Below are 56,988 nucleotides of genomic sequence, written 5' to 3' on the forward strand. Positions count from 1 at the left end.
GCGAGGCGCTGGCGACGGTCGCCGTGGCGGCGCTGATCGGGCTCGCGCTGGCCGAGATCGCGCTGCCTTTCATCAACGCGCTTGGCGGAACGACGCTGGCGATCCGCTACGTCGGATGGGACGGCGTCGTCCTGCCGCTGGTCCTGCTGGTCCTGGGCATCGCTTTGGTCGCGGGGCTGTATCCCGCGTTCGTGCTGTCGGGGTTTCGCCCTGCCGCGGTGCTAGCCTCTACTCGCGCGCCCGGCGGTGGGCGTAGCGGCACGAGGCTGCGAAGCGCGCTCGTCGTCGTGCAGTTCGCGATCGCGATCGCGTTCGCCATCGCGACCGGAGTCATGCTGAAACAAACCGAGCATATTCGTGACGCCGATCTCGGGTTTCGCCGCGACGGGTTGATGATCGTGCGGTCGCTGATGACCGGTGGGATCGACTCCCCACAGCGCGCGGCGATCCTGCGCAGCCTCGCGGCGGCACCGGGCGTCACCGGCGTGACGGTCGCCAACAACGCGCCGGGCGACCAGAGCACGACCAATTTCTCGGGATATAGTCGCGCAGGAGCGTCCGGCAGCAAGATATCGTTGATGGATGTCGGCACTGGCCGAGATTATTTCCGCGTGTACGGCGCACGCCTCGTCGCGGGGCGCTTGTTCGACGCCGCGCATGCCGACGACCGCGGCCTGTTGACGCTTGCCGAACGCAAGCGGGCAGGGCCAAATGTGGTGATCAACCGGACCGCGGTGACCGCGCTGGGCTTTGCGTCGCCGGCCGCAGCACTGGGGCAGGCGATCAACGACGGCGAACGGGACTCGATCATTATCGGCATAGTCGACGATCTGCGCTTCAGGAGCCCGCGCGATGCCGTCACGCCGGTCGCCTACACCTACAACACCGTCGACATCCTCTCGCCGTTCGCGGCGGTGCGCTATGCCGGCCGCGATGCGAAGACGATGATGGCGGCACTCGAGGCGGCGTGGAAGCGCGTCGTTCCCGGCGTTCCATTCGAAGCGCGCTCGGTCGAGGACAATCTGTACCAGCGCTATTACAAGGCGGATGCGCAACGCTCGCGGCTGTTCACGATCGGTGCGGTGCTGGCGATCCTGATCGGCTGCATCGGGCTCTACGGGCTGGCGGCGTTCGACACCGCGCGGCGGGTGAAGGAGATCGGCATCCGCAAGACGCTCGGCGCCTCGACCGCCGAGGTGTTGCGGCTTCTGATCGGGCAGTTCCTGCGCCCCGTGATCCTCGCCAACCTCGTCGCGTGGCCACTCGCCTATGTCGCGATGCAGCGTTGGCTCGGTGGGTTCGACGACCGGATCGCGCTGTCGCCGTTATTCTTCGTCGGCGCCTCGCTCGCCGCGGCGCTGATCGCGAGCGCAACCGTCTTCGGGCAGGCCTGGCGCGTCGCTCGCGCCGAGCCCGCGCGCGCGTTACGCCACGAATAGGGGCCGGTCGATGTCCTCAGCCTTCCCGACGTTGTACCGTTCGCTCGCCCGGCATCGGCTACACGCCGTCCTCAACATGGGCGGGCGGGCGCTCGGCATCGCGTGTTGCCCCACGACCAGCCTCAGACGGCGCGCGCACGCTCCTCTACGATCCGCTCCAGCATCGACAATGGCATCGCACCGGCTTCCAGCACGTCGTGGAAATGCTTCAGATCGAAGCGATCGCCAGCGATCGCCTTGGCCTTCTCGCGCGCGCGCAGCCACGCCGCATGACCGATCTTGTAGCTGCATGCCTGCCCGGGCGAGACGCAATAGCGCTCGACCTCGCGCTGCGAGCGTCCGGGAGCGAAGCCGACCGTATCGACTAGGTATTTCGTCGCCTGGTCATGCGTCCACCGCTTGGTATGAATGCCGGTATCCACGACCAAGCGTGCTGCGCGGAACAGGAATGATTGCAGATAGCCGGCGCGTTCCACCGGCGAGGCATAGCCGCCGAGTTCGTCGGCGAGTTGTTCTGCATAGAGCGCCCAGCCTTCCAGATAGGCGTTGAAGAAGGCGATCTTGCGCAGCGGATGCGTGGGCGCGCGCTGGGCGGTCGATATCTGGAGATGATGCCCCGGAACGCCTTCGTGATAGGTGAGGCTCGGCAGCGTGTATTTCGGCCAGTCGTGCACGTTCTTGAGGTTGATCCAGTAGATCGCGGCACGCGAGCCATCTAGCGGCGCGCGGAAGTAATAGCCGTTGGGGGCCCCGTCCTGAATTTCGGGCGCGACGCGGCGGATCTCGAGTGCCGCGTTGGGCGGGTTCGTGAATGCCTTAGGAAGCCGTGCCTGCATCGCCTGGACGCCTGCGTTGAGACTGGCGAGCAGCTCGGCACGACCGGCGTCCGTGTTCGCGAACAATTGCGCGGGCAGGCGGTTGAGCTGGTCGAGGCGGGCACCGACGCTGCCCTGCGTGAGGCCCTGCCCACGCAGGATCGGATCGAGCTGCGCGGTGAGGTCTGCGACCTGTTGCAGGCCCATCCGATGGACTTCGTCGGGCGACAAGCTGGTGGTGGTCGCCTGTGCCAGCGCGGCGGCGTAGATCGCATCGCCGTTGAGGATCGCCCAAATGCCGGCGGCACTGCGCGCCGAGGGCCGCAGCGAGCGCAGCAAAGCGATCTGGCGATCGAGCGCCGGATAGACCTCGGTCGCGACGATCCGGGTAGCGCGTGCCTGCCAATCCCCGGCTATCTTCGCGGGGCCGGTGCGGCTGGTCAGCGCCTGGACGAGCTGGTTGTCGGCCGGGCTGGGTGACCTCAGGTTCGCCATTTGGCCTAGCGCGAGATCGAGGGAGAAGTCGGGCGCCAGCCGGCCCTTGGCGGCTTCGCGACGCTGAACCTCGGTTTCGTTATCCAGCTGCCGGCCCATCATCGCCAATCGATCAAGATAGGCTTCGGCATCATCCGCGGTCTTCACCGGGTGGGTCGAGGCCAGGAAGTCGGGCATGGAGAAATAGACGCCGTCCTGCTGCGTGATCGGATAGGGCCCCTGCGGCGTGGAGAGGCCGAACTTCTCCGGGCCGACCATGTTCGACTGGATGCTGTAGAGGACCACTTCGCGATCGATGCGCGCCTGCGGCGACAGCGAGGCGGGATCGACGGCGGTGACGAGCGCCTGTGCCTTGCGGTTGCGCGCCAGATCCTTCGCGATGGCGGCGTAGCTGTTGTCGCCCAGCATGTGGCGTAGATCGGCATCCTTGCCGGTATCGAGCCCAAGTGAGGTGGCGAATTCGGGCGATTGGCGGACGGTTTCGTGCAGTACCTGATCGAAGGCCGCGTTCAACCGGGCGTCGCCCGGCGATGGTGTCGCTGCTGTTCTCACTGACGTCTGCGCAAACGCGGATCGTGCGGGTAGCGTGCTCAACGCGGCGGCAGCGGCACTGGACATGATAAAAGCGCGACGATCCATGCCGATTTCCCTGACTGTGAAGCTGATGGCGCCACGCTAGGCGACACTAGGGCAGCCGCGCAACCCTACTGCATTGGACCGCCCGAGCAGTACAGCCTCACGCATCGTGCAGTCAGGCCAATGCGCAGCCAACCCCGCTCTGTGACGCCCGTAAATCTTCCTGGACTTCGCCCGCTAAAGGGGAAGCATTTGCGGCTTTCGAGATTGATACGAGGCATGGATGGGGTCTGATATAGCGCAGTAGCCGATCAAACTTCCTCTCCGAGTGTTCCAACTTCTTGACGATTAATGTGCCCCGCGTGACAAGGGCAATAGTGTCCTTAAACGGTCAATCAGCCGGCCTACGACGTGCGTATAATGATGAGAGGATCGACCTGTGACGCCACGGCTATTAGCGTTGGCATGCGCTGCGACTGCACTGATGGGGGCCAGGCCCCCTGAGGTTCGACCCGCAATCACGGGGATCTCGCATCTGGCTGTCTACTCGCGCGACATGGCGAAATCGGAGCATTTCTACACGCACGTACTCGGTGCACGGAAAGGTATGGACCCTGAGAACGCAGCCGGCGTCCGCTTCTATTTCAGTTCTCGTCAGTTCGTCGAGGTGCTGCCCGCGCCTACCGGACACGGCGCCAGCATGCTCGCCCATGCGGCTTATCTCACGACGGACGCAGCGCGCCTGCGCTCATGGCTCGTAGCGCAGGGCATGACGGAGCTTGGTCCGGTCCGGGGCATGGCTGGCGGCGATCGTTGGTTCGTTACGCACGATCCGGAAGGTAACGAGGTCCAGTTCGTTCAATCCGCCAGTCCGGATGCCACCGCGGTACCTGGAGCGATAAGTAGTCGCGTCATTCATGTCGGCTATGCGGTCCATGATCGCGCCAAACAGGACAGCTTCTACCGCCGCCTGCTCGGCTTTCGACCCTATTGGTTTGGTGCGTTCGAGCCGACAAAGGTCGACTGGGTATCCCAGCAGGCGCCGGATGGGCGTGATTGGATGGAATACATGATGGTCGGGCCGGGATCAGACGTGCCGATCGCCAAGGTGAATGCCAACCAGCTTGGCGTCCTCAACCATCTTTCGCTTGGCGTGCCGAACATGCAGGCAGCGGTCACGACATTGTATCGGGAAAGCCGCTTGAGCCCGCGTCACGATGGACCCCAGATGGGGCTGGACGGCAAGTGGCAGGCCAACTTCTACGATCCGGACGGGACCCGGGTCGAGTTGATGGAGTTTCAGCCAGTCACCAAGCCGTGCTGCTCCCCCTTCACCGCCGAAAGCCCCACGGACTGAAGCCAATGTGATCCTCCGGCGCGTATCGCGTCACCGCGCCGCCGAAACCCGCCAAACGACGTTGCCGGTATCATCGGCAACCAGAACCGCGCCTGTTCGGTCGACGGTAACGCCGACGGGACGACCGCGAACCTTGCCATCGGGCGACACGAAACCGGACAGAAAGTCCTCGGCCTTGCCGCTTGGGCGCGCGTTGCTGAACGGTACGAACGCAACCTTGTAGCCATTCAGTTCGTCGCGATCCCAACTGCCATGCTCGCCGATCAGGGCACCGCCACGGTAGCGGGGCGGAAGCGACGACCCGGAATAGAATGTGAGTCCAAGCGCCGCGACATGGCTGCTCAGCGCGTAGTCCGGCACGATTGCGCGCGCGACCAGATCGGGTCGCTGTGGCATAACGCGTGGATCCACATGACGGCCGTAATAGCTATAGGGCCAACCATAGAAGCCGCCATCGCGTACCGAGGTGAGATAGTCCGGGACAAGGTTCGGCCCCAGTTCATCGCGTTCGTTCGCGACGACCCAAAGCGTGTTGGTCCCTGGGTAAAAGTTGGGGCTGTTCGGATTGCGCAGTCCCGTGGCGAACACGCGGGAGCGGCCCGATGACCGATCGATTTCCCACACTGCAGCACGATTCCTCTCGGCCTCCATGCCGTTCTCGGTAATGTTGCTGTTCGATCCAACCGTCGCATAGAGCAGTTTGCCATCCGGGCTCAGCGTCAGGCTTTTCGTCCAGTGATGGTCGATTGGCCCCCCGGGCAATTCGGTCAACCGCACGGGGGCGGCCGTGATCCGAGTCTGACCCAGCGTATAGGGATATCGCAGGACCGCGTCGGTGGCTGCGACGTACAGATAATTGTCTGCAAAGACGACGCCGAAAGGCGAGAAGAGATGGTCGACCAGAACTGTACGTAGTTCGGGTACGCCGTCACCATTGGTGTCCCGTACCAACGTGATCTGATTGGTCCCGCCCTTCGGTTTCGCACCGTTCTGGCCGGTCGCGCGCTTCTGGACCCATGACACGATAGGATTCTTCGGGCGCGTGATCGGATCGAGGTTCGGGCCCTGGGACTCGACGATGAGTACGTCGCCGTTCGGCAATGCCAGGACGTTTCGCGGATGGTTCAGATCGCGTGCCAGCGCCTGTACGCGAAGGCCAGCCGCAGCGGTGGGTGCTTGGCCGGCACTCCATCCCACAACCTCTGCGACGTGGATGGGCGGAACCAGATATTGCTTTGGCGCAGGCAAGACGGGATTGGACCCGATCTGCGAATTGCGATCGAACTCTGCGCCGCCATCGTTGCAGCCGGCAAGCGCGATCACCGATGCCACCGCGACACCCGCGAGAAGGTTCCGGGCGCGCGCCGTTGCGACGATCACGACCGCACCCCGACGCGATGCTTGTAGACGAGCGACCCGCCCAGCCACGCACTGACCCCGAGCAACACCACCGAGATCGCCGATAAGGTGAGGCCTGTCGGTACCACGCTCGTCCAACCATCGCGGCTGTGAACGAATGCGTTGAAAAGCTCGATCACGAACACCCCGAGGTTGATGATCATATGCGGCGTCGCCGGACGTGCCGCGCGCACTCGGCGGTCACCCGCATAGTCGATCATCCCGGTCACGGCAGCTAGTCCACCCATCACCAACCCGGCGGTGATCAGCCAGATAGAAAAGTCGCTCCACATGATGTTTGCCGACCCTAAATAAGCAAGATCGGTTAGCAGTGCGCCTATGAAGCAAACGATCGGGAACGGTACCAGCATGGGATGGAGGGGGTGGCCAAAAAGCTTGGCCGTGGACCTTGGGTTTCCCCCGTCGGTGCGATGCTCTTCAGATCGAATGCTCATACTGTCTAAGCGTGAAAGCGGGCAGTCAGTTCCCGGCTATAAAGCATCCGAGCAAGTATCGTTCGTATTTAAATGTAGATCAGTACGTTTCTCCCCAAATCAACCGCCGTTCTTCGGACATACCAACGACGATAGTACACGAGGCTAAGTAACATGAAATTTCTGACATGTTTTCGTGGCGCGCGCTTCGCGTGGTCGGCAATTGCCGTGCTGGCGTCCATCGATGCGTCAGCGCAGTCGGTGCCGACGATCGATACCGAGGATGCGACGTTAGGGTCGGTCAAAATATCCGGGGGCGGCGACCTTCATCCTCAACTAGTGTTCGACGTCCGCAATGGCGACTTCGCGCGAGGCAATTACGATGACGATCGTGCGGACCTAGACCGGCTGCCTGTCCATGCGCAACTCGGGGTCGCGATCGATCTGTCGCACGGCTCGGATGGCGCGGCGACCAGCTGGCTGGTGTTGCGCTCCTCCAATGGTTTTCATGCGCCGTCGACGGGAGAAATGTCGACGCCGCGGATATGGTACGAGAGCAACAACCTCGCGGCTCTGGTGTTCACGTCGGTAAAGGGGCTGAGAGCCGCGGGGGTCTATACGATCAAGACGAGTCCCAACGGCGTGTCGGCCACGACGCACGAGGCGAGTCTGTCGCTTGCCTATGACGGCGATGACGTAGTTGGCAAATTGTCACCGACCTTGGCCGTCACGATGCGACCGAAGGGAGACAACGGAGTCTTCACGCTGGCGGCGATCGAACCGGGTTTCGACCTTTCCGAGCGCGAAGACGGGCCGAAATTGAGCATACCGGTCGCGATCGGGCGAGGACGGGGCGGCTTTTATGGTTCGGGAAGTGGTAGCCGTAGCTACCTCAGCGCCGGCGCAGCCCTTGAGCAGCCATTTCTGCTGGGCGCCATGCAGTGGAGTACGCGCCTTGAGGCGCTGGCAGTCGTACGTGACGATCGCCTTGCCGCGCTGAGCGGTCCGCGCGGGGAAACCGGTACAGTCGTGCCGCTGATCACGTGGTCAGTTTCGACGGCATATTAGTCCACTATAGCTATCGGGAACCAATACGCCGCCGATAAACGATGCCGCCGGCCGCGGCTGCTGAAACCGACGCCCGAACGACATTCTAAGGCAAAGGCGACAGCAGCGACTGCACGGGATAGTGCCTAAATCAGCCATTCGAAGGCACGCTTCAATCGTGCCGCACCATCGATGTCGAATGGGCGCCCGTGAGCGAAGATCACCCGGTCAGGCTCGAGCGCCACGATCGCCTGCACAGCTTTTTTGGCGTCCGCTCCACCTAGTCGTACCGGTAGGCGCAGGTACCGTGCGGTCGTGCCGTGCGTCGCAGCGGAGGCCTGCATCACCATTCGCGTGATGGGCGGAAGCTTTTCAGGATCTAGGTTTTCGATGAGGTCGACGAGAACGAGCGTCTTGGTTGGCCGGTGGAAGAACCAGACCTCGTTGAAACCTGCACCGCCCGGTACGATGCCCTGATCGAGCGCGCCCGACCATTCGGCGGGGGCTGTCTCACCCAGTTCGGCATCGAACCGGACGGACGATGCACGGACCGGCGCCCGGTCCCGTAGCCCCGGCGCGGCCCAATTGGTCGCTTCGGGGTAGGCGCGTTGCCAGTCGGCAAGGAAAGTCCAGTGGGCCACGTTGGGTGCGACGAGATGCCGCACCCGACCCAGCGCCTCGACGGCCTTGGCCAGCTCGGTCGAAAAGGGGGTGGGCGAGTGTAACAGCAGATCACCGTTCTCGAGCCTAAGGATCGTCATCCGTACAGGTAACGCGAAACCCATCGCATCGATCGGTCCGCTGTCGACGATCCACACACCGTCGGCAACTGCTTTGGGGACATCCAGTGGCGGGTAGGTCGCGCGGCGCCGGCCCTCTGTATCTTCCGAGCGTCGGCTACCGACTGCCAGTGCCCAAAGGCCTATGGCGGCGACGCCAGCGAGGCCAGCCGCGCCGATCAGCCGATGGCGTCTGCCCCTCTGTGAGGATGCTTGGTCCGCGAAGAAGCGTCGCATATCGGCCAACAGGAGTTCGGGCTGCTCGAGTGCAGCGAAATGGCCGCCGGCCTTCATCTCGCTCCAGTGGACGATGTTGTAGGTCTTGCGGGCGTGTGATCGTGGCGGCGGCGGGAAGACGGGGTCTGGGAAGGCTGCGACGCCGGTCGGCACCTTGATGCGGCTGCCGGCCGGAAATTGGCCCGACCCCTCCAATACGCGACCGCGATACATCCAGGTCGATGTGATGAAGGACCCCTCGACAAGGTAAAGCATGATGTTGGTGAGGAGCGTGTCCTCGTCGAAGGCTTGCCAAAGATCGGGCCGGCCCTGTTCGTCGCGCGGCACGTCCGCCCATGCACCGAACTTTTCCAGGATCCAGGCGGCAACGCCGACGGGGCTGTCCGCCATGGCGACCCCGAGCGTCTGCGGACGCGTGCCCTGCTCTTGCGAGTAGCCGGTCTCCTCCTTGGCCAGCGTCGCGCGTCGTGCTGCCCAGGCGAGTTCGTCGGGCGTCTTCGGCGATACGTCTGCAGCCTGGATGAGAACCATGTTGAGGTGCAGCGCGTCGATCGCTTCAGGATGATCGTGCGCCATCCAGCTTCCGATTGCTGCGCCCCAGTCACCGCCTTGCACCAGATAGCGAGCATCACCGAACAGTTCGGTCATCAGGCCATGCATGATCTCGCCCGTTCGACGCGGTCCGATCGGCGCGGCAGGACGCCCGGAGAAGGCGTAGCCCGGGAGCGAGGGCACGACGACGTCATGGCCGTCGGCCACTAACGGGGCGATCAGCGCTTCGAATTCAATGAACGACCCCGGCCAGCCGTGCAGCAGGAGCAGCGGTGCGCGTGAACCATCGCCCCGCGCGTGAACGAAATGAAGCTTCTGGCCGAGTACTTCGCTGGTGAAGTGGGGTAAAGCATTCAACCGACGTTCCTGCGTACGCCAGTCGAACCGAGTACGCCAATAATCCACGAGCCGCTTGAGATCTGCGAGGCCGACGCCCGACTGCCAGCTTCCGGCGTCCGGCAGCGCCCCCCAGTCGAACGATGCGACTTTGGCGTTGATGCCGGCGAGCCGCTCGTCCGGTACTGCAATCGTGAAGGGCTTTGCCATGTCGTGTCCTCGCGCTCCGAGGCGACGTGCCCCTTCTCGATCGACAACGCGCTCGCGTACCTCGCGTTCAATCATTCGGTAGCCAAGGGTAAAGTCGAGAGACGGCGGAGGTTGCGTCAACGTCTGCACGGCAAATCGCCAACGGAACTCGATCGCTTCGCATCAAGCCATAACAAGCTCGATGTTCGGATGATCGCTGAAGATCTCCACGACGATCTCGAAATAGGTTTGCCCGGTGCCACGGTCGAGCGCGTCCAGCTGGCGACCAATCGCAGCCACGTCGAAGCCGGCCGGTCGCCGCAACTTTCTGGCGAGGAACGCCCGGGTCGTCTCGACACCGAGCGCCGTCCTGCTGGCCGCAACGTCCTGCCAGACGATACGAACCCTCTCCCGCCCCTCGATCGCGCCGTAGCCGCCATAGAGCAGGTCGTTCAGCGCATCGAGGCTTTCGCCCAATTGCCAATCTTCCTTGGCCATAAACACCCGGTTTATCTCGGCGTAGAAGGTTGGGATATCGCCGATATTCCGGCCAATGATGGTCAACGTCTTCATGAAATCACTCCCGGACCATGCCGTCGATGGGTAGCAACGAGCTTCGCCAGTTCTGCGCCTCCCGCTTCAGTTGCCGTCGAAGGCCCAGCGCAACGTTTTCGCCATCTGTCGCGTACCGGACCGAACGACGGGTCTCATGAATACCGGCGACGCATGCAGGCCATGCAACCGACGTGCCCAGCTCGGGAGAAGGTCCACCGCCGCCTGGGCGATGGTTCTTTGAAGCGGTATTGCCAGCGGATTGCCCGGCGTCTGATCCAGCACCAACCGCGCGACCTCGCGCGTGCGACCGTCTGCAATCAACGCCGGCTGCATATCACGAAGCGCCTGATTCGTGCTCGCACGGTTCCGCGGTAGGGCGTCGGCACCCAGTGCCGATCCTATGCTCGCGAACTCGGCGTAGTAGAGATCCTCCTGCGCGAGCGTCAGTCGACGATCTCCGTAGTGTTGCCAGGCAGCCAGGAAGGACCACGCCTCGGATACATGGACCCACGCCAATAAACTGGGGTCGTCGGCACGGTAGGGCGTACCGTCGGGAAGCGTGCCACCGATGTGCGAATGGACTGCGCGGACTCGCGCTATTGCCGTCTCTGCCTCCGCGCGCTCGCCATAGGTGGTGGCAGCAATGAATCGGGCAGTGCGCCGCAGCCTGCCGAGCATATCGGTTCGGAAGTTCGAATGGTCCCAAACCCCGGCTAGAACGGCTGGATGCAGCATCTGCAGCAGCAACGCGGACACGCCGCCAACCATCATGCTGACAACGTCGCCATGCACACGCCAGATCATGGAATCGGGCGGAAACAGTGCAGTATCGCTCCGCTTCACCGGCTCCTCGCCACGAGCCTGGTCATTGAACAGAGTCCGCACCTGCCGAACGATGCCGGTCTTGGTCTGGTCGCGGATCGATAGCGGGCTGTCGTTCATGCCGTCACGAACGCCCGAGCCCGTATTTAGCAACGGCGGATCGGTCGGCGACATGCTGGGACCTGTCATAGATGCCGTCCTATATTGACGGCCCCTGCCATCTGAGACCATCGCGTTGCCCATGACAAAGAGCAAGGGACGCACCGGCGCGCATGCACGCGCCAATATCCAGCCTGCACCGACAGCGACCGAGCTCGATGCAGCCAAGCGAGAGGTCGCGCAGATCGAGGGGCGGCTGGTCCGCCTCGCTGCCGGGCATCCGTCGGTCAAGATCTGGAAGGCCCGTCTTCGTGTCGCTCAAGCCGTGATCGCCCGCGCCCCGCGCGACGGTTAGGCGCTGCGACTACGGTGTCTGACGGAGTCCGCTTAGGTGGACGGACGCTGTAGCGACGCGGGCGCTATCAACCCCTTGAACTCGCTCACGGAGCCAGCGAAGATCGGTCATCAGCACCGGGAGCGTCCTCTATGCGTCGTCGAACTTTCATTGCCGCCTTGCCGGGGGCCGCATTGCTGCCGGGCATCGGTATGGCACAAGGCGGTCAGGCCGGACCCGGCGTTCCCGGCAAGCAGGGGGCACCGGGACCGGGGCAGGGCGGTGCGCCTCGGCCGAAGACCGCGACGCTCCCCCCGCGCTGGGTTGCCGGGGAGGACCGCTTCCTTCGTCCCGACGTAGCCGCGGGCGATCGCCCGGTCGGGGCGAGTTTCGCCTCGCGTACCGCCGCCTACGGCCTAAACGGCGCTGCGGGGACTGCGCATCCGCTGGCGTCGCAGGCGGGGATCGACATCCTGCGACGAGGCGGATCGGCGGTCGATGCCGCGATCGCGATCAACGCGTGTCTCGGTTTCCTGGAGCCGACGTCGAGTGGCATCGGTGGCGACGCCTATGCGATGATCTGGGATCCGAAGCAGCGCAAGGTCGTCGGGCTCGCCGGGTCGGGCGCGTCGCCAAGGGGCCTGAGCCTGGAAACAGTGCGGTCGCGGGCCCGCGGCGGGGCGCTGCCGCCGCTGGGTGCGGTGTCCGTATCCGTGCCGGGTGCAGTGGATGCCTGGTGGACGATGCACCAACGCTATGGCCGGCTGCCCTGGGCGCGGCTGTTCGAGCCGGCGATCACGCATGCCGAGGCAGGCGCGCCGGTGCCGGACATCATCGCCTATTACATCCGCCGCAGCATGGCGGCATTCCGCCGGCCGGGTAACGGCATCGAGGAAACGGCGAACGCCCTCAGGACCTATGGCCTCGCCGACGGCAAGGGCCCGGCGGTCGGGCAGGTGTTTCGCAATCCCGATCTCGCCCGCACCTATCGTGCGATCGCGGCGGGCGGACGCGACGCATTCTATACCGGCGAGATTGCGCGTGTCATCGATCGCTACTTCAAGCGGATCGGCGGCTGGCTGCGCCTTGAGGATCTGGCCGCGCACCGCTCGGAATGGATCGAGCCACACCGGACGGGCTATCGCGGCGTGGACGTGCACGCGCTGGGTGCTAACACGCAGGGCATCGCGACGCTGCAGATCCTGAACATCCTAGAGACCTTCGATCTCGGCGACGCGGGCTTCCAGTCACCGCTGTCGATCCATCTGCAGGCGGAAGCCAAGCGGCTCGCCTATGAAGACCGCGCGCGCTTCTACGCCGATCCGCATTTCAGCAAGGTGCCGGTCGAGTGGCTGGTATCCAAGGAATACGCCCGCCAGCGCGCGAAGCTGATCCGCCGTGACCGGATCCTCGATCCCGTCCATCCCGGGCAGGCGCCCAGCCACGGCGACACCACCTATTTCAGCTGCGCCGACAAGGATGGCATGATGGTGTCGATGATCCAGTCGAATTTCCGCGGCATGGGGTCGGGACTGGTCGCCGATGGTCTCGGCTTCATGTTCCAGGATCGCGGGCAGCTGTTCAGCCTGAGGGACGGCCATCCCAATATCTACGCGCCCGGCAAGCGGCCGTTCCAGACGATCATCCCCGGTTTCGCGACGCGCGGCGGCGATCCCTGGATGAGCTTCGGCGTGATGGGCGGCGACATGCAACCGCAGGGGCAGACGCAGATCATCGTCAACCGCGTCGACTATGGCCTCGAGATCCAGTCGGCGGGCGATGCGCCGCGCTGGCACCATGAAGGCTCGTCGCAATCGATGGGGGAGGACAGCGCCGGGCTCGACCCACGCGGATTGCTGCGGCTGGAATCGGGCGTGCCCGTCGCCACGAAGCAGCGCTTGGCCGACATCGGCTGGACGATCGGTGAGCCCGATGGCGGCTTCGGTCGCTACGAATGCGTCGAGCACCGCATGGACGGCGCGACGCGGGTCTATGCCGCGGCCAGCGAGATGCGCGCCGATGGCTGCGCGCTGGCTTATTGAGGGAATGACGATGCGCTACCTGATCCTTGCCGCTCTGGCTGCCGCGACGACGCCCGCGGATGCCGAGACCTACGAACTGAAGGCGACGCCGCAGACGGTCGCCTGGGGGCATTACGATGCGACCGACAAGCCGGTGCTGACGATCCGGTCGGGCGACACGGTGGTGATCCATACGTTGCTGACCAACAGTCCGGCGGGCCTGGAAAAGGCCGGCGTCGCGCCCGCGCAGATCGAACCAGCCCTGCGTGCGATCTATAACGGCGTCCCGGCCAGCGCCCGCGGCCCCGGCGGCCATATCCTGACAGGACCGATCGCGATCACAGGCGCGGAACCCGGCGATATGCTGGAAGTGCGCATCCGTAAAGTCGATCTGGCGATACCCTATGCCTATAATGCATTCCGGTACGGGGCGGGGTTCCTGACCGACGATTTTCCCTATGCGCGGATGAAGATCGTGCCCTTGGATGCCAAGCGCATGGTCGGCCTGTTTGCGCCCGGCGTCGAAGTGCCGCTGGCGCCGTTCTTCGGCAGCATGGGAGTCGCGCCGCCCCCGGCGTTCGGCCGCTACGACAGCGCGCCGCCGACGATCAACGGCGGCAACATGGACGACAAGGCGCTCGTCGCGGGAACGACCTTGTTCCTCCCCGTCTATGCCCCCGGCGCACTGTTCCAGGTCGGCGACGGCCATGCCGCGCAGGGTAATGGCGAGGTCGATATCACGGCGCTGGAAACTTCGTTGACCGGGACGTTCGAGTTCGTGCTCCACAAGAAGGCGGCGATTACCTATCCGCGTGCCGAGACGCCCAAGGCCTATATCGCGATGGGCTTCGACGACGATCTCAGCCATGCGACCCGCAAGGCGCTGCGCAACATGATCGATTTCCTCGTCGCGGAAAAAGGCATGACGCGCGACGATGCCTATATGCTGATCAGCGTGGCGGGCGATGTCGAGATCACCGAGCTCGTCGACCGCAACAAGGGTGTCCACGTCGTCCTGCCCAAGGCGGTGTTCACGAAGCCCTAGCGGCCACGGCGGACTCCGCCTGAGAAGTTTACGGTAACGCCGCGGCGACGTCGGCGGCAAAGTGCGCGATGTCGAATCGCGCGGTGCCAGGATCCTCGCCGCGCCTGACAATCACGAGCTGTCGGGACGGGATGACCATGACATACTGTCCCCGGTTGCCTTGCGCGGCGTAGCTGCCCTCGGGCAAGCCCTGCTTGGGGCCGAACAGCCACATCGTCGCGCCATAGCCCGGTCCGCTCAACGGCTGCGGTCCGCTCGGCGTCGTCATGGTGCGCATCCAGCCTGCCGGCAGCATACGCTTGCCCTGCCAGACGCCGTCCTGCGACCAGAACAATCCCAGTCTCGCAAGGTCGCGCGCGGTCGACCAGACCTGGCTGGAGAGGATGTAATTACCGTGCCAGTCGGTCTCGGCGACGGTATGCGCCATGCCGAGCGGGCCGAACAGGCTGCCCGGCAACGCCCGGTACCGCGCCTCTCCGATCGCGTTTCGGGTGGCATAGACAGCGAGCAGGATGTCGGTGTTGGCGTAGCGGAAGCGCGTGCCAGGCAGGGCCTCCAAAGGCCATGACACCGCCTGTTCGTCCACCGTGGTCCCGCCGAAATAGATCGCATCGGTGCGATTGCCGGCGGTATCGCTGTGCAGGCCGGATCCCATGCGCAGGAGATTGTCGAGCGTGATGGCATGACGCGGATCGCCGGTCTTCCATTGTGGTACGGCGGCGGGGGCTTTCAACGCGCCTGCAGTGTTCAGGCCGATGAGCGTGCCGGCGATCGACTTGCCGACCGACCAGGTCCGGTTGGACACGAACGGCCCGAAACCGCGGTCATATTGCTCAGCAAGAACTTTGCCGTCCTTCACGACGATTACGCCGACGGTCTTGGTGTCAACGCCGTAGGTAGCCCCGAATGCCTTGCCGACCGCGCCAGCCAGCGTGGGCGATGGGCGCGGTGCGATGCCAGCGTCACCTTGCGGCCAGCGACGAGGATCAGCTGCCGCAATCGAAAGTGCCGCCGTCGCCTTGCGGCCAGTCGGTGCCGTGCCGCCGATCGGCAGGGTCACGCAGCCATGCCCGCTAGTCCACTCCGCGCGTCTGGGAGGTAGCTTTGAATCGAACCCTACGGAGACGGATTGGCGGGTGCGGTCGACGTTCGCCGTGAGCGTCGGCACGATCTTCTCATAGTCCGGGTAGATGCCGGCCAACTCATCGGCATCGATCTGCTCCGGCGTACGGCCTGCATTGAAGATGCCTGAGCAATAGAGTGCCGCCTTGTAACCGGCCGCGATGGCGCGCTGGTATGTTCCTGCCGAGGGTTGTGCCACGATCTGCGCACTAGTTGGAACTGACGCGAGGAGGGCGAGACCGGCCACTTTGAGTATCTGCATGACCGCATTCTTCCATCACGCAATCAGATCAGCAATCCGTTTCTCTGCCATGCGTGTACGGGGAGCGGCACGGTCGGGCGCATCCAGCGGAGACCGACACGGCAGCGATGACTTGCCGTGCAGGCCCCCCAGCAAGCGCCTAGTCTCGCATGAATTCCGCAAAAACATCGCGCCAATCCGCATGCCAGCGGGACAGGGCGGGGCGGTTTTCGATCACGTCCCCCGCCGCCCACGCTATGCGCTTCGCATCCTGTTCGGACGTTGTCTCGTTGTCCGGGCACAGGATGTAGAAGTCGCCCGCTGCCACGCGGTCCATCATCAGCGCCACGACCTGTTCAGGTGTCCACGCGCCGGGCGGTTTCTCGGCCAGTCGACCAGCCGTCATCCCGGTCCAGGTGAAGCCCGGCACAAGCAGATGGGCACTGACCCGACTTCCGGTCCGTTCGCGCAAACTGTGAGCAAGGCCTTCAGTTAGCGCTTTCACCCCGGCCTTGCTGACGTTGTAGGCGGTGTTGCCGGGCGGCTGCGTGATGCCCTGTTTGGAGCCGGTGTTGATGACGAGGGCAGGGGCCTCGCCTTCGACCATGCCCGGGACGAAGGCCTGGACGCCGTGGATCACGCCCATCAGGTTGACGCCGAGCACCTCGTCCCACTTTGATGGGTCGGCAAACACGTCACCGCCCCCGCCGATGCCGGCGTTGTTCATCAGCACCGAGACGGGACCGTGACGGTCGACCACCTCCTTTGCCAGCGCAGCCATCGCGGCACGATCCGCGACGTCGGCGGACAGCGCAATTGCGCCGTCCATCGACGCCGCGGCCTGCTCCAGCGCCTCGCCGGAACGGTCGACCAGAACCACCCGCATGCCCGCGTCCGCAAAGGCACGAACAGCGGCCCGTCCAATGCCGCCGGCCGCTCCCGTGACGACCGCAAGCTTGCCCGGTGCGATCGCCGCGAAAGACGGAACGCTCACGCGTCGATGCTCGCCATCGAGGCGTCTGGGTAGCGGGTCCCCTGCGCTGCGCCGGGTGGGAGAATGTCATCGATACGGGCGAGATCGGCATCGCTCAACTCCACGTCGAGCGCGCCTAGATTGTCCTCGAGATACTTGCGCCGCTTGGTACCCGGGATCGGCACGATATCCTCACCCTGGTGCAATACCCATGCAAGCGCCAGTTGGGCCGGCGTGGAGCCCTTGTCCGCCGCCATAGTGCTGATCGCTGCGACGAGGTCGAGGTTCTTCTGGAACGCCGCGCCCTGAAAGCGCGGGTGGTTGCGGCGCGTGTCGCCTGCGTCGAGATCGTCGGGTGTCTTGAACTGGCCTGTAAGAAAGCCGCGGCCAAGCGGGCTGTACGGCACGAAGCCGATCCCCAGTTCGCGCACCGTCGGCAAAATCTGGTCCTCGACGTCACGGCTCCACAGCGAGTATTCGGTCTGCAACGCGGTAATCGGGTGCACGGCATGCGCTCGGCGGATCGTCGCGGGGGCAGCCTCGGACAGGCCGAGATACTTGACCTTACCCGCGCGAACGAGGTCGGCCATTGCACCGACGGTCTCCTCGATCGGCACGTCGGGGTCGACGCGATGCTGATAGTAGAGATCGATGACATCGAGTCCGGTCCGCTTCAGGCTTGCGTCGCAAGCCGACCGCACATAGTCGGGGCGGCCGTTGATCCCCTTGAAGCTGCCATCCGACCCGCGGACGTTGCCGAACTTGCTCGCGACCACGATCCACTCGCGGCGCTCGCGTACCACGCGACCGACCAGTTCTTCGTTGGCGCCAACGCCGTACATGTCGGCGGTGTCCAGGAACGTCACGCCGAGATCCAGTGCGCGATTGATCGTCGCGATGGACTCCGTCTCGTCGCGGCTCCCGTAGAAGTCGGACATGCCCATGCAGCCGAGACCCAGCGCGGAGACTTCGAGGCCTTGCTGGCCCAGTTTGCGGGTTTCCATCAGATCAGTCCTTGTTGGCGGGCAATATGATTGTCGGGCGAAGGGTTACGGTCTGCGGAATTGCGAAGGTTCGTCCCAAACGTCGGCGGCCGTGAGCAGGACTGGGGGCTCCCCGCCCAGCCGGCTGACGAACTCGCGTCGCGCGATACGGTGTATATCGGACTCGAATTCCCCATACGTCTCGATCGCGGTATCGCTGTCGATGCCGTCGAGGTCCGGGTCGATGAACTCCGCCAACGCCTCGCTCGTGATCAGGAACTCGACCATGCCAAGGTCCGTGTGGCCGAGGAACAGGACGCCGTGCCGTTCGGCGAGCCATTCATACTCGCCCGGCTCGAAGCGAACGCTCGCAGACGCCATGGCTCAGCCCTCGTCGTTTGCGCTAGGCAGCCGCTCGGCCAGCGCGGCGATACCGTCGCCAGCGAGGGTTGCATGGGCCGCACCGTCGATTTGCAAAGGGTGCTCCGGCGTAAGCACGGCAGCGTCGCGATGCTCGGGATCGAGCGTCATCCACGTACGCACAGCGCCCTCCAGGCTTGTTACCTCGGCGAGGTTCTCGTTCCCACGCGGCACATTCTCCAACGCAGCACTCATCCGCCAGTCGATATCCGGCGTCTTCGCATCGTCGCCCCAAGTCGCTTCCGTCATGCTCAAATTCCAAATTGACCGGGAGTGCCGGCTTCCTGAGGGCTAAAGCGCTCACCTTCGAAGGCTGGTTCCAGGTAATTCGCATATCAGTCGGACGGTTCACGTCGGCGGTAGGTCCAAGCCACGACGTAGTCCAGCATGAGCTATTGGAAGCCGACGGCTGCGGGTGTCGCCTGCTGGCAGGCGCAGGGGAACCAGGGGAACAACTGGGCGGCTATTGCTGTGCCTCGTCGGACGCAACCGTACCCATCGTCATCGCCAGCAACGACATGCCGCGGTGTTCGTGATCCAGCTTCAGAAGCCTGACCCAGTGCGCGATATGCTTCCCGGCTGCCTCACCTGCCTTTCGCAGATGCTGCGGGGTCGAGAGATCCGTGTCGTTTTCGATTACCGCAGCGATCGACAGCGCGAAGAAGTCGATGATGTCATCTGCAATCAGTGCTCGATCCGGGGAGTTCGCGGCGAGATACTGCATTACGATGGGCGCGATAACCTGGAACAGGTCGATCTTGGCTTGGTCGTCCACCTTCATCGTGTTTGCGGTCATGCTCGTCTCCTCCGTTCCTCACCTGTACCGTTCGAGACTGGGGGGCGAAAGGCGCAGGCCATCGGTCCCACTAAGATCGAAGGCGCGATGATCCGCCCACAAGAGAATAGCTTTGCCGCAAAGTCTTAGCGATTGGCCGGGCGCCTCGAACCGGGAACGGTTCGGCGATCATCGTTTCCGCAACCGCGATCGGCGCCGTTGTCGAGCGGGTAGAAATCGCCGAACCAGTGGAGTGTCGCTACACGGGCGTCAGTAAATTGCCGCTCAGTTGGAGTTGCTCGATGTCACGACGCGGAGGAGCACCGAACAGGCGCGCATATTCGCGGTTGAACTGTGACGGGCTTTCATAACCCACGGCAAAACCTGCGCCGCTTGCCGTCGTGTTCCCTGACAGCATCAGGCGTCGTGCCTCCTGTAGCCGCAATTGTTTTTGATACGCTAACGGCGTCATTTTCGTCACTGCCTTGAAGTGTTCGTGGAGTGACGACGGGCTCATACCCGCGGCGGTGGCGATGTCCCCGATGCGGAGCGGCCGATCGAACCCGGTGCGGATCGTCGCGATAGCGCGGCTGACCTGATTGAGGTGGCTGTCGGCGACTGCCATGTAGCGAAGTGCAGCCCCGTGGGGACCCACGAGCAAACGGTACAGGATCTCCCGTTCGATCAGCGGCGCTAGCGCAGCGATGCTGTCCGGTCGATCCAGCAGACCCATCAGTCGGCACGCCGCGTCGACCAGATCGTCGTCGCTGCGATATACCGCGAGCGCCGGCAGATCGGCTTTCGGCGCCCGGCCGCCTTCCGCCAGGATGAGGTCCGCCAGCACGGACTGGTCGATGTCGATCTTGCAGCAGAGGTACGGCGTGTCACGATCCGCCTGGACGACGTGTCCGACGAGCGGCAGGTCGACCGAGACCAGCAAATAATGGGCGGCATCGTAGAGCAGGCTCTCTCCGCCGAGCGAGACTCGCTTGGCCCCTTGGGCAATTATGCAAAGCGACGCGTCATACACGGCTGGCAGGGGCACGGTCGGCTCATCGGCCCGGAACAGCGACAGTCGATGGATTGGCGTGCTGACCATGCCGGTTCTCGGGACATGGCGCGCAACCAGCGTGGCGAGGTCTGCGATCGTACTCATCATGGGACTGTGTCCGCTGCCAGCCATTCTCACAAGCGGAGGTGAGGTCGTTTCGGAGGATCGTGCAAGGATTGCGGAAGATCGGTCTCACGCTGGTAGGCAGTCCGGTTCCATCTGTGCGCAGCCTGCGAGGCGACACGAAAGGAACCATCATGAACGACGTCATCGACAAGACAGTGCTGATCACCGGCGCCTCAAGCGGTATCGGCGAGGCCACCGTGCGCGAACTGGCGGGCAGGGGCGCGCGTCTCTTCATCGGAGCGCGCAGGACCGATCGGCTCGAAGCGCTGGCGGCCGAACTCGGCGCCAACGTCGCGTGGCAGGTGCTGGACGTGACCGACGCGGCAAGCTTCGCCGCGTTCGCCGATGCGGCTGAAGCGCGGTTCGGGCGCGTTGACGTACTGATCAACAATGCCGGCGTGATGCCGCTGTCGCCGCTCGCTGCGCTGAAGCAGGACGAGTGGACGCGGATGATCGACGTCAACGTTCACGGCGTGCTGAACGGGATCGCTGCCGTGCTGCCGCGATTCATCGCGCAGAAGGCGGGCCACGTCGTCAACGTCGCATCGATCGCCGCGCATTTCGTGATGCCGAGCGCCGCGGTCTACTGCGCCACCAAATACGCGGTCTGGGCGATCACGGAAGGATTGCGCCAGGAGCATGATGACATCCGCACGACGATCATTTCGCCCGGCGTCGTGGCAACCGAGCTGGGCAACGACATCACCGATCCGGATATTGCCACTGCGCTGACCACATGGCGGCAAAAGTCGCTGACCCCCGACGCAATCGCACGCGCGATCCGCTACGCTTTGGAGCAGCCCGAGGGGGTGGACATCAACGAGGTCATCGTCCGCCCGACCGCAGCCGGCATGTAGGCGACGGTGCCAAACTCCGTCCGGGCGGACTTTCTGTCCCCCGGACTGGTCAGGTGGACGACCGTCTCGTCAATGGGTCAGCCAGAACCATTGGCGACAGTCCGGGTTGGAGAATGCGGATCGTCGCCCGGCATGATCGGCCCCAAAAATCAAATTATCCGTGCCTTATTTCGCAGGTCGGGGCGAAAGCCAGCCGCCATCCGCTAGCCAGTCTTGCAGGCGATCCGGCCAGTGCAGAATCGAGATCCGGTTCGACTCGTCGAGATTAAACGCATGGCCACTGTCGGCATACATGTGAAGTTCCGCCGACACGCCACTCTTGCGCAACTGTTCGTAGAGCGTGACCGTCGGTGCCGCGCAGCAAGGATCGCGGCTGCCGGCGACCAGGAACGCTGGGGGCGCGTTGTCGATGGCGGTCGCTGGGATGCCTCGCGGTCCGGGGAAGACCAACACTTGGAAATCGGGGCGAGCGGACTGACGGTCGATCGGATCGGCAGGTCGACGCTCAGCAGGCTCGGGATTGTCCGCGATCAGTGACACGAGTTCGCCGCCTGCCGAAAAGCCCATCGCACCGACGCGCGACGGATCGATGCCATAGTCTGCGGCATGCGCCCGGACCCAGCGCATCGCGCGCCGCGCGTCGTCCGCAGCATCGCCTTCGACCGAATATTTCGAGCCTGGCTCGTTCGCGAGGCGATATTTGAGCACGAACGCTGTCACCCCCATGCGGTTCAGCGCGGTCGCGACCTTCGTGCCCTCGTTCGTCCATACGAGTAATTTGTGCCCACCGCCGGGCATGATCACGATCGCGGCTCCGTTGCGGTTCGCTACGTCGGCGGGAAAGGCGAGCAGCGACGGATCGTGGATGTTGCGGACCCAATAGTCGCGGCCGATCTCCGCCTCGCCGCGGCGTGCCGCCGAACCCGGCGCGCCGTTGGGCCAGAGCTTGATCGCGGTGTAGCGGGGCGGCTGCTCCGGCGCCGGATCCTGTCCAGCCAATGACGTGGTTGCGAAGGTAGCGGAGGCCAGCAGCGCAATGGCGGTAAAAAGGGTGCGCATCACTTCACCTCCGCAGTCACCGCCATCGCCATCGCCGCGAAGCGGATCGGGCTCAACTGGTTCTGGTCGACGATGACGCTCAACCCCTGCGTCTCGAGCGTTTCGGCAGGGCTCACCGTCAGCGATTGCGCGTATGTCGCGCTGGAATATGCACAGAGGCTTACCGAAGCGAGGGCGGTGGCGATGCTCTTGCGGGACACACGTCTCTCCTGTCGAATATCGTGGCCGGTGGCGCGCTTAGTTGCGCGGCTCTCCGGTGGAACTGTCATAAAACTCGTGAGAGGGAGTTTACTGCGCCGGTTTCAGCCAGCCGTGCATCGCCATCCAGCGCGTGAATTCATCGAACCAGCCCGTGCTCGTGGTGGTCTTCGGGTACATGCCGAAGCCGTGACCGCCCTGTTCGAACAGGTGGAACTCGACCGGGCGCTTGGCCGCACGCCAGCTGTCGATCAGCCCATAGCCGCCATTGCCGAAGAAGGGATCGTCCGCCGCGAGCGCAACGAACATCGGCGGCGCGTCGGCCGGCACCGTCATCGCGGCGAGCGGACCGTAGATGTTCCCGATGAAGGCCGGCTTCGCATCCTGTCCGGCGACGGTCGTCGCCATCGTCAGCATCGCACCTGCGGAAAATCCGACCATGCCGATGCGGCTGGGATCGACATGCCATTCGCCCGCACGCTTGCGGACCGTGGCGAACGCTGCCCTCGCATCCGCGATCTGCGGCGCAAGGCCTGCCATCATCGCAGCGGCGTTCGGACGTGGCGGGCGCATACCCTGTGGCACCGGTCGCGCGAATGTTGCAAGATCCTGTGGTGTCGGGTTCAGGCGATACTTCAGGACGAAGGCGGCGACGCCTCTGGCGGCAAGTGCACGCGCCACGTCCCAGCCTTCGTTCTGCATCGACAGCGTCTGGAATCCACCGCCCGGTGCGACGATCACCGCCGTTCCAGTGGCCTTGGCGGGATCCGGCAGGAAGGGGGTTAGGGTCGCGACGGTGACGTTGCGGGCGAACACGCTGCCATATTGGCTGTGCCACGCCTCCGGTGCGGTCGCCCCCGGGAGTTTACCGGTACCAAGCGCGATGGCGTCGGGCTGCGCCGGAGTGGCGATAGACGCCATCTCGTCGTTCTGTGCCAGTGCCGGCGTGGTCGAGGCAATCATCAGGCTGGACAGGCACAGAAGCGGGTGTCCCACCCATCGACGAACGGCGTTTATGCGGAACCCGAATCCCATAGTCGCTCTCCCATTTTATCGTTCTTTTCGTGACGATATCGATAGCGCTACCACAGTACAATAGGTTCTGAACAGGTTTCCCCGGTAACCCGTCTACCCTGAATACTGACGAGAGTTAGAGTGCTCGGGATGACATGATCGCCGCCATGGGAGCCGTCCCGATGGTAGGACTTGGAAGGCATCAAAGGTCCACTGAACATCTCCCCCCAAGGTCATCGCGCGTTGCGAACGATCTCCTGGTCGACTCCCAATATTCAGCAGTGTTGATCATTGCGATGACGCAAAGCGGCGGCTAGCGCTGGTTTGTAATCCATAGAAAGGCCCTGTGATGCTCACCAAGCGCGCGTTTGTAGGAATGCTGATGGCGGGCGCCGCTCTGCCGCTGATCGACCCACAGATCGCCATGGCGGCAACCGGGACCGCCGATGACGACGCGCGGCTCCTGCGCTTTCTCGACGCCGCGTTCGATGCGAGTGTCGCGCTCAGTCCCGAGACACAGACTAGCCTCGGCCTGAAGACCAACTACGACAGGCTCGACGATAATACCGACGCTGCCGCACGGCGCGCACAAGCTTTGCAGGATGCGCAACTCGCCGACCTGCGACGCGGCTTCTCGGTCGATCGGCTTGGACCCGATGCTCGGCTGAGCTATCGATTGTTCGAAGCGCAGGTCGCCACGGATCGCCGTTAGTTCGCGTTCCGTGACTATGCCTTCCCGGTATCGACGAACGGCAGCCCGGCGGGCAATATCCCGGTTTTCCTCATCAACCAGCACCGCATCGCCACGGTAGCCGACGCTCACGCCTATGTGGCGCGGTTGCGTGATTCCCTGCGCGTCATGCGCGAGGTCGCCGCAACCATGCGCAAACAGGCGGCCAAGGGTATCGTGCCGCCAAAGATGGTTTTCACGCCTGCCCGTGGCGATGCCCGCCAAGTTATCACCGGAGCGCCGTTCGATAGTGGCGCGGACAGCAGCCTGCTCGCCGATTTCAAGGCGAAGGTCGGCAAGCTTGGCGTATCCGAGAGCATCAAGGCGGCGCTGATCGCGGATGCGGTAGCGGCATTGAAAGGGCCGTTCCGCCAAGGCTTCGACATACTCTTTGCCGCGCTCGACGAGATCGAGCCACTCGCCAAGGGCAATGACGGCGCGTGGAGCCTGCCGGGCGGCGACGCCTATTATCAAGCGCGGCTCGCCTATTACACGACCACCGACATGACAGCGGAGCAGATCCACCAGCTGGGGCTGGATCAGGTACGATCGATCCACGCCGAGATGACGGCGGTCATGAAACGGGCGGGCTTCACCGGATCGTTGCAGGATCTCTTCGTGGCGCTGCGGTCCGATCCGAAGTTCAAATACCCCAACACCGATGCTGGCCGTCAACTCTATCTCACCGACGCCCGCGCGGCCATCGCGCAGACCATGGCCGCCGCGCCCCGCTTCTTTCGCCGACTGCCAAAGGCGCCGCTGGAGGTACGCGCGGTCGAGACGTGGCGACAGGAAACTGCCGCGGTGGCGTTCTACGATCAGCCCGCCCCGGATGGCTCGCGGCCCGGCATCTTCTACGGCAATCTAGCGGACATGACGCAGGTGCAGAAGACTCAGGTCGAGGGGATCGCCCATCACGAAGGCGCGCCGGGGCATCACTTCCAGATTGCTCGCGCACAGGAGCTGACGGGCGTGCCGAAGTTCCGCCGCTTCGGCTATTACGGTGCGTATACCGAAGGCTGGGGCCTGTACTCGGAACGGCTCGCCAAGGAGATGGGCGCCTATCGCGACCCTTATTCGGAACTGGGGATGCTGGCGTTGCAAGTGTGGCGCGCGTGTCGTCTGGTGCTCGACACGGGCATGCATGCCAAGCGTTGGAGCCGCGATCAGGCGGTCGCCTATTTCACCCAGAATGCACCACTCTCGGCACGCGACGTGGTCAAGGAAGTAGATCGCTACATCAACAACCCTGGCCAGGCGACGAGCTACATGGTGGGCCAGCAGCGTATATCGGCGCTCCGGCATAAGGCGGAGACCGCATTGGGCGCGCGCTTCGACATTCGCGATTTTCACGAGGTGGTGCTGGCGCATGGCGCGCTGCCGCTCGAGGTGCTGGCGGAACAGGTCGATGCCTGGATCGGGGTGGCCTGAGACCTACGCCAAGGCTACCACGCGGCGAGGGGCGGATCGACGAACCTCGCCGCTTGATTAGCGATACAAAGGTCAGAGTTTGATGAGGCCAGACCGGCACGTGAGTTCTGGGACAAGCGCCTGAACGCCTGTATTTGAACACGCATTGACTACGATCAATGGAGCACGCGTAGTGGGTTATCCCGCAAAATCGAGCTATCGCTGCTCGCCTGCATGCTGATACTAAGCGGTCAAACGAGACGGCGACGGAAAGCTCCACGGCATTGACGGTCAATCGGCGACATATCGCCATCATCGCGCCGCCAACGGCCGGGCATATCAATCCGCTGGTGGCATTGGGAACATCGCTCGTCGAAGCAGGGCGTAGAGTCACGATAGTCCATCTGGCCGACGTCGCCTCGCTAGTGCCCAACGGTGGTGTCGGTTTTGCGGCGCTCGACCACCCGGCGGACTGCAAAGGCTTGTTGGCAGCATATTACCGGAAGCTGGCGCAGCCATCGGGCCCTGTCGGACTGACCAGGATGATCCGCGGCACGGCGTCCATGACGGAACTGCTATTGGAGGCTCTTCCAGCGGCACTGTCGAAGCTCGGGGTGGATGCGGTACTCGCCGACTCGGTCGAGCCTGCGGGTGCGCTGGTGGCACGACATCTCCGGCTGCCGTTCGTAACTGCCGTCACCGGCTTACCCTTGCTCCGAGAGCCAATGGTGCCGCCACCGTTTCTCGGGTGGGAATATCGTCCAACTGCGGCAGGCCTTCGTCGCAACAATGGCGGGTACGCCGTCAGCGACCTACTGATGCGGCCGATCGCGAAAGTCGTGTCGTCCTATGCGCGCCGGTGGAAGCTTGACCCCGACCCTAGGCATCAATGGTCGGACCGACTGCACGTCGCACAATGCCCGGCAGGCCTCGATTTTCCCCGTACGGCATTGCCACCGAGCTTCCGATACGGCGCGCCGTGGCGGCTGGACGAACCTTACGTCGATCTTCCGGAAGACGATGGCCGACCCCTGATATTCTGTTCGCTGGGATCGTTGCAGGGGGCACGCCGATCGTTGTTCGCCGCGATGACGGCTGCCTGTGCCGCGGTCGGCGCTCGTGCGGTGGTCGCGCATGGTGGCGGGCTGAGCGAGGCCGAAGTCACCTCGCTACCCGGGAGACCCATGGTGCGGGCATTCTGGTCTCAGACCCGTATCCTGCCCAAATGTTCGGCGGCGATTTTGCACGGCGGGTTCAATACCGTGCTGGACGCACTGGCCGCCGGCGTTCCGATCGTTGCGGTACCGCTGGCATTCGAACAACCCGCCACGGCCGCGCGGCTGAAGCGGATCGGGGCGGCGCGTATCGTATCGCCCGGCGAAGCAGACAAGGGCGGTCTCGAAGCGGCGTTGCGGCTCGTGCTGTCGGATCCATCGTACCGCCACGCGGCAAATTTGCTCGCCGCTGAAATGGCGGGGGCCGGGGGCGCTGCCGAGGCTGCCGCGCTGGTCGATTCGGCCCTCTTCGACGATGTCGACGCTATGCCGGCAAGGCTGAGTCCATTAGATGGGGAGCCCGCCTGCGCCGCGTAATGTGGCGGCTCGCAATGATGGCAGGTGGTGCGAGAAACAGCCCCATGATGACGTCGACCCCGTAGTGACCGCCGAAGACCGGCGTCGCGACGATCGTAAGTATCGCCCATACCCGGCCCGGAACCGCAAGCCGCGGCATCGCGCCGAACGCCCAGATGAAGATGGCGGCGAGCGTCGCATGGAAACTGGGAAAGCTGACGATTCCCATGAGCATCGTGAGATCGAGCACGCGTAGCGACCCATCGCGAAGCCCAGATATCAGCCCCTGTTCAAGCCAGGCTATGGATGGCCAGAGATGTGCGTACCTGGACGGATCGAATAGATTGCCCATCGCCGGAGTAAGGCCCGAAATCAGTATCGTGACGAAACCGGACAGGATCGCGGCACAGACCATCGTCCTCAGGGTGTCGAATTTCCCCATGCCGCTCAGCGCTACGATGACGACGATCATCTGCAAGGTGAGGCTGTGATACGCCAGTCCAAGCAGCCAAATCACAGGAGGGGATTTGTCGAGCAACGCCAACACGACCGGCCAGTTGAAACCGATCGCGCGATCGGCGGCGGCTAGGCGGGCATCCCACAACTGCCCTGCGTTTGCTGCCAGGGCATACGCCAGAACGACGCCTAGCACCGTGAACAGCGTCATTTGGAGAAACGCTCGCGCGCCGGCGACGAGACGCGGCCGCGCGGTGTACTTGCCGATCGCCAGCCCGAGGGCGAGTGCCATCACCGCTGCCATCGCGGGAGCCGCTCGGATCGGATCCACAGTGAAGCTGTGATGATATTGGGCGACGAGGAAGCTCATCAACATGGCCCCGATTAACACCCAGGAGGGAGTCTCTCGGTGGTCGGCGCGGAACAACAGGGCAGTCATACCGGTCGAACGCAGCGTGCCACCTTGCGGTGCCCGGACAGGTCGATTTCGACCACATTACATGAACATCGCACGATCCGGAGGCGACGTGGTCCGGAGCGCAGAATGGCATCGCCATCACCGGCTGAGGATTTTTTGTCACGGAGCGCCCTCGCATAGCCGGCAGGTAGCGGTTATGTGTGCATCATGCTGAATTCGCTGCACCCGTTCATCGTCATTTCGTGCGATCGAGCAAAGTGACCTGGTTCGAAAAACTCGCGATCGTCGTCTTCATGGTGTTGTTCATGGAGTGCTTCGCGTGGGCGGCGCATCGTTACGTCATGCACGGCTGGGGCTGGGGCTGGCACAAGTCGCATCACGAAGATCACGAGGGCTGGTTCGAAAAGAACGACCTGTATGCGGTCGTCTTCGCGGTCGTGCCGATCGTGTTGTTCGTCGTCGGGCTCTGGTGGGAGCCGTTGTGGTGGGCAGCGCTCGGCATCACGGTGTACGGTGGCATCTATGCCTTCGTGCACGACATGCTCGTGCACCAGCGCGGCGGCTTCCGCTGGGTGCCCAAGCAAGGGTATTTCAAGCGCCTGTTGCAAGCGCACCGCCTGCACCACGCGGTAGAGGGCAAGGACGGTACCGTCAGCCACGGCTTCCTGTTCGCGCGGAAACCTGCGGTGCTGAAGGCACAGCTGCGCGCGAACGCCGATCCGCAGCGACGCGCGGTACGTGCTGACCAAACCGGAAACCTCGTCTCGGCAGACGCGAAGAAGTGAGCGTGACGGTTCGCCAATCGGAGGCCCTGCGGCATCAGACCCGTGTCGGCGTGTCGCTGTCCGCCGCGATCGTCGTAGCGTGGCTGGCGATCCACATAACCGGCATCTTTTTCTGGCGATGGAGCCCGGATGTAATTCCCTTGGCCATCGTGATGGTCATCGTCCAGACTTGGCTGAGTACCGGATTGTTCATCGTCGCGCATGACTCGATGCACGGTGCGCTGGCGCCCGATCGACCACGCCTGAACCGGGCGATCGGCGCGACCTGTCTGTCGCTCTATGCCTGCCTGTCTTACGCATCACTGTTGCCGCAACATCATCTGCATCACAAGGAAACCGGACGAGCGGGGGACCCCGATTTTCACGGTGGCGATCCAAGTCTCAGCGGCTGGTTCCTGCAGTTCTTCAAGACCTATTATTCGCACGGGCAGATCATCCGGATAACCGTGGTCGCGCTGATCTATACGCTGCTGCTCGGGGCACCGCTCGGCAACATCGTCATCTTCTGGGCATTGCCGGCCCTGGGTGCCGTGGCGCAGTTGTTCGTGTTTGGGACGTGGTTGCCGCACCGGGAGCGCGCGACTCCTTTCGCGGACGCTCACCGCGCACATAGCATCGACGTGGGCCCGGTATTGTCGCTGCTGACCTGCTTCCACTTCGGCGGCTATCATCACGAGCATCATCTTTCGCCGGGAACGCCGTGGTGGGGGCTTCCGTCGCGGCGCCGCGCTCTTGCCGGGCGAGCCGCCGATCACAGAGTCGTCGAGGATCACGCATGACGCTCGCCATCATTCTCTCCGCCGTCGCAATGACCGTCATCGTCGGCGTTCGCTATCTCCTTGTGTCGGGCGCGTTCGCCTGGATCACGGTACGCAAGCATCCGGGATTGTACCTCGGGCTGGACCCGCAGGTCCGTCGCGAAATCATCTGGAGCCTCGCGTCCGCAGCGCTTTACGGGATCCCGGCGGGCGTCGTCGCCTGGGGATGGCAGCATCATGGCTGGACGCAGGTATATTCCGACATCCACGCCTATCCGCTCTGGTACCTGCCCGTATCGGTTTTCCTATATCTGCTGCTGCACGATGCCTGGTTCTACTGGACGCACCGCTGGATGCATCGTCCGAAACCGTTCAAGCTGGCGCACGCGCTGCATCATGCCAGCCGCCCTCCGACGGCATGGGCCGCAATGGCGTTTCACCCGATCGAGGCGCTGACCGGCGCGGTGGTCATCCCGCTGCTGGTGTTCTTCGTTCCGATCCATATCGCCGGTCTTGGCATCGTGCTGACGATCATGACGGTGATGGGAGTCACGAACCACATGGGATGGGAGATCTTCCCGCGTTTCATGTGGTCTGGCCCGCTGGGCGGGTGGCTGATCACGGCCAGCCACCACCAGCGGCACCACGAACTCTACGGCTGCAACTACGGCTTGTATTTCCGCCATTGGGACCGGTTGTGCCACACCGACCGCGGCGTCGGCGATTTCACGAAAGAGCATGCGCGCGCGGCACGTCGCGTTGAAGTGGCGAACTCCTAGCCGGATCGATGGACGGGCGTCGAAGCGCCCGCTCGCTCGTCAGTTGATCGGCACACCCCCGGTGACCGCGATCACTGCACCGGTCATGTAGCTTCCCTCCGACGACGCGAGAAGGACATACGCCGGAGCAAGCTCGGCCGGCTGTCCCGCGCGACCGAGCGGGGTATCCTGGCCGAGTTTTTCCAGTTCCTCCGGCGACTTCGCGATGGGCTGGATGGGCGTCCAGATCGGGCCGGGCGCCACGGCGTTGACGCGAATACCCTTCGCAACGAGCAGATTAGACAGCCCGACCGTCAGGCTGGAGATCGCGCCCTTGGTCGCGGCGTAGACGATCATGCTCTTGGTCGCGACCTTGGCCTGCTCGCTGGTGGTGTTCACGATCGCCGACCCTGGCTTCATATGCGGCGCCGCGGCCTTCGCCAGACGGATCATCGCGAACACGTTGGCCGCGAAGGCGCCCTGCATCTCATCGTCGTCGATGCTGTCGAGATCCTCGTTCATCGTCTGCGCTGCGGCGTTGTTGACCAATATATCGATCCCGCCAAGGTCGCTGACGGTCCGCTCCACCAGCGCGACGCAGTGATCGCGGTAGCGAATGTCGCCCGGCAGCAATACGCATCGCTGTCCTGCCTTTTCCACCCAGGCGCGTGTATCTTCGGCGTCTTCGTGCTCGACGGCGAGATACGAGATCGCGACGTCCGCGCCTTCACGTGCATAGGCGATGGCCACCGCCTTGCCGATGCCGGAATCACCGCCGGTGATGAGCGCGACCTTCCCCTTCAGCAGCCCCTTGCCGACATAGCTTTCCTCGCCGTGGTCGGGCTTGGTCTTCATGTTGGAGACAAGCCCGGGGCGCGGCTGCTGCGGTTCACCAGGGAAGCTCGTCGGGTGGCTGGTGCGCGGATCATCGGTCATGGAAAGCGTCCTGCTGTTCGGGTCGCTGAAGGAACGGTCCTCCGATCGTTAAGTGCCGCCTACGTCGAAGTCCGTTGATGATGACCGATCGATCGTCGAGGCCGGTGTACTCAGCGGATATCGGCGCGGCGGGTGGGGGCGTGAAAATCCGCGGGCTTGTCGGCGATCCAGCGCAAGAAGCGACTGATATCCGGGCGTGCTTTCAAGACATCGAGGTCCGCGAACTCCGTCGCCAGATCCTGGTTCGAGACGCTGGCATGAATGATACGGTGACAGATCGGATGAACCGGCATGACCTCCGTACCACCCCGGCTTTTCGGAATGCGGTGATGCCATTCCACCTTTCGCCCCAAGGGCCGCTCGCACAGCCCGCATCGCCCGGCATCTTCGGCAGCGATCGTCCGCGCCTCCGCCTCCAACAATCCTGCCATCCGCTTCACACGTCCGCCCATGGTTCGAATATGGTGAATCGTGGAGGAATGACTAGCAGGTACAGTGGCTTATCAGACGAACCGTGACATGTTTCGCCGGAGGGCTATCCACCAGAAGTAGGTAAAGCCCCGGGCCTTATGGCGCAGCCGAAACCAGTAAAACCGTTTGATGCCGGCATGCGTCTTCACAGGCCGCGTCCAATCGAAGCGAACGGCAAGGATATCCTCGACGACGGCACGAAGCGCGCGTCGGTCGGAGACGAAATACTTGGCGTACAGCGCGCCGTCGCCAAAGCTGTACCCTGCGAGCAACCGTGTCTCGTCTTCAATATCACGGCGACCATGGTGATGATCGACGACCATCAGCGGGTCATAGAGCACCGCAACGCCGAGGCCTGCGGCACGAAACAGGAAATCCGTATCCTCCGCGGAGACGAATGGCCCGCCCGCCCCGAACCGTTCGTCGAAGGATCCCGTCAACCGCGGGACATCCGCGGTGAACGCCAGATTTGCCCCCATGATGAACCCGCCCGGAAACCCGTGCGACGGCGCGACCATGGGATGGTCTTCTAGCTTGATCGTGACGGGGAGATCGGCCGGGTTGCCGAGCAGGATGCGACCGCCGATGATCGCCGGCCCGTTGGCCCTTTCGAACGCGGCGCAGACGGCCGCGAAATAGTCTTGATGCAGGACGCAGTCGTCGTCCGTCATCGCGATCATTCGCCCGGTGCACCGCGCAAGCCCAGTATTTCGCGCGCGGGCGAGCCCAGGATGCGGTTCGTGGACGAGGTGGACCGGGAAAGTCTGTCGCGAGCGCCATTCCGTTAGTCGGTGCGGCGTGTCGTCGACCGAGCCATTGTCGACCAGGACGACCTCCACGGTCGTGTTTCCGGCATACGCTGCCGCGCTCTCCACGGACTCTAGCGTAGCCGCCAGCGAGCCGGCGCGATTGCGCGTGCAGACGAGCAGGCTGACGTCGATGGCGGCAGTCACCGCGCGCCGACGAGCTGCTTGGCAAGAACCATGGCGTGTTCGATCGTCGAGGCCCTCGTCACGATTGCGTCCGGGGCAGGCCAGGCGGCGAGATATGCGGCGATCTTGCCGTAGTCGTTGTCGAGAACGACGTGCGGAATTCCCAGGAGGTCGGCGAGGATGTGACCGTGCAGCCGGTCCGTCACGACAACCCGCCCCTGCGCGAGCAATCGCAGTCCGCGGTCGACACGTGCGACGGCTTGGGCTTCGCGTGCTTTGGCATCGACTCCGACCGGTAGATCGGCATCGTCCCACAGCCAGTCGACGACGGTCGCAGTATCGGCCGATGGTACCGCATAGCCTTGCCGCTCGTCATCGGTGCGCATCAGCATCAGCACGTCGCATTGGGCCGCGTCGCGCGATTGCTCGCCGAGCGCATACGCCGAGTCCGGGGCGAGGTGTGACGGGCAGATCAGATGCTTGCGGGCGAAGTCCAGGCTGCGGGTATCGCGGACGTACAGGACGAAATCCGGATGGTCTCCGACCAGCGCGGCGAACCGATCCACTTCGGAAGGCACGCGAAAATGGATCGACTGCGGTAGCTGCACGACCGGTCGGTCGCGGACCCTTGCCAAGATATCCTCGCGAAACCGCTGGTGATGCGGCCAGATGTCGCCAAGGTTGCCGCCGCCATGCAGGAACAGCACGCCGTCGGGGCAGACACTACGAAAGGCATCGAGATCGAAATCGTGCCAGGTCGAAACGTAGCACGGATCGCGCTCTGTTATCTCCCGCAGCATCGCCAGTTCGCCGAGCCAGATCGCGCTGTCGCCGACGTTCGCATGGTCCGGAAAGTCGACCAGCGCATAGCGAGAACCAAGCTCGACATGCGTCCGGTATAATGCGGAGAGCAGCGCGTGCTGCTCTCCCAGATGGTCGCTGTTCGTCATGCGACCCGCCCTTGTTCGTGACCGACCACGTCACGGTAGAGGTCCTCGCATCGATCGAGCCACCGATCACGGGTAAAGGCCGTCTCGACCCGATCGCGTTGCGCGGCGCGGGGTCGTTGGATAGCCGCCGTGATCGCGTCGGCAAGCGCGGAAACATCTCCGGGTGGTGCGAAACACCCTGTCTCGCCGATGACCTCGCGTAACGCGCCGCGGTCGAATGCCGCCACGGGCAGACCGCATGCCATCGCCTCGACCGCGACCAGGCCGAATGGTTCGTCCCAGCACGGCGTGAACACGAACACCGAAGCGCGACCCATCTCCGCCGCAAGCGCCGATGCATTTAGATGTCCGCCATAACGAATGCGGCCGTCCAGCAGCGGCGCGACGTCGGCTTCCCAATAGTCGCGATCGTCGATTGGACCGAACAGCGTGAGCGGGACGCCGCCCATCCGAGCCGCCTGCGCTGCGCGATGTGGCGCCTTGTCCGGCGTCATCCTGCCGCACCAAACCGCGCTGCCATCGCCTCGCGCGACGAACGGCCACGCGTCGAGGTCGATACCGTTATGCAATACCGAGGCTTCACACGGCGGGCCGTCCGGCCACCAGGCGGCAAGTTGGTGTGCCGAGGTCGCGGTCAGGCGGTGGGTCGGCGCGACGCTGGCGTGCACGAACCAGCGCAGCGCGTCGTAGGGCGGGACGTGCAGCGACGTGACGGTCGGGACCGCCGCGGTCCGCGCCGGCTCGAGCGGGAAGCGGTGCAGGCTGTTATTGTGCACCACGTCGAAACCACCGGCGGCGATCCGGTCGCAGGCAGCGGCATAGCCGTCGTCGAGATGCGCGATCAGCGGCACGAAACCACGGTGCTCGGCCCCCGGAAAGGTGCGTTCGTAATGCTCGGGGATCACGGCATCGATCGTAAATCGCGGATCGCTGTCCCCTGAGGCGAACAGCACGACGTCGTGGCCGCGCGCCTGGAGACCCGCCACCAGATGCCAGCATTGCGATTCCATCCCGCCAGCAAAGGGTTGGGCGATAGGCTGGCGGACATGGCAGAGGACCGCGATCCTCATTCGGCCGCCGCGGCTCTCTCGCTTGCCGCCAATCGGTCTTCGAGCAGGCGAATAACGGTCGCGGTATTGGCATAGGGCTGATGGCTCTGCTGCCCGGTCAGCGCGAGATCGGCGGCGTCGGGGCGGCGCAGGATGCGGATCGGCCGACCTGGGGTCGGATCAATCAGGCCCATCAGGCGGAATGCCTGAAGCCAATGGCCCATCGTCCGGTAGCCCCATTTGGTCTCGAACAGCTCGGCGTTACGCACGACGCTGTCGAGATGGTGCACCGGGGGCATGTGGTGCGGATGATATTGGTGATAGGCCAGACCGCCCTTGATCCACGCGATCTGCACGCCGGCCTCGTCGAGCGCCTTGCCGAAATCGGTATCCTCGCCGCCATAACCGACATAACGCTCGTCGAAGCCGCCCAGACTTAGGAACGTCGTCCGCCGCATCGCGAAATTGAGCGACCAGAAACAGCGATAGTCGGTGCAGATCTCGATGCCCTGCGGCGGGGGACCGCGGCGGTCCGAATGCTTCACCGCGATCTCGGCGAACCGGTCATACTGCCAATCGCCGTCGGTCGCGCCGCCCGGCAGGTACAGGACCTCGCCCATCAGCAGCCCGTCGAACGTGTCGAGGAACCCTGCGTAATCCGCCAGCAGCGTGGGCGTCGGGATACAGTCCATATCGAGGAAGACGATGACGTCGCCGGTCGCCGCGCGGGCCGCGACGTTACGTGCGGAGGCGAGGGGAAGGGCGTCGGCGACGACCTGCATCTGGCGGATCGGGAACGGCGCCTCTGGCAGGTCGTACAGGTCGTCCTGCATCACCGCGACGATCAGCTCGGTCGGCGGCAGCGTCTGGCGCACCAGCCCACGGACGACGTTGACGAGATGGTCTGGACGCCCCTTGCCCAGGGTAACGACGGAAACTTCGGTCATGATGATGGCTCTGCTTGGAATTGGGGACGCGCGGCGGTGGTGGCCGGTCGATCAGAACGCTTGGAGGGGGTAAAAACGTTCCTCGACGATCCGCTCGGTCCGCTCGGTCATCGCTTCCACCCCACCGAACTGGAAGCCGAGCTGCGACGTGTACGCGGCACAGGCGGCGATCCGACGTGCGCGTGTCTCTGGCGTTAGGTGTTCGATCACCGCGGGCATGGCGGCAACGCGGTCTTCGCGATCGGCATAAGGCCAGTCTTCCCATAGCAACACGGTGTAATCGGCAGAGGACCGCCGGATCGCCTCCAGAACGACGTGATGGTCGACATGGTTGCCAAGGCACAGTGGCCCGAGGACGAGATCAGGCCGTTCCGTCGCGAGAAGCTCGGCTAGTGAAGCCGCGACATCGACGACGATCCGGTCGTCGGGCAGCCGTGCCGCGAACAGCATCTTTGCCAAGGTGTAACCACGGTGCGGCGCCTCCAGGAACGGCAGATGGATCGCGCGCGCACCAAGCGCTTCGCACGCCACGTGATCCTCGGCACGGCGCAGCGCCATATAGTCGACGTCCGCGCCAAGCCCCTTGTCGAGCTGGCACGCGAGCGCGAACCCGGTCGGCTGTGCGACGTTGCCGGTAAAGCACGTCGCGACGGTGACATCCCAGCCCTCGTCGACGCGCGACGCCAGCAGCCCGCCGGCGGAGAAGGCGGCATCGTCCAGATGCGGCGATATCGCTAGCAGCTTCATCGATCGCTCACAGGAGATGCGGCTCGCTGCGGAAACGGCAGGGCGTGATCGGCAGGTCGGTGTCGAAGGCGGCTTGCGGCTGGTTACGCAGGTCGCGGTAGATGCCGACGATCTGCTGCCCGACCGCGTCCCAGCTATACACTCGGCGGCATTCTTCCAGCGCGGCAGTCGCCAAGCGCGTGCGGAGGTTCGTATCGGTAATGACGCGGGTCAGCGAGGCTGCCAGCGCCGGCACGTCGCCGGGATCGGTCAGCAGCCCATTCTCGTAGTCGCGGACGCAGTCGACGACGCCGACAGCTTGGCACGAGACGACCGCGAGGCCGCATGCCATCGCCTCGAGGATGGTGTTCGAGAACCCCTCGGCATAGGTCGGCGACACGAACACGTCGTGTTCGCGGTAGAGTTCGGGGACCGCGTCATAATCCGCATAGCCGCTGAACGTCACGCGCGCAGTAAGCCCGAGTTCGGTCGCGAGCGTTTGCGCGGGGTCGACGTCAGGGCCGATGCCGGAGATGGTCGCGTGCCAGTCGCCGCGCACGTCCGGCAGCGCCTGGAGGAAGTCGAGCACGCCTTTGCGGCGGTCGACGCGGCCGTGATAAAGCAGGCGGACCGGACCTTCGGGCGCAACACTGGATGCCGGCGTGAAATGGTCGGTATCGACTGCCCCCGGAACGATCGTGAACCGGTCGAGTGGGGTGCCGAGCCGATCGTGGACTTCGCCCGCGAAACTGTTGCCGCCGATCAGCAGCGCGCCGGCATGATCGAGCACGCGGACCATCGCGAGCCGGTGCGTCTCGCAGCACGAGCCGACCCAATGCCCGTCACCGCCCTGGATCGACACGACGCAGGGCAGTCCGAGCCGGAGGGCTGCGATCATCGTCGCCCAGCCGGTCGGATAGCCATATTGCGCGTGGAGCATGTCGAACGGATTGACGGCATGATCGCGTGCTATGGCCTCGACGATTGCGTCGATATCGCGCTCGAAATCGCCGCCATCCTGTTCGCCCAGCGCTTCGAGGCCGACGACGCGCACGCCCCGAACCGGTGGCGGGGGGCCGCCGCCATATACGCGCGCGCGCGCGGGATCGCCATAATATTGGCTGATCATCGTCACGTCGTGGCCCGCCGCGACAAGCTGGCGCAACAGGTTGATCGCGTAGATCGACATCCCCGATATCGCGGGGAAGAAGCGGCGCGAGACGAAGCAGATCCGCATCAGTTAAGCGCCGCGCGAAGATAGGCGATCGACTCCGGAATAGCCTGATGCGCGCGGGGGCTCTCGCGCGACAATTCGACGCAGACCAGTTTGTCGAAGCCGATCGACTCCAGCGCGGTGAGGATGGCGGGAATGTCCATGTCGCCCTGGCCGAAGGGGAGGTGCGTATGATCCCCGCGGCGCATGTCTTCGACCGCGACGGTACCGAGACGGTCGGCATAGGCGTGCACCGCGGCGTCGGGCGCTATATCCTGCGTGACGAGGCAGTGGCCTGTGTCGAGCGCTAGCCGCAGGTCCGGATGGCGGAGCGCGAGTTGCGCATAGTCCGCGACGGTCTCGATCAGCATGCCGGGCTCGGGCTCGAGGCTGACGGGGATGCCGGTGCGAGTGGCATGTTCGACAACCTTGCCGAGCCCCGCATCGAGCCAGTCGAGTGCGTCTTCACGCGCGATACCAGGCTTCGGTACGCCCGCCCAGAACGACACGGTCTCGGCATTCAGAATCGCTGCGACCTCGAGCGCGCGGGCGAGGAACGCAACGCGGCGGTCTCGGCCCTCTGAGTTTGCCGTGACCAGCGTCGGTTCATGCTTGTCGCGCGGATCGAGCAGATAGCGCGCGCCGGTTTCGATCACCGAGCCCAGCCCGAGCGACCGCAACAGCGCGCCGACCCGCTCCGCCTCGCGCGTCCAATTGTCGGCAAAAGGATCAAGGTGATGATGATCCAGCGTCAGCGCGACGCCGTCATAGCCGGCGTCGGCGATCAGGTGCAGCGCGTCGTCGAGCCGGTGGTTGGCCGCGCCGTTGGTGTTGTAGGCGAACCGCAGCGTCATCGTGCCGCCTCCGTCTCGAGGCTCTGTTCGGACCAGGCAACGTGATGCGCTTCGGGCTCGCGGTAGAGCGGATAGAGCGGGCCGACGATTTCGTCCGCCAGCGCGGTATCGAAGAACGGCTGGCCCCCGAGCCGCGCGACTGCTTCCTCGGTGAGGCGGACGGGCAGGCGCGTCGCGCTTTCTTCGCCGCCGAAGCTGACCAGCGGGCTGTCGAGCGCGACCAGCTTGGCGACGTTGCGCTCGCCGATCCGGTAATAGCTCATCGTCTCGACTTCCATGCCGGGCACGATCACCTTGACGACCGCGACGCTGGCATCCGCGGGGGACATGTCGACGTAGAGAATGTCGAACCCGGCCGCCTCGACCGCCTCTCTCGCCAGTCGTCCCCGCGCGCGCGCATCGGGAACATCCGCGCGGGGCAGGTCGGCAAAGGCGTGGCGGCTGCGCTCGGCGAGCATCGTGCCGGCGAGCCAGTCCCTGAGCGTCGCTGCGTCGACATCGGTCCAACGCTGCATTTCCGAGAACGCGCGGCCATCGCTCGATTTAGCGGCACCGCCGGCTTGCGCCATGAACCGGTCGATATAGCCGGGTGGCGCGATCGTCTCGGCAAGCGCCATCGGGCCGTGCGCGAAGGCTTTGCGCGCGCGGCTGGCGGCGTATTCGGCGATCGCCTTGGCCAGCGCCTGCACCGCGTCGGGGTGCGCCGCCTCGCCGCAGGCCGTTGCCATGATCGGCACCGCGGGTTCGCGCGCATCGACACCGACGCAATAGACGTTGGCGAGGCCGAATTCGTCGGTCGCGAACTTGGGGATCACGCGGACGTCGGCGGCGGCGAACCGGTTGATCAGGTCGCTGATCTCGGCAGGCAGGCTTTCGGAGAGGTCGATCGCGACGCCGCGGTCGAGCGCGCGGAACAGCAACCCGTTGCCGTCGCGCTGGAGGATCTCGCACAATCCGTGGCCGATCGCCCAGTCGAGGTCCGGCCCCGCGCCCATCCCGTTCGAGATAATCGTCGTGAACGGCACGTAGCCGGGCGCCAGTTCCTTGGCGGAATAGGCGGCGAGGTCGATCGGTACGAGGACGCTTGAGCCGTCCGCCCACCGCCTGGCCTCGACCCAGTCGAGCGGCGTATTGCGGTCGACCGGGGATCCTGCGGGAAGGCACAGCGTCAGCGGATCGGCGATCCCGCGCTCGCCGCGTTCGCGGACGAGGTCGGCATAGCTGCCGTGCGTCTTGCCGCGCGCTGACAGGGTGAGCGTCGGCCAGACCATCTCGGCGATCTCGCCCAGCGCACCCAGGATTGCGGCCTCGTCGGTCGCCCCATAGCCGACGCCGTACGGCATGATGCCGCCGAGGTCCGCGGTCTCCGGGAACAGCGCGACCACCCAGACGGGGATGCCGACGCGGTCGATGCCGTCGATCGGAAACGCGACGATGTCGCCGGCAGGGAACGCATCAAGATACAGATGGCAGGCCGCGCCGAGTTGCTCGGGAAGGCCGGTGATAGTGCGGGTCATAGCGGAATCCTCTTCACGCCCGGCGCACGAGCCAGCGCCTCGTCGAGCACGGCGACAGCGACGTCGCGACCGACTTCGGGGGCATATTCGAACGGGGTCAGGACGGCGTCGAACGCCAACGGTGCGATCACGTCTCGGTACTGGCGGATCTCGCCATGCGTCAGCGGGATGTCCTTGTGGAACGCCTTGTGGCTCGAGATCGCGTGGCTGACGCCTGCCGCGTCCTGGTCGATCTTGAACATGTCACCGCAGAACAGGCGTTTACCGACCGCATCGTGGAGCGCCGCCTGGCCTTCGTAATGGCCGCCGACGTGATGCAGCGTATAGCCTGGGGCGATCTCCAGCACGTCGTCATACGGCGTTGTGACGCGGAACGCCTTGGTCATGCCGAGGTCGTCCTTGTGGATCGCAAGCATCTCCGGCGCGCATTCGCGCTGGAGCTGGAACAGCGCGCCATAGCCATGCGCATGACTGGCCGCGAGATAGCGTATGCCGCCCAGCCGTTCGATCTGTTCGAGCATCGCAGGCGAATAATAGGGCGCAGCTTCGAAAGCGATGTTGCCGCCCTCTCGGACGATCAGCCAGCCAGTACCGCCGAGCCCGAGATGCGGTGTCGTGGTGAAGGCCCAGAGATCGTCGGCCACCTGTCGCCAACTGCCGTCATGGCTTGCGGCAACATCCTGTTCGGGGAGGAAGCGCCAACCATCCTCGGGCAGGTCGTTGCGCGTATCGTTGCACACCGGACAGTCGGCGGGCGCGAAATGGCGCTGCCAGAAACCGCAATGCGCGCAGGCATACCAGCTCAGAGGCATGATCGCGCCTCGGTATAGGCGGCGTCGAAAAGGCGCATCAGCGACAGGTCCCTGTGGATCGAGAAATCATGCGCATCGCCGCGGACGGCGGCGGCGAACGCGGCGGCTTGCGCGGTGAATGGCGACAGCGCGGCGTCGAAGGGGAGGGCGGTCTCGTTCCCGGTGCGTGCGCAACGCCGCATCACGGTGCCGCCTTCGGTCTGGCCCATCGTGTCGGTCGCGACGAGCAGGCCGTCCTCGCCGAGGATTTCGAGCCGGCGGCGGGGCAGCACTTCGGGGCAGTTATAGGCGACATGGCTCTGGACCAGGATGCCGCCTGCGGTGCGACCCGACAGGATGCCGCCATCGTCGACCGGATAGTCATGGATGCGCCGCTGCAGGTCGATATGCAGGCGCACGAGCGGTTCGTCGACCAGCATCGCCGCGAGATCGAGGCCGTGCAGTGCGAGGTCGATGACCGCACCGCCGCCCGCGGCCGCCGGATCGGCGCGCCAGTTGCAGCCGCCGCCTTGGCTGGACGGCGACCAGCTCGGGTCGACCCAGCAGGCGTAGACGATCCGTACCGCGATCGGTCGGCCGATGGCGCCGTCGCGGATCGCCTCTGCCATCGCGCGATGTGCGGGGTGATGGCGCTGGTCGAACGCGGTGCCGTAGAGGTGCCCCGCGACTACCGATCCGATGGCTTCGGCATCGGCCAGCGTCGCGGCGATCGGCTTTTCGCACAGCACTGGCACGCCCGCCGCTACGGCGGCCCGCACCGGATCGGCATGAAGATTATTGGGCGTGGCGACGTAGATGCAGTCGAGTGCCGCATCGGCCAGCATCGCCTCGGCGGTATCATAGGCGAGGATGCCGCCGGACAACGCGCTGGCCTGCGCGATCGGCGAGGGGTCGGCGATCGCGACCAGCGTCCCGCCGGCGGCTGCGATGCCCGGCGCCATGTAATCGCGCGCGACCCAGCCGAAGCCGACGATCCCCCAGCGCATGCTTACCACCGCGCCGGCAGGTCGAGGATACGGCGGTTCCGCGCCGCATCACCATCATCCGACAGCCATGTGCACGCATCGCCATATTCCGCGCGGTAGCGATCGGAGGGCCAGTCCGGGGTATCGCCGTCGAGCAACGGATTCGGTTTTAGAACCGCATCGACGAGAGGCATCGCCAGCCCGCCGGTCAGGGCACGCGCAGCGCGGCCATCCGCCTCGACGCCATCCGCCTCAATGATCGACCATGCCTCGATAGCGGAATCGTCAGACCATCGGGTCGCTACGGGCGCATCGCTTGCGAGCAATGCACGACGCAATTCGCGCTCGTCATAAACGACGGCATCTGGAAACAGCGCTGCCCATTCTGCCGAAGCACGTGCCGGTCCCATTGCCCCGCCAGAGACGGCGGCGTTGTGGAGATGGCTCACGGCAAGCACGCCGCCGGGTGCGACGGAATCACGCAGCAGCCCGGCGATCCGCGGCTGGTCGGGCAGGAAATAAAAGGCATCGTGACACGCGACCAGGTCAAACTTGTGCGTCTCCATTGGCCACGGAGCGGCCGCGTCGAACACGACATACTCTGCGGTCGACGCGACCCAGTGCTTTGCAAGCCAGCATTTCGAGAACACGACGTCTGCGCCGACGCACGCGACGCCTCGCGCTGCCAGCTCGCGGAGATAGTGGCCAATCCCGCACGCCAACTCGAACCCGGTCCCGGGCTGCCGCCAATGCGCCTCGACCAGCGCGAGCCCGGCGAGGTACGTCGGATCGCTCCAGCGATGCGCGAAATAGTCCGCGACGGGCCCCATCCGCAGCAAATTCATCGCCGCACGCAACGACAGCGTGTCACGCTCGCGCACCAGCTGCTTCAGCTCGCCGAGATCGGTCGCAGGGCCGGTCCACCACGCATCCTGATCGGTCAGCAGCGCGACCAGCGCATCGTCCGGGCAGCCTGCGTCGAGATGGTCGAGCGCCACCGCCACCAGCCCCTCGCTGTCGGTCCGCAGATACGGGATGCCGTCGACCACCGGCCAGCGCTCGCCAGGTGCGGCCAGCGAATGCGGCGTATCCGCGACGAGCGGCCGTCCGGTGACGGGCGAACGATAGGTCACAGCAGGCCGACGTCCGCCAGAACGCGGTCGTGGAACGTCTTGACTGGCCCGGCGTGGACCAGTTCGTAGGTATGCAGGACGCTGTCCATCGTCGCCGACGCAGCGCGCGTGTGCTGTTCGATCTCCAAAACACGGTCTAGGACGTCGGCGGCGTGGAACGCGCGTGCCGCGGGCGTCGCGTCACCCGCAATCGGCAAGATCGCCGCGCGAACCTGCGCCGCGACCGCCGGGTCGAGCATCGCCATCGCCTGCTCGCGCGCTGCGTCGATCACGCAGTCGAGCAGGTCGCCGAGCAGCACTTCGCCGGTGAACCCCGCGTCGGGCATCGCCGCATTATGGAAATGATGCGCCATCGACGCGAGGAACACCTCCGCCGGGTCCGCGCCGTAACCGGGTGCCGCGAGCACGCCGTACACCGCGACGATTAGGCAGTGCTCGGCATGGTTCTCCGGCGGCTGGAGCAACAGGCGCGGCCGACCCGGACAGGTGACGCCCGCACGCGGCTGCGTCGCGAGTTGCGTGACGAACCGCGGCACCGGCCCCACCGCCGGTGCGCCCTCGGGCAGTGCATTGCGGAGGTCGGCCGCGAGCGCCGGGTCGAGCAACACCGCCACCTCGTCGAACCCGCGTTCGAGCACCGCACACGCTTCCGCATCGGACAGCCCAAGCTCGGCCAGCGTCGCGCGGTCGAGATCACCCAGTCGCGCCGCGGCGAGCGCGGCGGCGACCGTGCGACGCATCACCGCCGCCGGCGCCTCGCCCGCCGCCAGCGCCGCCCAGCCGCGCGCGAACAAACGCTCGGCGATCGACCCCTCGCGCTCCGCCGACCGGATCCGCTTCAGGTCGCCGAGTTCGCGCAGCAGCGGCAGATGCGCCGCGTCGAACGTCATCGGCGATCGAGCCAGGTGTCGAGGATCAGCTGCTGCTCGCCGAACGCGTGGATCGGCTCGCCGCCGTCGGCGGTCTGCGGCATCTTGAAGAAGATCCCCATCTGGTCCTGCACACCGCCTTCGCCGCGCGTCTGCGCCAGCGCCAGGCACCGCGCGATCTCGATCGCGAGAGGGGCTGCCAGCACCGAATCCTTGCACAAGAAGTTCAACTTCAACTGCATCTTCTGGCCCAGGAAGCCGGTCAGGTCGATGTTGTCCCACGCTTCCTTGTTGTCGCCGCGCGGCTTGTAATAATGGATCATGATGATGTGATCCTCGACCGGATAGCCGAGGATCTGGTCTAGCACCGACTTCTTGGTATCGACCTTCGACGCGAGGCTCTTGGGATCGTCGAGCGCGAGGCCGTCCGAGTTGCCGAGGATGTTGGTCGAGAACCAGCCGTCGACATGCAGCGCACGATCGCGCAGCGCCGGCGCGATCACCGTCTTGAGAAGCGTTTGCCCGGTCTTGCCGTCCTTGCCGGCGATCGGCACGCCGCGCTGGCGGGCGAGTTCGGCAAGCGGTGCGACGTCGGCGGCGACCGACGGCGTGAAATTGGCATAGGGCGTGTCGCTAGCGATCGCGGCATAGGCGTAGAGCATCGCCGGGCTGATCGCCGCGTCGTCGGCATCAAGACCGCGTTCGAAGCCCTCGACGCTAGTCAGCGCGTCCGCACCGAGATCGGCCTTGCGCTCGGTCGAGGCGAGATTGATCATCACGACGCGGTCGAGATTCTGCTCGCTCTTGAACCGCGCGAGATCGTCCTGGATGTGCCGGACGGCGGCACGGTGGCCGGGCGCGGCGATCTTGTTCGCGCCGTCGATGTTCGCGCAGAAATCGGTCGAACCGACGGCCGGCCAAGGTCGCATGTCGGACAGGCTGGACGCGCCGTTGGCGAGCTCGCTTTCGCTCAGCACGCCGTGCTTGAGCGCGGCGGTCGCGAGGTCGTCATGGCTGAGGTCCCAGCCGCCGAAATGGAGATCGCGGTATGCTGCCATGCCGTCGACGTCGCGGCTGGCGAGCGGCAGGCCCGACAGGTCGTTCGACCCCGCGCGGATCATCGCGATCCCCGCGGCCGCGGTGGTGGCCACCGCGCCATTCAGTCCGATCACTGCGATCCCGACCCGTTCGCCCATAATTACGTCCTCTCAAAACTGAGCGCGTGGCTAGCTGTCCGTAAAGTAAAGTCCACCGAAGTCTGCGGAAATTGCCGCTAAACTGCTCCGGGAATTACATATGTTGCTGTCGCGAGAGGGGAAGACGATTAGGCCTCGTCGGGGCGCCACCTCGTCAGGAAGAGCCTTGTTGGGTTGATCAGATTCTCGATACCTAGTCTTGAACGAAAACCGCCAGATTGAAAGTCGGGTCCGCTATCCGCCAGGGGCCGCAATCAGACCATTGGGATCGATGCCGTCGATAGGTCGATAAAGTTTCCCATCCCATGGTCCGATACAACGCCCGGCTATTCGCTGTTGCGACGAGCAGTTCGGGCAGGTTCGGATCACGACGCTTCGCGCGCAGGGCGGTCATCAGCGCCCGGCCAAGCCCTTTCCAGCGGTGGTCGAGAGTTGTCAGGATGCGTCGTAAACGAACGCCTCCGCGGTAACGGCCGCAAATCCGCTTGTCGGCACTCTCCAACTTTCGCAACGACGCACCGCCGTCATGAAGTCCCCGGTAAGATCTACGCGCCACCCTGCGGGAAGCGCTGACGGCAGAGCATCGGGTGGGCTGCTGACCTGGAGCAGATGGCCTGGGCTGCTAACCCCTTGAGCCAGTTCGACGAGGCCCGGCGCAATTCGAGATTCCGTACGTTCTGTTCAGCGCCATCGGGAGTCGATTGGGCTTCTGCTTGATCACGCAGCAACCAACGATCCCACGCCTTTCCAGCGCTAAGCCGGGGCATTGTCGCATTGCCCTTCCGATCCGACCGCGTCATTGTCGCGCACTCAGGGGAGAATGGTGTGCGCGACAACATCCGGCGAGCGTATGGGCTGGCAATGCTGCTCGGGTCGACGGCGGCGAGCGGCCAACAAATGCCGCCCCCGGCCGACTCGCCGACCGCGGGTAGCGCGCAGGGGGACGTGTCGGTCACCATCTACAATAACGACGTCGCGCTGGTGCAGGACGTGCGGTCGCTGGCCCTGGCAGACGGGCGGGTGCGGCAGAGTTTTCCCGACGTGAGCGCGTCGATCAGGCCGGAGACGGTATCGCTGACGGTGCCCGATGCCGCGATCGTCGAGCAGAACTTCGACTATGATCTGCTCAGCCCCTCGAGCCTGATGGAGAAAGCGGTAGGCGAGACGATCACGCTGGTGCGCACCAACCCCGCTACCGGCACCGAGACCCGCGACCGTGCGAAAGTGTTGGCGGTCAATGGCGGCGTCGTCATCGAGGTGAACGGTCATGTCGAGGTGTTGCGCGACGACGGACTGCCCGTGCGCGCGATCTTCGACCGGGTGCCCGATGCGTTGCGAGCCCGTCCGACATTGTCGGTGACGCTGGCCAGCACGCGTGCGGGATCGCGCCCGGCGACGCTGTCCTACCTGAGCCGTGGGCTAGGCTGGAGTGCCGACTATGTCGCATTGTTCGACGACAAGAGTGGGACGGTGGACGTTCAAGGCTGGGTGACGTTGAAGAACACCAGCGGCACGACGTTCGGCAACGCCAGAACGTTGCTGGTCGCTGGCGAGGTCGGCAGCACGGATGATGACGGGAACGGCAATTACACCCCGCGCCGCCGCCGCATGACGACGACTCTGCCTGGAACCGAAAGTACCGCGCGCGGGCAGCTCGGCGACTTCTATCTGTATCCTTTGGCCGAGCGCACCACGATCGCCGACAAGCAGACCAAGCAGGTCAGTTTCCTCGACGCGAAGGGCGTTGCGGCAAGCGCGGGCTATCGGTTCGAGAATGGCTGGCTGGGCAGCTCGGACGAGCCACGAAGCGCGCAGTCGGTGCTCCGTTTCAGCAACTCGGGCGCGGCTGGCCTGGGCGACGCGCTGCCGGCGGGCGTGGTCCGGGTCTATGTCCGCGACGCGCGTGGCCAACCACAGTTCACGGGCGAAAACCGTATCGAGCATACTCCCCAAGGATCGACGATCGCGCTGCCAACAGGCGATGCCTTCGACGTGAAGGTGCAGCCAACCACCGTATCACGGACGCGGCAGGGTGATAGCCGATGGCGTACGGCGATGCGGTATACGCTGACCAATGCACGCGGCCGACCGGTGACGGTCGAACTCGTGCAGGGGGGGCTCGACGGGGGCGACGTGCGCGTCGTTACGGATAGCGCCAAGGGCGAGCGTCGCGACGCCGGCACGATGACGTGGCAAGTCCCAGTGCCGGCCAACGGCACCGCGACGGTGACTGTGACCTTCGACACCCGCTACTGATGCGGCTTTGGCTGCTCCTCGCGCTGTTGACGGGCGTGTTGTTGTCGGGAGGGGCGGAAGCGCAGACCCGCACGGCCATCGTTACGTCGTCCGCGCCCGATCACGTCGCGTTGACGGTATACCGCTCGCCTTACGGCAAGGGCGCGATGAACCTGCGGTATCTCGGTGGCTTCGCCCTGGTGACGGAGACCCGTCGCGTACGATTGCCTCGGGGATCCGCAGTGATCCGGTTCGAAGGCGTGGCGGAGGGGATCGTCCCTGTCAGCGCCATCGTCGACGGCCTACCTGGCGGTACGATCGAAAAGAACCGCGACGCCCGCTTGCTGTCGCCCGCCTCGCTGGTCGATGGCACGCTTGGTCGCGAGGTAACGCTGACCCGCACCGACAAGGTTAGCGGAAGGTTGGTGAGCGAACCCGCGACGATCGTTGCCGGCCCGACACCGGGGGTTATCCTACGCACGACTGCCGGGATCGAGGCGTTGCGCTGCTCGGGTCTGGCCGAGCGGTTGAACTTCGCCCGGGTGCCAGCGAGCCTGTCGAGCAAGCCGGTGCTGAGCGTAACGACGACCAGCCCGGCGGCGCGCACGGTCACGGTGCGACTCTCCTATCTGTCCTCGGGCTTCGACTGGCGAGCGAGCTACGTCACGTCGCTTGCCGCCGACGGTCGCACGGTCGACCTGTTCGCTTGGCTGACTCTCGCCAACGGTAATCCGGAGATCTTCGCGAACGCGGACGTTCAGGCTGTCGCAGGCCGGCTCAACCGCGTCGCGGTCCCGGCGATCCCTGTGACGGCTGGTGCGCTGCGATTGGTCTGCTACCCGCTCGGCACGACGACCTCCGACCTACGGCAAAAGCAATTCGAGCTGGCCGAAGAGATCGTGGTAACCGGATCGCGAGTCATGGAGTTCGCGCTATCTGCGCCGGTTCCGGCACCGCCACCACCACCACCGCCACCACCACCGCCACCCGAGGACCTGGGTGACCTCAAGCTGTACCGCGTGCCGATGCCGACCACCGTCGCGGCCAGGGGACAGAAGCAGGTTGCCCTGATCGTTCAGAAGGCGGTGCCGGTCGAGCGGCGCTACCGGCGAGCGGTGTATCCCGGACAACAACTCGACGGTGTGCCGACGTCGATCGTGCTGGTGCTGAAGAACGATAAACAGCACAGCTTGGGCGTGCCGCTGCCCGCCGGCAGCACTGCGCTCTACGCGGAGCAGGCAGGCGGCCGATTGCTTCTCGGTTTGGGAACGATCGGCGACCGCACAATTGGCGAGACGGTTCGTCTGGCCGCCGGCGTTAGTAGCCGTGTGACGCTAACCCAGGCAGTCGCCGTGCTGAGCCCGCCGGGGGCGCTGGCATCAGGAACCGCGGGTTCGCACGAGGCCGTCGTGACGGCGAGCAACGGCAACTCGTTTCCCGTGAAGCTCGACGTGGCGATCGGCGCCGCAGGCCAGGCGATCGACGCCGACGGCGAGGAGGTTCGTCGTATCGACGGAATTTCTACTTGGTCGCCGCTGCTGCCACCAGGCGGCAAGGCCGTATTGCGTTACCGCTACTGACGTCCTGAGCTGACCAGCACGAAGGCCGTTGTCTCGGGCGGCGGTGTTGGCCTTGAGCGAACACTGTGCCGAACGACTCAACCGGTAATGAGATGGAGGGTGCGGGTGGCGGGGGCGATGGTGACGCCGCGGCCCCAGTCGAACGCGAAGAAATCCTGTTCGACGCCGTCCGCGAAGATCACCCCGCCGTCGTTCATCCGCGACGTGACCGCGAGCGGCACGCCCGCGAGCTTGCCGGCACGAAGTGAGGTCGCGGTTGCCACGCTGGGGAAGGGTTCACGCACGAAGAAGCCGACTGCGCGTTCCTGCGGATCGAGTGGGAGGGCGGCATGCGTCGCCTCCATGATCGAGCGTGCCCAGCCCGTCGCGCCGGTCCCCGACGCAACGATTAGCCCACTCGACGAGTGGTCCTCGGCCTGGTCCCCGCACGTGATCCGGTAGCGCGCGGACTGGTGGCTGCGATGACCGACGAACACCTCGTTCAGCGCCAGCAGCCGCTCGCCGGTATCCAGCCGCGCCTCGACCATCGTCCGCTGCTCGGCCGGCGCCGCACCCGAGACGCTCGCCGGCAGCAGCGCGGACAGGCGCGCGAGCGGCACGCGCATCAGGACGCCGTCGTACAAATCGGGGGCGGGGTTGAGCCCGAGCACGGGTTGCCCGTCGAGATACTTCGCGACGTTGGCGACTAGCCCGTCCTGCCCGACGGCGACGATCACGTCCTCGGGGCCAAACAGGAAGCGGTCGAGGTCGGCACGAGCGACACTCGCCTGCCGCCAGTCATCGGGAACGAGCGAGCGGGCTTGATGCAGCGTGGCGTGGAATCGACGGTGCCGATCCTCGATCACGTCGATGTCCTGGCCGCGCGTATCGAGAAAGAACTTCGCCTGCCCACGCGTCGCGTGCCGCGCGAGCAGGAGGTCATAGTCGGTCTCGCGGGTGACGAAGACCGCGCGCGGCGCGTTGGTCGCCATCAGCGGGGCAGCGCAGTCTGAGCCGTCGGGGCTGGCTGTGCATTACGGAATTCGCCGAGCACGGTCGCGAGGAGGTCGGGCGTGATGTTCAGATGCTCGATCGTATCCAGCTTGCCCGCCAGCTCGCGTGCGGCGAGCCCGAGCATTACGCCGGGTGGCAAGTCGCGGTAGATCGTCATCCGAGCCTGCTCCGCTTCCGCCTTGGCGCTCTCGACCGTGCGGATGCGCTCGGCTTCCGCGCCTGCTTCGACCTGCTGCGCCTCGGCCAGACCGGTCGCGCGGTTGCGTGCGTTCTCGGCCTCCTGCGTGATGAGCAGCATCTCGCGCCGGGCAAGCTCAGTGCGGTTGGCGAGTTCGTTCTCGGCGATCGCACGCTCCTTCTCAACCGCGAGCGCACGGCGTTCGAACGTCGCCTGGTCGGCCTTTTGCTGCAATGCCTCGAACGTCGGGGTCTGGAGCGCGCGTTCGAGTTCGCTCGATGGCGCGAGGTTGGTCAGGCGGACCGCGGTGACCGCGATGCCGATTTCGTTCAACGCGGGATCGTTGGCGAGCGCAGCCTCGAGTTGGTGGCGCAGCGGCTCGGGACCGGCATCGAGCAGCGCCCGCACCGAGCCCTGCGCGAGATATTGCAACGCGGCCTGGTTGACGAGCCCCGCGAGCCGGGTCTCGATCCGCTGGATCGGTTCGCTCTTGTAGGCACCGGTGAGCAGGCCCAGGCTGAAATCGACGCGCGAGGCGAGCAGTTCGGGATCGGCGACGTGCCAGGTCAGCGTTCCCTGGATCGCCACGCTCTGGAAATCCTGGCTGCGGCCCTTCACGAAGATCGCCATCTCGCGGTCGTCCATCGGCAGTTCGGCGATGCTCGCGGTCTCCGGACGGAACCAGAAAACCAGCCCGCGCCCGCTCTGCTTCACCTTGCCGCTGCGGTAGCGGATGACGTGGTTGCTCGCATCGCTACGCAATTGGGCGAGGAAACCGAGGTTCTTTATCGAGGCCATGACGGTTACTCCTGTGTCGAATGGTGGCGGAAGAGTTCGGCGGGACGGAACGAGGCACCGGTCTCGCGTTCGCCGGTCGCCACCAGCGTGTTCGTGGCGAGCATGCGGCGGCGAAAGGCCGGCTTGTTGAGCGATCGCCCGAGGATCGTCTCGTGGACGTCCTGCAGTGCCCGAAGTGTGAAGCGTTCGGGCAGCAGAGCGAAGGCGACATCCGAGTAATCGAGCTTGCCGCGCAACCGCAGCATCGCGAGGCCGAGCATGTCGGCGTGGTCGAATGCGAGCGGCAGCGCGTCTCCATCCTGTGACCGCGCCTCGACCGGCCCGCCGGTCTCGCCGGACCACGGGACAACGAGTTCGGCCAATGTCAGGTCGGGAGAGGCTTTCAGCGCGGCTGCGAAGCGGGCAGGGGGAAGTAGTGCGAAATACGCGACGCTGATAACTCGGGTGCGCGGGTCACGGTCGACCGTGCCGAACGTGTAGAGTTGCTCGACATACGCGTCCGCCATCCGCACTTTCGTTTCGAGCACGCGGTGTGCCGCGGCATCGAGGCTCTCGTCGATGCCGACAAACCCACCGGGTAGCGACCACGCACCAAGGCAAGGATGCTCGGAACGCTGCATGAGCAACGCGGCGGGCCTACCGTTGACGACGCTGGCCAGGATCAGATCGACAGCAACCGATGGGCGATCGTACCGGTGTGGATCATATCCATCGAGGAACTCAGTCTCGTTCATCTCGCACCCATATATCCTTCTGGCATATTACTAATATGCGGGAGGGATATATGTCAAGGGTGGTCACGCTAGAGGCGGATCACGGTTTGGACTGAGGCAAGGAATTCAGCATATGTCTTGGAAGGCGCCGTCCGACAGGTCGGCAGCCACAGACAACGCTTGGATCACGTCAGACGTGATAACGATGACGATCAAAAGGTACCGGCGGGTTTCGCCTGCGCGCGGTTCATTCGAACATGGCGCGGGGCCAGGGCCGCGATATCGTTCACGCCTGCCAGGGTCATTGTGCGGTCGAACTCCTCCGTGAGCAGCGTCAGTACGCGGTCGACGCCTGCCTCTCCGCCTGCCGCCAAGCCGTACAAATAGGGGCGTCCGATCGAACAGGCGGTCGCGCCCAGCGCCAGCGCCTTCACGATGTCCGAGCCGCGCCGGATACCGCCGTCGCAGATGACGTCCGGCGCATCGCCGACGGCGTCGCGCACTGCCGCGATCTGGTCGATCGGCGCAGGCGCGCTATCGAGCTGCCGACCGCCGTGATTGGAGACCATCACGCCGGTTGCGCCCGAGGCAATCGACCGGCGCGCGTCCTCCGGCGTCATCACGCCCTTGATCGCGAGCGGCCCGTTCCATTCGCGCGCAAGCCATTCGACCTCGCGCCAACCGACCGAGCGATCGAACTGGCCGCCGATATAGTCGAACAGGCTCATCGGCCCCGATGCGAGCGCGTCGATCTTGTGGCTGACGTTCGCGAGATCGAATTTCGATCCTGTCAGTGCAGGCAGCGACCATGAGGGATGACGCGCAAAGCTCATGAGCGACTTGAGCGTCAGCTTGGGCGGCAATGACAGTCCGCTGCGCCGGTCTCTCTCCCGGTTGCCGGCGACGGGTGTATCGACGGTCAGCGCCAGCCCGTGGAAACCTGCGTCCCGGCAACGCGCGACGAACTCCGCTGTCAGGCCGCGGTCCTTGAAGATATAGATCTGGAAGACCTTCGGCCCGGCATATGCCTGGGCAAGGTCTTCCAGCCGCGTCGTTCCCATCGTCGACAGGCTGTAGAGGATGCCGTGCCGGGCTGCGGCACGCGCGACGGCGAGTTCTGCATGGCCGTGGAACATGCGGGTAAGGCCGGTCGGCGCCAGCATCAGCGGCCAGCGCGATGGCTGTCCGAACAGCGTCGTGCCGGTCCGGATTGCCGAGACGTCGTTCAGGACGTCCGGTACCAGCTCGTAGTGCGAGAACGCACTGACGTTTTGGCGCAGCGATACCTCGTCATCGGCGCCACCGTCGATATAGTCGAAGATCGGGCGCGGCAGCCGCTTGCGCGCCATCAGGCGCAGGTCGGCAACATTGTTCGCCCGTCGAAGTCGCGTCATGGTTTTGCGCTCATTTGCATGTCTCGGCCATCACAAGATGAAGTCTCGTGGCGTTAACGTGATGGTTCCGCTCAGCCGGATGATGGAATCGGGTGACGGGTCGCCGTCCAGGTTGACCATCACCAGTGTGGCACCGTCTTCGAACGCTATGCGGACCTGGCCTGGTCCGGTGAACGGTGCCGTGCCGATGAACTTGAGCGGCAGTACGGCGAGCGCCGACAGATCGATGCGATCGCCCTCGGACTGCGAAAAGTCGGTGATACGATCTTCGCCGTCTGGCGAGGTGCCGCTATCGCTGCGATCGAGATAGACGAAGCGATCAGCGCCAGCCCCGCCGGTCAGCACGTCAGCGCCGCCATGGCCGATCAGCCGATCTGCCCCGCCCAGCCCAGAGATCCATTCAGCCTTGCCGCTGCCGTCGACCGTCAGCGGCATGCCGCCCGCCGGTCCGTAGGTGGGGGAGATCGAGTCGCCCGTCTTGAACTGTGCGCTGAGTGCGTTGGTTGCCGCCTTCTGGTCGGCCGCCGACAGCCAGTCGGGCAGGCCGAGCGCGGCGGCGTAGGTGGTCGGCCAGTGCGCGCCGATGACGTCGATCGCGCCGCCGAGCCCGGGTAGCCCGGTGAACGCGGGCAAATGATTGTTGATGCCGATCCGCACCACGCCGTTCAGGAGTACCGGATCGTTCGCGGCGGTGAAGTCGACCATGCGCGCCGCTACCAACTCCGGGTCGACCCCGAAGTGCGCCGCGGCCGAGGCGAGCCAGTTGGGCGCGCCGAATGCCAGGAAGTCGGACCGCGCGTCGGTCGCGGCCACGCCGTGCGTCTTGAGCGCGTAGGCCAGGATATATTGGGTATAGCCGGTGCCAAGCGAATGCCCGGTGACGTGAATGCGCGCATTGGCATAGCGCGGATCGTTCAGCAGCCGCTCGTAGACCTGCGTCGCGCGCGTCGCCTCGTCGAGGGGAATGCCCGCGAGGATCGATTCACCCTGAACGGCGTCGAGCCCCTGCGCGCCCGCGAAGGCGAGAATGACGTCCGTGACCTGACCATTGCCGTCAACCTTGTCGACGATGCCGTCGAAGAAGTTGCCGTCGCTGGTCCGTTCGACGCGCGCGTTGACGTAGCCCCCGCCGAGGATGATCGGCGTGGCGAGCAGTTGCCAATAGGCGCCGAACCACACGCGATCCTGCAAGGTTACATGACTCGGCAGGCCGCACTTGGTCGTACCTGGTGCGGGTTCGGTCGAGCCGGCGGAGTTGGTGAGCGCAGTGCAGGGTTCCGGGGCTGACGCGGTCGAGGCGGCGGGTGACGGCGTGGCTACCGATGCATCGACGCCGCCGCTGACGATGCGAATTGGCGCCGACCTCGGCTCAAGTCCCGATCGTGCGGACAGGCTCAGGGTCCCGGCCATCGCCAATCCGGCGCCCGCCACGATCGCTACTGGTAGCAGAAGCTTTTTCACCGTCGCTCTCCCACGCCATACCGCCTCGCCGATGTTCGGGATGGCAAACGCGGCGGGATGACGTCGTCCCGACGCGTCTCCCCGCAGTGATTCGGATCTCAGGGGAGCGCTCGCAATCTGCGCGCGTTCGGCGCAAGCGACGAAACCATTTGCTGTGCCCGTCCGCTGCATGGCTGTGCCCACCGAGAAGCATACGGCACGTCGAACCAGGTTTTGGGGTACGCTTGCGACGCGGCGATCAACGGTTGGGGAATAAGCGCGTGGGTGTACGTCATCGACTGATCGGCAAGGCGGCGCGGCTGGTCTGGCGGATCGCCAAGCCGCGCACGATCGGTGTTCGCGCGCTGTTGCTGGACCGGGACGGGCGGGTCGCGCTGGTACGGCACACCTATGCCGATCACTGGTATCTTCCGGGCGGCGGCGTGAAGAAGGGCGAGAGTATCGCCGCCGCGCTGAGGCGTGAGCTTGCCGAGGAAGTGGCGATCGCCGACCCGGTGATCGAGCGGGTACTCGGCATCTATCACAGTCGCGGGGAGGGCAAGGACGACCATATCGTGATCTTCGTCGTGCGAACCGCGGCGAGCGGGATACTAGACCGTGCCGACCTGCGAGAGATCGAAGAGGCTGGCTGGTTTAAGCTAGACGACCTGCCGGAGACCACATCTCCCGCGACCCGGCGGCGCATCGCCGAATACCAGCAGGGCGCGACCGGAACTGGGGCCTGGTAACGCGGGCGCTCGTCGGCTCGCCGGACTGCACGATAAAAGCAACGATGCGCATAACGTGAGTTCGCGACGTACTTTGCCGGACTGCTACCTTAGTCCTCCGACCGCAGCTGCGGATCGGGAGGAGAGAACATCGTGAGCCAACCCATCGTCTCGACCGCCGACGGTATCGTGCAGGGGAGTGCCACAGGCGACGTGCGGCGGTTCCTCGGCGTGCCCTACGCCGCGGCGCCGGTGGGTGCGAACCGGTTCGCGCCGCCACAACCGGTCGTGCCGTGGCAAGGCGTGCGCGACGCGACGGTGACCGGCCCCAATGCGCCGCAGCGGACCAAGGCGTTTCCCGGCCTCGATACCGTACCGTTGATCGGTGAAGGCTGGGCGCCGGGCGACGACTATCTGACGGCGAATATCTGGCGGCCTGATGACCACCGGACTGGCCTGCCGGTGATGGTGTTCATCCACGGCGGCGGGTTCGTGATCGGCAGCAAGGATGCGCCGGTGCAGGACGGCGGCACGTTCGCGCGCGACGGCGTGATCTGCGTCGCGATCAATTACCGGATGGGCGTGGACGGCTTCCTGCCGATTCCGGGCGTGCCGACCAACCTTGGGCTGCGCGATATGATCGCAGCGCTGAAATGGGTAGGGGACGGGATAACCGCGTTCGGCGGCGATCCGGACAACGTCACGGTGTTCGGTGAGTCCGCGGGCGCGATGGCGATCGCCGACCTGATCGCCTCGCCGCTCGCCAGGGGATTGTTCCGGCGCGCGATCGTTCAAAGCGGCCATGGCGGCATGACTCGCTCGGTCCCGGTGATGCAGCGACTGGTAAAGAAGCTGGCCAAGTTCCTGAAGATCACCCCCGACGCGACCGGCTTTAGCAGCGTGTCGTACGACGCATTGATCGACGCGGTAGAGGCGGTATCCGCACCGACTGCGCGGATCGATCTGCGCGACGAGGCGGGCCACGAACCGGTGTTCGGAATAAGCCGCTTCGTCCCGGTCCACGGCGACGACGTGCTGCCGCAGCGTCCGCTCGATGCGCTGGCGAACGGCGCGGGCGCGGAGGTGGACCTGCTGATCGGTACCAATGCCGAGGAGATGAACCTGTATCTCGTTCCCACCGGCGTGCGTGACAAGATCGGACGTTTGCTGGCGACCTATGTCCTCCACAAGTCGCAACCGCATGCGCGCAAGGTGCTGAAGGCCTACGGGATCGGCACGAAGGGCCGCAAACCCGGACAGGCGCTGACCGATGCGATGAACGATCTCGTTTTTCGCTGGCCCGCGCGGCGATTTGCGGAGGCGCACAAGGGGCGTACGCACATGTACGAGTTCGACTGGCGCTCGCCGATGTTCGGCGGCGAGCTCGGCGCGTCGCACGGCATGGAGCTGCCGTTCGTGTTCGACGCCTTGGCGTGCGCGACCGGCGAGCAGGGGCTGTGCGGACCCAATCCGCCGCAAGATCTGGCCGAACGGATGCACGCGCTGTGGATCCGGTTCGCGACCGACGGCCGCCTGCCCTGGGGCGCATTCGATGCCGAGACGCGGCAGGTCTATTCGTTTGTCCGGCAGGAGGCGCGACATGAGCCCGTCATGCCTGCCGCACCCTTCCTGCCCTGAGGACCGATCATGTATCTCGAACGACTGAAGCTTACCGGTCGCCGCGCGCTCGTGACCGGCGGCGCGGCGGGGATTGGTCTGGCGTGTGCCGAAGCGCTGGCGGAGATGGGCGCGCACGTGACGATCGCCGATCGCGACGAGACGGCGATCGCGGCAGGACATGTCGCGCTCTCAGGCAAGGGCTATGCGGTCGACGGTATTGCGATGGACGTGACCGATTCCGCCCGCGTGACCGCCGTCGCCGACCAGCTCGGGGCGATCGACATCCTCGTCAACAATGCCGGCATCGCGCGCAGCGGGACCCCAGCCGAGGACGTCGCCGACGAGCATTGGCTGAACGTGCTCGACGTCAATCTCAACGGCACCTTCTGGTGTGCGCGCGCCTTTGGCCGGCACATGCTGGCGGCGGGGAAGGGCGCGATCGTCAACGTCGGGTCGATGAGCGGTTTCATCGTCAACCGACCGCAACCGCAGAGCTATTACAAC

At 65.0% G+C, this 56,988-nt stretch carries 55 protein-coding genes and 1 pseudogene (2 of these 56 running past the window's edge); 18 read left to right on the plus strand and 38 right to left on the minus strand.

Going from position 1 to position 56,988, the window contains the following annotated elements:
* On the plus strand, positions 1–1,439 hold the 3' portion of the coding sequence (locus tag AC59GX_RS16040) for an ABC transporter permease (protein ID WP_497302067.1). The gene continues 979 nt to the left of window position 1, outside the view; only the last 1,439 of its 2,418 coding nucleotides appear in the window; the start codon falls outside the window, past its left edge; it ends in the stop codon at positions 1,437–1,439.
* Positions 1,440–1,561: 122 nt separating this feature from the next.
* Here AC59GX_RS16040 and AC59GX_RS16045 read toward each other — a convergent pair whose 3' ends face one another.
* A complete protein-coding gene (locus AC59GX_RS16045; RefSeq protein WP_497302068.1) occupies positions 1,562–3,388 on the minus strand; it encodes a DUF885 domain-containing protein in 1,827 nt (608 codons plus the stop codon).
* A 376-nt stretch (positions 3,389–3,764) separates the two neighbouring features.
* Here AC59GX_RS16045 and AC59GX_RS16050 point away from each other — a divergent pair, with 376 nt between their 5' ends.
* A complete protein-coding gene (locus tag AC59GX_RS16050; RefSeq protein WP_497302069.1) occupies positions 3,765–4,682 on the plus strand; it encodes a VOC family protein in 918 nt (305 codons plus the stop codon).
* A 30-nt stretch (positions 4,683–4,712) separates the two neighbouring features.
* Here AC59GX_RS16050 and AC59GX_RS16055 read toward each other — a convergent pair whose 3' ends face one another.
* Both AC59GX_RS16055 and AC59GX_RS16060 read right to left on the minus strand, forming a co-directional pair.
* Positions 4,713–6,062, minus strand: coding sequence for a PQQ-dependent sugar dehydrogenase (locus AC59GX_RS16055; protein WP_426282370.1), 1,350 nt, complete (start codon positions 6,060–6,062; stop codon positions 4,713–4,715).
* Entirely contained in the window at positions 6,059–6,535 is a 477-nt protein-coding gene (locus tag AC59GX_RS16060) for a DUF2231 domain-containing protein (RefSeq protein ID WP_426282369.1), read from the minus strand. The genes AC59GX_RS16055 and AC59GX_RS16060 overlap by 4 nt, the downstream gene beginning before the upstream one ends.
* A gap of 153 nt (positions 6,536–6,688) precedes the next feature.
* On the opposite strand from AC59GX_RS16060, the gene AC59GX_RS16065 reads away from it, so the two are divergent.
* Positions 6,689–7,582, plus strand: coding sequence for a hypothetical protein (locus AC59GX_RS16065; protein WP_497302070.1), 894 nt, complete (start codon positions 6,689–6,691; stop codon positions 7,580–7,582).
* 125 nt (positions 7,583–7,707) lie between these two features.
* Here AC59GX_RS16065 and AC59GX_RS16070 read toward each other — a convergent pair whose 3' ends face one another.
* The 3 genes from AC59GX_RS16070 to AC59GX_RS16080 form a co-directional block, all read right to left on the minus strand.
* Positions 7,708–9,804, minus strand: a complete 2,097-nt coding sequence (locus AC59GX_RS16070) for an alpha/beta fold hydrolase (RefSeq protein WP_497302071.1) — start codon at positions 9,802–9,804, stop codon at positions 7,708–7,710.
* A gap of 33 nt (positions 9,805–9,837) precedes the next feature.
* Positions 9,838–10,227 (minus strand): barstar family protein, encoded by a 390-nt coding sequence (locus AC59GX_RS16075; protein ID WP_426282366.1) that lies wholly within the window; start codon positions 10,225–10,227, stop codon positions 9,838–9,840.
* Between the two features lie 66 nt (positions 10,228–10,293).
* Positions 10,294–11,151 (minus strand): oxygenase MpaB family protein, encoded by an 858-nt coding sequence (locus AC59GX_RS16080; protein ID WP_426282456.1) that lies wholly within the window; start codon positions 11,149–11,151, stop codon positions 10,294–10,296.
* Positions 11,152–11,272: 121 nt separating this feature from the next.
* Between AC59GX_RS16080 and AC59GX_RS16085 the strand changes: the two genes are divergently transcribed.
* The 3 genes from AC59GX_RS16085 to AC59GX_RS16095 all read left to right on the plus strand — a co-directional run bounded on the left by AC59GX_RS16085 (position 11,273) and on the right by AC59GX_RS16095 (position 14,530).
* Positions 11,273–11,485 (plus strand): hypothetical protein, encoded by a 213-nt coding sequence (locus AC59GX_RS16085; protein WP_426282365.1) that lies wholly within the window; start codon positions 11,273–11,275, stop codon positions 11,483–11,485.
* Positions 11,486–11,616: 131 nt separating this feature from the next.
* Positions 11,617–13,506, plus strand: a complete 1,890-nt coding sequence (locus AC59GX_RS16090) for a gamma-glutamyltransferase family protein (RefSeq protein ID WP_426282364.1) — start codon at positions 11,617–11,619, stop codon at positions 13,504–13,506.
* Between the two features lie 10 nt (positions 13,507–13,516).
* Positions 13,517–14,530: an acetamidase/formamidase family protein gene (locus AC59GX_RS16095; protein ID WP_426282363.1), complete on the plus strand. Its 1,014-nt coding sequence runs from the start codon at positions 13,517–13,519 to the stop codon at positions 14,528–14,530.
* 28 nt (positions 14,531–14,558) lie between these two features.
* Here AC59GX_RS16095 and AC59GX_RS16100 read toward each other — a convergent pair whose 3' ends face one another.
* The 7 genes from AC59GX_RS16100 to AC59GX_RS16130 form a co-directional block, all read right to left on the minus strand.
* Positions 14,559–15,914 carry a serine hydrolase domain-containing protein gene (locus AC59GX_RS16100; protein WP_426282362.1) on the minus strand — a complete coding sequence of 452 codons (1,356 nt, stop codon included), beginning with the start codon at positions 15,912–15,914 and terminating at the stop codon, positions 14,559–14,561.
* Positions 15,915–16,053: 139 nt separating this feature from the next.
* Positions 16,054–16,887, minus strand: a complete 834-nt coding sequence (locus AC59GX_RS16105; RefSeq protein ID WP_426282361.1) for an SDR family NAD(P)-dependent oxidoreductase — start codon at positions 16,885–16,887, stop codon at positions 16,054–16,056.
* Positions 16,884–17,870, minus strand: coding sequence for an aldo/keto reductase (locus AC59GX_RS16110; RefSeq protein ID WP_426282360.1), 987 nt, complete (start codon positions 17,868–17,870; stop codon positions 16,884–16,886). Before AC59GX_RS16110 ends, AC59GX_RS16105 begins: the two co-directional genes overlap by 4 nt.
* Before the next feature lie 45 nt (positions 17,871–17,915).
* On the minus strand, positions 17,916–18,230 hold the full coding sequence (locus AC59GX_RS16115; RefSeq protein ID WP_426282359.1) for a DUF1488 family protein: 315 nt from the start codon (positions 18,228–18,230) through the stop codon (positions 17,916–17,918).
* Between the two features lie 3 nt (positions 18,231–18,233).
* A complete protein-coding gene (locus tag AC59GX_RS16120; protein WP_426282358.1) occupies positions 18,234–18,518 on the minus strand; it encodes a hypothetical protein in 285 nt (94 codons plus the stop codon).
* A gap of 214 nt (positions 18,519–18,732) precedes the next feature.
* Positions 18,733–19,065 carry a hypothetical protein gene (locus AC59GX_RS16125; protein ID WP_253070324.1) on the minus strand — a complete coding sequence of 111 codons (333 nt, stop codon included), beginning with the start codon at positions 19,063–19,065 and terminating at the stop codon, positions 18,733–18,735.
* 238 nt (positions 19,066–19,303) lie between these two features.
* On the minus strand, positions 19,304–20,200 hold the full coding sequence (locus AC59GX_RS16130; protein ID WP_426282455.1) for an AraC family transcriptional regulator: 897 nt from the start codon (positions 20,198–20,200) through the stop codon (positions 19,304–19,306).
* A gap of 152 nt (positions 20,201–20,352) precedes the next feature.
* Here AC59GX_RS16130 and AC59GX_RS16135 point away from each other — a divergent pair, with 152 nt between their 5' ends.
* Positions 20,353–21,078: an SDR family oxidoreductase gene (locus tag AC59GX_RS16135; RefSeq protein WP_426282357.1), complete on the plus strand. Its 726-nt coding sequence runs from the start codon at positions 20,353–20,355 to the stop codon at positions 21,076–21,078.
* A 165-nt stretch (positions 21,079–21,243) separates the two neighbouring features.
* On the opposite strand, the gene AC59GX_RS16140 is transcribed toward AC59GX_RS16135, so the two are convergent.
* From AC59GX_RS16140 to AC59GX_RS16150, 3 genes are all read right to left on the minus strand, one after another.
* On the minus strand, positions 21,244–22,137 hold the full coding sequence (locus AC59GX_RS16140) for an alpha/beta hydrolase (protein ID WP_426282356.1): 894 nt from the start codon (positions 22,135–22,137) through the stop codon (positions 21,244–21,246).
* Positions 22,137–22,337 (minus strand): hypothetical protein, encoded by a 201-nt coding sequence (locus tag AC59GX_RS16145; protein ID WP_426282355.1) that lies wholly within the window; start codon positions 22,335–22,337, stop codon positions 22,137–22,139. Before AC59GX_RS16145 ends, AC59GX_RS16140 begins: the two co-directional genes overlap by 1 nt.
* 88 nt (positions 22,338–22,425) lie before the next feature.
* Positions 22,426–23,298, minus strand: a complete 873-nt coding sequence (locus AC59GX_RS16150; protein ID WP_426282354.1) for an alpha/beta hydrolase — start codon at positions 23,296–23,298, stop codon at positions 22,426–22,428.
* 433 nt (positions 23,299–23,731) lie between these two features.
* On the opposite strand from AC59GX_RS16150, the gene AC59GX_RS16155 reads away from it, so the two are divergent.
* The 3 genes and pseudogenes from AC59GX_RS16155 to AC59GX_RS16165 all read left to right on the plus strand — a co-directional run bounded on the left by AC59GX_RS16155 (position 23,732) and on the right by AC59GX_RS16165 (position 27,081).
* A complete protein-coding gene (locus tag AC59GX_RS16155; RefSeq protein WP_497302072.1) occupies positions 23,732–24,061 on the plus strand; it encodes a hypothetical protein in 330 nt (109 codons plus the stop codon).
* Between the two features lie 33 nt (positions 24,062–24,094).
* Positions 24,095–25,510, plus strand: a pseudogene (locus tag AC59GX_RS16160) (DUF885 domain-containing protein); the annotation flags it as partial.
* 263 nt (positions 25,511–25,773) lie between these two features.
* Positions 25,774–27,081 carry a glycosyltransferase gene (locus AC59GX_RS16165; RefSeq protein WP_497302073.1) on the plus strand — a complete coding sequence of 436 codons (1,308 nt, stop codon included), beginning with the start codon at positions 25,774–25,776 and terminating at the stop codon, positions 27,079–27,081.
* Here the strand turns inward: AC59GX_RS16165 and AC59GX_RS16170 are convergent.
* Positions 27,029–27,886 (minus strand): phosphatase PAP2 family protein, encoded by an 858-nt coding sequence (locus AC59GX_RS16170; protein ID WP_426282352.1) that lies wholly within the window; start codon positions 27,884–27,886, stop codon positions 27,029–27,031. The genes AC59GX_RS16165 and AC59GX_RS16170 overlap by 53 nt on opposite strands.
* A gap of 305 nt (positions 27,887–28,191) precedes the next feature.
* Between AC59GX_RS16170 and AC59GX_RS16175 the strand changes: the two genes are divergently transcribed.
* Genes AC59GX_RS16175 through AC59GX_RS16185 form a run of 3 tightly spaced genes read left to right on the plus strand, consistent with a single transcriptional unit; the run spans position 28,192 to position 30,256 of the window.
* A complete protein-coding gene (locus AC59GX_RS16175) occupies positions 28,192–28,719 on the plus strand; it encodes a sterol desaturase family protein (RefSeq protein ID WP_426282351.1) in 528 nt (175 codons plus the stop codon).
* 2 nt (positions 28,720–28,721) lie between these two features.
* Positions 28,722–29,498, plus strand: a complete 777-nt coding sequence (locus AC59GX_RS16180) for a fatty acid desaturase (protein WP_426282350.1) — start codon at positions 28,722–28,724, stop codon at positions 29,496–29,498.
* The gene (locus AC59GX_RS16185) at positions 29,495–30,256 is read left to right on the plus strand and encodes a sterol desaturase family protein (RefSeq protein ID WP_333922156.1); all 762 of its coding nucleotides are present in this window, start codon (positions 29,495–29,497) and stop codon (positions 30,254–30,256) included. Before AC59GX_RS16180 ends, AC59GX_RS16185 begins: the two co-directional genes overlap by 4 nt.
* A gap of 39 nt (positions 30,257–30,295) precedes the next feature.
* Here AC59GX_RS16185 and AC59GX_RS16190 read toward each other — a convergent pair whose 3' ends face one another.
* The 16 genes from AC59GX_RS16190 to AC59GX_RS16265 all read right to left on the minus strand — a co-directional run bounded on the left by AC59GX_RS16190 (position 30,296) and on the right by AC59GX_RS16265 (position 45,361).
* A complete protein-coding gene (locus AC59GX_RS16190) occupies positions 30,296–31,171 on the minus strand; it encodes an SDR family oxidoreductase (RefSeq protein ID WP_426282349.1) in 876 nt (291 codons plus the stop codon).
* A gap of 110 nt (positions 31,172–31,281) precedes the next feature.
* Complete coding sequence (locus AC59GX_RS16195; protein ID WP_426282452.1) at positions 31,282–31,602, minus strand: HNH endonuclease; 321 nt, start codon at positions 31,600–31,602, stop codon at positions 31,282–31,284.
* A 72-nt stretch (positions 31,603–31,674) separates the two neighbouring features.
* Positions 31,675–32,595, minus strand: a complete 921-nt coding sequence (locus AC59GX_RS16200) for a glycosyltransferase family 2 protein (protein WP_426282348.1) — start codon at positions 32,593–32,595, stop codon at positions 31,675–31,677.
* Positions 32,592–33,524: a polysaccharide pyruvyl transferase family protein gene (locus AC59GX_RS16205; RefSeq protein ID WP_497302074.1), complete on the minus strand. Its 933-nt coding sequence runs from the start codon at positions 33,522–33,524 to the stop codon at positions 32,592–32,594. Before AC59GX_RS16205 ends, AC59GX_RS16200 begins: the two co-directional genes overlap by 4 nt.
* Positions 33,521–34,594, minus strand: a complete 1,074-nt coding sequence (locus AC59GX_RS16210) for a glycosyltransferase (RefSeq protein ID WP_426282346.1) — start codon at positions 34,592–34,594, stop codon at positions 33,521–33,523. Before AC59GX_RS16210 ends, AC59GX_RS16205 begins: the two co-directional genes overlap by 4 nt.
* Entirely contained in the window at positions 34,591–35,520 is a 930-nt protein-coding gene (locus AC59GX_RS16215; protein WP_426282345.1) for a galactosyltransferase-related protein, read from the minus strand. The genes AC59GX_RS16210 and AC59GX_RS16215 overlap by 4 nt, the downstream gene beginning before the upstream one ends.
* A 51-nt stretch (positions 35,521–35,571) precedes the next feature.
* On the minus strand, positions 35,572–36,267 hold the full coding sequence (locus AC59GX_RS16220; protein WP_426282344.1) for a PIG-L deacetylase family protein: 696 nt from the start codon (positions 36,265–36,267) through the stop codon (positions 35,572–35,574).
* Positions 36,268–36,274: 7 nt separating this feature from the next.
* Complete coding sequence (locus AC59GX_RS16225; RefSeq protein WP_426282343.1) at positions 36,275–37,483, minus strand: glycosyltransferase family 4 protein; 1,209 nt, start codon at positions 37,481–37,483, stop codon at positions 36,275–36,277.
* Positions 37,483–38,313, minus strand: a complete 831-nt coding sequence (locus AC59GX_RS16230) for a sugar phosphate isomerase/epimerase family protein (RefSeq protein ID WP_426282342.1) — start codon at positions 38,311–38,313, stop codon at positions 37,483–37,485. Before AC59GX_RS16230 ends, AC59GX_RS16225 begins: the two co-directional genes overlap by 1 nt.
* On the minus strand, positions 38,310–39,830 hold the full coding sequence (locus AC59GX_RS16235; RefSeq protein WP_426282341.1) for a YcaO-like family protein: 1,521 nt from the start codon (positions 39,828–39,830) through the stop codon (positions 38,310–38,312). Before AC59GX_RS16235 ends, AC59GX_RS16230 begins: the two co-directional genes overlap by 4 nt.
* Entirely contained in the window at positions 39,827–40,642 is an 816-nt protein-coding gene (locus tag AC59GX_RS16240; protein ID WP_426282340.1) for an MBL fold metallo-hydrolase, read from the minus strand. Before AC59GX_RS16240 ends, AC59GX_RS16235 begins: the two co-directional genes overlap by 4 nt.
* The gene (locus AC59GX_RS16245; RefSeq protein ID WP_426282338.1) at positions 40,633–41,628 is read right to left on the minus strand and encodes a Gfo/Idh/MocA family protein; all 996 of its coding nucleotides are present in this window, start codon (positions 41,626–41,628) and stop codon (positions 40,633–40,635) included. The genes AC59GX_RS16240 and AC59GX_RS16245 overlap by 10 nt, the downstream gene beginning before the upstream one ends.
* Before the next feature lie 2 nt (positions 41,629–41,630).
* Positions 41,631–42,740, minus strand: coding sequence for a class I SAM-dependent methyltransferase (locus AC59GX_RS16250; protein ID WP_426282337.1), 1,110 nt, complete (start codon positions 42,738–42,740; stop codon positions 41,631–41,633).
* Positions 42,737–43,630 carry a hypothetical protein gene (locus AC59GX_RS16255; RefSeq protein WP_497302075.1) on the minus strand — a complete coding sequence of 298 codons (894 nt, stop codon included), beginning with the start codon at positions 43,628–43,630 and terminating at the stop codon, positions 42,737–42,739. The genes AC59GX_RS16250 and AC59GX_RS16255 overlap by 4 nt, the downstream gene beginning before the upstream one ends.
* Complete coding sequence (locus AC59GX_RS16260; protein WP_426282335.1) at positions 43,627–44,805, minus strand: inositol-3-phosphate synthase; 1,179 nt, start codon at positions 44,803–44,805, stop codon at positions 43,627–43,629. Before AC59GX_RS16260 ends, AC59GX_RS16255 begins: the two co-directional genes overlap by 4 nt.
* 193 nt (positions 44,806–44,998) lie before the next feature.
* Positions 44,999–45,361 carry a GNAT family N-acetyltransferase gene (locus tag AC59GX_RS16265; protein ID WP_497302076.1) on the minus strand — a complete coding sequence of 121 codons (363 nt, stop codon included), beginning with the start codon at positions 45,359–45,361 and terminating at the stop codon, positions 44,999–45,001.
* 341 nt (positions 45,362–45,702) lie between these two features.
* Between AC59GX_RS16265 and AC59GX_RS16270 the strand changes: the two genes are divergently transcribed.
* Both AC59GX_RS16270 and AC59GX_RS16275 read left to right on the plus strand, forming a co-directional pair.
* On the plus strand, positions 45,703–47,061 hold the full coding sequence (locus tag AC59GX_RS16270; RefSeq protein WP_426282451.1) for a DUF4139 domain-containing protein: 1,359 nt from the start codon (positions 45,703–45,705) through the stop codon (positions 47,059–47,061).
* On the plus strand, positions 47,061–48,620 hold the full coding sequence (locus AC59GX_RS16275; RefSeq protein WP_426282334.1) for a DUF4139 domain-containing protein: 1,560 nt from the start codon (positions 47,061–47,063) through the stop codon (positions 48,618–48,620). Before AC59GX_RS16270 ends, AC59GX_RS16275 begins: the two co-directional genes overlap by 1 nt.
* A 77-nt stretch (positions 48,621–48,697) precedes the next feature.
* Here the strand turns inward: AC59GX_RS16275 and AC59GX_RS16280 are convergent, their stop codons facing one another.
* The 5 genes from AC59GX_RS16280 to AC59GX_RS16300 all read right to left on the minus strand — a co-directional run bounded on the left by AC59GX_RS16280 (position 48,698) and on the right by AC59GX_RS16300 (position 54,157).
* The gene (locus AC59GX_RS16280; RefSeq protein ID WP_426282333.1) at positions 48,698–49,591 is read right to left on the minus strand and encodes an NAD(+)/NADH kinase; all 894 of its coding nucleotides are present in this window, start codon (positions 49,589–49,591) and stop codon (positions 48,698–48,700) included.
* Positions 49,591–50,589 (minus strand): SPFH domain-containing protein, encoded by a 999-nt coding sequence (locus AC59GX_RS16285; protein ID WP_426282332.1) that lies wholly within the window; start codon positions 50,587–50,589, stop codon positions 49,591–49,593. The genes AC59GX_RS16280 and AC59GX_RS16285 overlap by 1 nt, the downstream gene beginning before the upstream one ends.
* Positions 50,590–50,594: 5 nt before the next feature.
* Positions 50,595–51,323 (minus strand): NUDIX hydrolase, encoded by a 729-nt coding sequence (locus tag AC59GX_RS16290; RefSeq protein WP_426282331.1) that lies wholly within the window; start codon positions 51,321–51,323, stop codon positions 50,595–50,597.
* A 191-nt stretch (positions 51,324–51,514) separates the two neighbouring features.
* Complete coding sequence (locus AC59GX_RS16295; RefSeq protein WP_426282330.1) at positions 51,515–52,696, minus strand: alpha-hydroxy acid oxidase; 1,182 nt, start codon at positions 52,694–52,696, stop codon at positions 51,515–51,517.
* 30 nt (positions 52,697–52,726) lie between these two features.
* Positions 52,727–54,157 (minus strand): M10 family metallopeptidase C-terminal domain-containing protein, encoded by a 1,431-nt coding sequence (locus AC59GX_RS16300; protein ID WP_426282329.1) that lies wholly within the window; start codon positions 54,155–54,157, stop codon positions 52,727–52,729.
* 260 nt (positions 54,158–54,417) lie between these two features.
* Here AC59GX_RS16300 and AC59GX_RS16305 point away from each other — a divergent pair, with 260 nt between their 5' ends.
* The 3 genes from AC59GX_RS16305 to AC59GX_RS16315 all read left to right on the plus strand — a co-directional run.
* Positions 54,418–54,885, plus strand: coding sequence for an NUDIX domain-containing protein (locus AC59GX_RS16305; protein WP_426282328.1), 468 nt, complete (start codon positions 54,418–54,420; stop codon positions 54,883–54,885).
* A gap of 132 nt (positions 54,886–55,017) precedes the next feature.
* Entirely contained in the window at positions 55,018–56,502 is a 1,485-nt protein-coding gene (locus AC59GX_RS16310) for a carboxylesterase/lipase family protein (protein WP_426282327.1), read from the plus strand.
* Positions 56,503–56,511: 9 nt separating this feature from the next.
* A protein-coding gene (locus tag AC59GX_RS16315) for an SDR family NAD(P)-dependent oxidoreductase (RefSeq protein WP_426282326.1) crosses the window boundary here: on the plus strand, positions 56,512–56,988 show its 5' portion. The gene runs 285 nt beyond the window's last position; only the first 477 of its 762 coding nucleotides appear in the window; its start codon is at positions 56,512–56,514; its stop codon lies beyond the right edge, outside the window.

Source organism: Sphingomonas sp. 320_CC, from assembly GCF_059691795.1.

Coding starts and splice junctions, on each gene's coding strand:
- AC59GX_RS16045 (WP_497302068.1), bottom strand. CDS start 3,388: ATGGATCGTCGCGCTTTTATCATGTCCAGTGCCGCTGCCGCCGCGTTG.
- AC59GX_RS16060 (WP_426282369.1), bottom strand. CDS start 6,535: ATGAGCATTCGATCTGAAGAGCATCGCACCGACGGGGGAAACCCAAGG.
- AC59GX_RS16065 (WP_497302070.1), top strand. CDS start 6,689: ATGAAATTTCTGACATGTTTTCGTGGCGCGCGCTTCGCGTGGTCGGCA.
- AC59GX_RS16075 (WP_426282366.1), bottom strand. CDS start 10,227: ATGAAGACGTTGACCATCATTGGCCGGAATATCGGCGATATCCCAACC.
- AC59GX_RS16080 (WP_426282456.1), bottom strand. CDS start 11,151: ATGAACGACAGCCCGCTATCGATCCGCGACCAGACCAAGACCGGCATC.
- AC59GX_RS16085 (WP_426282365.1), top strand. CDS start 11,273: ATGACAAAGAGCAAGGGACGCACCGGCGCGCATGCACGCGCCAATATC.
- AC59GX_RS16090 (WP_426282364.1), top strand. CDS start 11,617: ATGCGTCGTCGAACTTTCATTGCCGCCTTGCCGGGGGCCGCATTGCTG.
- AC59GX_RS16095 (WP_426282363.1), top strand. CDS start 13,517: ATGCGCTACCTGATCCTTGCCGCTCTGGCTGCCGCGACGACGCCCGCG.
- AC59GX_RS16100 (WP_426282362.1), bottom strand. CDS start 15,914: ATGCAGATACTCAAAGTGGCCGGTCTCGCCCTCCTCGCGTCAGTTCCA.
- AC59GX_RS16110 (WP_426282360.1), bottom strand. CDS start 17,870: ATGGAAACCCGCAAACTGGGCCAGCAAGGCCTCGAAGTCTCCGCGCTG.
- AC59GX_RS16115 (WP_426282359.1), bottom strand. CDS start 18,230: ATGGCGTCTGCGAGCGTTCGCTTCGAGCCGGGCGAGTATGAATGGCTC.
- AC59GX_RS16120 (WP_426282358.1), bottom strand. CDS start 18,518: ATGACGGAAGCGACTTGGGGCGACGATGCGAAGACGCCGGATATCGAC.
- AC59GX_RS16125 (WP_253070324.1), bottom strand. CDS start 19,065: ATGACCGCAAACACGATGAAGGTGGACGACCAAGCCAAGATCGACCTG.
- AC59GX_RS16130 (WP_426282455.1), bottom strand. CDS start 20,200: ATGAGTACGATCGCAGACCTCGCCACGCTGGTTGCGCGCCATGTCCCG.
- AC59GX_RS16135 (WP_426282357.1), top strand. CDS start 20,353: ATGAACGACGTCATCGACAAGACAGTGCTGATCACCGGCGCCTCAAGC.
- AC59GX_RS16140 (WP_426282356.1), bottom strand. CDS start 22,137: ATGCGCACCCTTTTTACCGCCATTGCGCTGCTGGCCTCCGCTACCTTC.
- AC59GX_RS16150 (WP_426282354.1), bottom strand. CDS start 23,298: ATGATTGCCTCGACCACGCCGGCACTGGCACAGAACGACGAGATGGCG.
- AC59GX_RS16155 (WP_497302072.1), top strand. CDS start 23,732: ATGGCGGGCGCCGCTCTGCCGCTGATCGACCCACAGATCGCCATGGCG.
- AC59GX_RS16170 (WP_426282352.1), bottom strand. CDS start 27,886: ATGAGCTTCCTCGTCGCCCAATATCATCACAGCTTCACTGTGGATCCG.
- AC59GX_RS16185 (WP_333922156.1), top strand. CDS start 29,495: ATGACGCTCGCCATCATTCTCTCCGCCGTCGCAATGACCGTCATCGTC.
- AC59GX_RS16190 (WP_426282349.1), bottom strand. CDS start 31,171: ATGACCGATGATCCGCGCACCAGCCACCCGACGAGCTTCCCTGGTGAA.
- AC59GX_RS16195 (WP_426282452.1), bottom strand. CDS start 31,602: ATGGCAGGATTGTTGGAGGCGGAGGCGCGGACGATCGCTGCCGAAGAT.
- AC59GX_RS16205 (WP_497302074.1), bottom strand. CDS start 33,524: ATGACGAACAGCGACCATCTGGGAGAGCAGCACGCGCTGCTCTCCGCA.
- AC59GX_RS16210 (WP_426282346.1), bottom strand. CDS start 34,594: ATGAGGATCGCGGTCCTCTGCCATGTCCGCCAGCCTATCGCCCAACCC.
- AC59GX_RS16215 (WP_426282345.1), bottom strand. CDS start 35,520: ATGACCGAAGTTTCCGTCGTTACCCTGGGCAAGGGGCGTCCAGACCAT.
- AC59GX_RS16220 (WP_426282344.1), bottom strand. CDS start 36,267: ATGAAGCTGCTAGCGATATCGCCGCATCTGGACGATGCCGCCTTCTCC.
- AC59GX_RS16225 (WP_426282343.1), bottom strand. CDS start 37,483: ATGCGGATCTGCTTCGTCTCGCGCCGCTTCTTCCCCGCGATATCGGGG.
- AC59GX_RS16230 (WP_426282342.1), bottom strand. CDS start 38,313: ATGACGCTGCGGTTCGCCTACAACACCAACGGCGCGGCCAACCACCGG.
- AC59GX_RS16235 (WP_426282341.1), bottom strand. CDS start 39,830: ATGACCCGCACTATCACCGGCCTTCCCGAGCAACTCGGCGCGGCCTGC.
- AC59GX_RS16240 (WP_426282340.1), bottom strand. CDS start 40,642: ATGCCTCTGAGCTGGTATGCCTGCGCGCATTGCGGTTTCTGGCAGCGC.
- AC59GX_RS16245 (WP_426282338.1), bottom strand. CDS start 41,628: ATGCGCTGGGGGATCGTCGGCTTCGGCTGGGTCGCGCGCGATTACATG.
- AC59GX_RS16255 (WP_497302075.1), bottom strand. CDS start 43,630: ATGACGTTCGACGCGGCGCATCTGCCGCTGCTGCGCGAACTCGGCGAC.
- AC59GX_RS16260 (WP_426282335.1), bottom strand. CDS start 44,805: ATGGGCGAACGGGTCGGGATCGCAGTGATCGGACTGAATGGCGCGGTG.
- AC59GX_RS16270 (WP_426282451.1), top strand. CDS start 45,703: ATGCCGCCCCCGGCCGACTCGCCGACCGCGGGTAGCGCGCAGGGGGAC.
- AC59GX_RS16275 (WP_426282334.1), top strand. CDS start 47,061: ATGCGGCTTTGGCTGCTCCTCGCGCTGTTGACGGGCGTGTTGTTGTCG.
- AC59GX_RS16280 (WP_426282333.1), bottom strand. CDS start 49,591: ATGGCGACCAACGCGCCGCGCGCGGTCTTCGTCACCCGCGAGACCGAC.
- AC59GX_RS16285 (WP_426282332.1), bottom strand. CDS start 50,589: ATGGCCTCGATAAAGAACCTCGGTTTCCTCGCCCAATTGCGTAGCGAT.
- AC59GX_RS16290 (WP_426282331.1), bottom strand. CDS start 51,323: ATGAACGAGACTGAGTTCCTCGATGGATATGATCCACACCGGTACGAT.
- AC59GX_RS16295 (WP_426282330.1), bottom strand. CDS start 52,696: ATGACGCGACTTCGACGGGCGAACAATGTTGCCGACCTGCGCCTGATG.